Here is a 57,671-nt window from a genome sequence, read left to right on the forward strand (position 1 = left end):
AAGTGGTAATATTTTATTTGCCGGAACAACTGCAAAACTGACTTCAATTTCATTTAAAAAGAAAAAGAAAATCGAGTTTATTGGAGATTCTATTACTTGCGGAGCTGCAAGCGATGGCTCAGATATTCCTTGCGATAAAGGCGAATATATGGATCATCACAACAGTTATTATGCTTATGGACCAACACTTTCAAGAGCAATTGGTGTCGATTATTTAATGAGCTGCGTTTCCGGAATCGGGATGTACAGAAATTGGAACGACGAACACAAAGATGAGGCAATCATGCCAGATGTTTATCAGAATTTGTATTTGACAAAAGATCCTTCAAAACCTAAATATGATTTTGCCTTTCAACCAGACATTATCAGTATTGCTTTGGGAACAAATGATTTTTCTGGCGGGGATGGAAAAAAAGAACGTTTGCCTTTTAATTCTGAAAAGTACATTTCGAATTACATCAATTTTATAAAGATGTTGTACGAACATAATCCGAAAGCTCAGATTGTGATTACCAATAGTCCAATGGTTGGTGGAGAAAGAGGAGTTGTTTTTGAAGATTGTCTGAATAAAATTAAAAACGCTTTCGCGGATGATAAAGCGCACAAACCCATTCAGATTTTCAAGTTCAAACCAATGACTCCAAGTGGATGTTCAGGACATCCAAATGTGGCAGAACATAAAGTTTTGGCACACGAATATGCTCCATTTTTAAAGAAGTTGCTAAATGAAAAATAATATCTATAAGTTTGTTTTCTTTTTATTGATTTCCAGTACTATGATGGCAAACGTTTCGCTTCCGAATATTTTTAGTGACAATATGGTTTTACAACGCAATTCTGAAGTGAAGATTTGGGGTTGGGCGAATCCAAAAGAAGAAATAAAACTGGTTTCAAGCTGGAACAATCAGGAATACAAAACCGTTGCCAATAATCAGGCAAAATGGGAATTGACGATTAAAACGCCAGAAGCTGGCGGGCCTTTTACTATTTCTATAAAAGGTTATAATGAAGTGGTTTTAAAAAATATTCTAATTGGTGAAGTCTGGCTTTGTTCAGGTCAATCGAATATGGAAATGTCTGTGAGTTGGGGAATTGACGATGGGGAAGAAGAAATGAAAAACGCAACGAATCCGAATATTCGATTTTTTACCGTTCCGAAATTGACTGCTACAAGTCCGCAGAATAATTTGCTTGGAAATTGGACAGAATCGACTCCAGAAACCATGAAGTATTTTAGTGCGATTGGTTACTTTTTTGCCAAACGCCTTCGCGAAGATTTGAAAAATGTGCCAATTGGATTAATTTCTTCGAATTGGGGTGGAACTCCTGCCGAAATCTGGATGCCAGAAGATGTGGTGAATAATGATCCGCTTTTGTTGGAAAATGCTAAAAAACTAAACGAACAAGAATACGGACCAAGACAACCAGGACGCGCTTACAATGCGATGATTTATCCAATTGTCGGATTTAAGATTGCAGGAACGCTTTGGTATCAAGGCGAATCGAATGTAGGTTCTTTAGTTTATGATAAAACTTTGGGCGCTTTAATTACTGCGTGGAGAAAAGAATGGAATGATAATTTTCCGTTTTATTATGTTCAGATTGCTCCGTTTAAAACAGGAAAAAATAATTTCTCCAATGTAACAGTTAGAAATTCTCAGAGAAAATTGTTGAACGAGGTTTCAAAAACTGGAATGGTTGTGATTAGCGATATTTCGGATACGATTGATATTCATCCAAAAAATAAAAAATCGGTTGGAATTCGTTTAGCAAATTTGGCTTTGGCTGAAACATATAAAACCAATTCTAATTTGGTAAATGGTCCGCTTTTTAAAAACATTAAAATTGAAAAAAACAAAGTAATCGTTTCTTTCGATTATGCTGACGGACTTTATTTTAAAGACAAAAAATCGAATCAATTTGAAGTGGCTGGAACTGATGGAGTTTTTTATCCTGCGGAAGCTTCAATAAAAAATAATCAGGTGATTTTGACAAGTAAAAAAGTTGTAAGTCCAGCAAAAGTGAGATTTGCATGGGGAAATACAACGCAATCGGATTTGTTTAATAAAGCGAATCTGCCTGCTTCTTGTTTTACGAGTGAATTTTAGATTTTTCGCATTTCGTCATTGCGAGGAACGAAGCAATCACAGTTGCTAAATCAAATTGTAGTGCGGTTGCTTCGTTCCTCGCAATGACATGATGAATGAAAATATTGTTGTCAACCCGTGTGCGTGAGGGATTGAGGCGGTATCCTTTTATGAAGCGATAGCGAAATAAAAGATATAGCCGAAAGCCCGCCCGCCGCGGCGGGACACGCCCAAATAAAAAAACTTAGAATCTTAGCAACTCAGAACCTTAGCATCTAAAACAAACTAACTAAACCACATATGAAAAATAAAAAAATAATTATTATCGGGGTTTTATCCCTGTTTACCGTTGGAAATATGAATGCACAAAAAAAGCCGTATCTGGATAAAAATAAAACTGTTGAGCAGCGAATTGATTTGCTTTTACCGTTAATGACGTTGGAGGAAAAAGTGGGACAGATGAACCAATATAATGGTTTTTGGGATGTTACTGGACCCGCACCAAAAGGCGGAACAGCCGAATTAAAATACGAACATTTAAGAAAAGGATTGGTAGGCTCGATGCTGACGGTTCGTGGCGTAAAAGAAGTTCGTGCCGTGCAGAAAATCGCGGTTGAAGAAACGAGATTAGGAATTCCGTTGATTATTGGTTTTGACGTAATTCATGGTTATAAAACGTTAAGCCCAATTCCGTTGGCAGAAGCAGCGAGTTGGGATTTGGAAGCGATTAAAAAGTCGGCAGCGATTGCAGCTGATGAAGCTTCGGCATCTGGAATTAACTGGACTTTTGGGCCCAATGTCGACGTTGCAAACGATGCACGTTGGGGACGTGTGATGGAAGGCGCAGGAGAAGATCCGTATTTGGGAAGTAAAGTAGGTTATGCTCGTGTGAAAGGTTTTCAAGGAGAAACGGTTGCTGATCTTCAGAAAGTAAATACCATCGCGGCTTGTGCAAAACATTTTGCTGCTTACGGTTATGTTGAAGCTGGATTGGAATATAATATTGTAGATATCAGTAATTCTAAATTGTACAATTCGGTTTTACCGCCTTTTGAAGCGACGGTCGACGCGGGAGTTCGTACGTTTATGAATTCGTTTAATACTTTGAATGGAGTTCCGGCAACTGGAAATGCCTTTTTGCAAAGAGATATTTTAAAAGGAAAATGGAAGTTTGACGGATTTGTAATTTCGGATTATGCATCAATTCGCGAAATGATTGCGCACGGTTATGCAAAAGATGAAGCCGATGCAACAGCAAAAGCAGTTATCGCAGGTTCTGACATGGATATGGAATCGTATTTATACGTTGTAAAATTGGTCGATTTGGTAAAATCTGGAAAAGTAAAAGAATCTTTAGTTGATGATGCCGTTCGTAGAATTCTTCGTGTGAAATTTGAATTAGGGTTATTTGATGATCCGTATCGCTATTGCGATGAAAAACGCGAGAAAGAAGTTGTTGGAAGTAAAGCCAATAATGAAGGCGTTTTGGATATGGCGAAGAAATCTATTGTTTTATTGAAGAATGACAAAAACTTGCTTCCGCTAAAGAAATCTGGACAAAAAATCGCTTTGATTGGTGCTTTGGCAAATGATAAAAACAGTCCGTTGGGAAGCTGGAGAATTGCAGCCTCTGATGATACAGCCGTTTCAGTTTTAGAAGGAATGCAGCAATATAAAGAAAATCAGCTGACTTTTGAAAAAGGTGTAGATTTATTAAAACAAAAAGCGACTTTTTTAACCGAAACAGTTTTCAATACGACAGACAAAAGCGGATTTGAAGCAGCGAAAAAAGCAGCAAAAAATGCCGATGTTGTCGTAATGGTTTTAGGAGAATATGGTTTCCAAAGTGGTGAAGGAAGAAGTAGAACTGATTTGAATTTGCCAGGTCTACAACAAGAATTATTAGAAGAAATCTACAAAGTAAATCCGAATGTAGTTTTGGTTCTGAATAATGGTCGTCCGTTGAGTATTCCGTGGGCTGCAGAAAATGTACCAGCAATTGTGGAAGCTTGGCATTTAGGAACTCAAACTGGAAATGCCGTTGCGCAGGTTTTATACGGAGATTATAACCCAAGTGGAAAATTGCCAATGTCGTTTCCTAGAAATGTTGGACAAGTACCAATTTATTACAACAAATACAGTACAGGAAGACCAATTGATAGCGATAAAAACGTTTTCTGGTCGCATTATATGGATGTGGAGAAAACGCCACAATTTCCGTTTGGTTTTGGATTAAGCTACACCACTTTTGACTATAAAAACTTGAAATTGAATAAAAATTCTTTTGCAAAAGGAGAAAAAGTTGAAGTAAGTGTTGAGGTTACGAATTCAGGAAATTATGATGGAAAAGAAGTGGTGCAATTATACATTCATGATGAATTTGCAAGTATCATTCGTCCAATAAAAGAGTTAAAAGGTTTTGAATTGGTGAATCTTAAAAAAGGAGAAACGAAAACCGTAAAATTTACTTTAACAGATAAGGAACTTGGTTTTTATAATAACGAAGGAAAATATCTTGTAGAGCCAGGAACTTTCAAAATCATGGTTGGAGGAAGTTCCGATAAAGGTTTGCAAAGTGGTTTTGAGATTCTTTAAGTTTCAAAGGGACAGAGTAGCAGAGTATCAAAGTGACAAAGTAACAAAGTTTTTAATCTCGCAAAGTCGCAGAGTCGCAAAGTTTTTTTGAATAGCCCCTAGCTTCAGCTAGGGGGAAATTTGAATTTTAAAAAGGCTTTAGCCAAACTTCCGATAGTTTGGCTAAAGCCTTTTTTTCGTTTGTTATTTTTACATCCAGCTAAAGCTGGACGCAATTCAATCTTAAAAATTAAAAATTAAAAATTAAAAATTAAAAATTAAAAATTAAAAATTAAAATTTAACTTTGCGACTTAGCGCCTTTGCGAGATTAGAAACATCATTAATAGATTTCTAAAATCATTAGTTGCTCATTAGAAATAAAGGATTCTATAATTTCTTTTTCGAAATGAGTACTTCAGCTAATTGCTTTGTGTTTTTATTGAAGGTTTTTAGAATTATTACTTTTGGAGGAACGCCTATTAGGAGCAGTAATTTTTCAAAATCATCATCATGTGTAAGAGTCGTGAAATCATTTTTTCTTGCAAATTCCCAGATTTGGATATCTTTTGCTGGTTGCGTTACTTGAATATCATTTGAGTGAAAACAATTTGGGAAATCATTTTCAACAAGCTTTGCAATTCTCCACGAAATATTAGCATCAAATAACAACTTCATTATGCTGCTATTATTTTTGTGATATTTTCTCTATTTGCAGCAAATGATAAAGCTGCAAGAATATGTTCTCTTTTTAGTTCGGGAAAATCTTCAATAATTTCTTCGAAGGACATTTCTGTAGATAACCAAGAAAGAATATCAGAAACACAAATACGAGTTCCTGTAATAACAGGTTTTCCAAATCTGATATCAGGATCTATTGAAATTAAGTTTTGCCAGTTATTTTCCATGTTTCTTTGTATTTAAACAAATTTACAAAATTAAATATGATTTTAATTTTCTCTCGCAGATTTAGCAAATCCAGCAGATTTTTTTAATCTCCTAAATCTGCAAAATCTGCGAGAGTTTTTTGTATTTTTAAAATCTATTAAAACTCCAACCTTAAATTAAAACAATGAAATATAACAGATGCGGAAGAAGTGGTTTACTACTTCCAGAGATTTCCTTAGGATTGTGGCATAACTTCGGTTCAGTAGATAATTTTGAAAATGCAGAAAGTATCGCCATTGAAGCTTTTGATAAAGGAATAACCCACTTTGATTTAGCGAATAATTATGGTCCGGTTCCGGGTTCTGCAGAAGAAAACTTTGGAAAAATATTGTTGCATAATTTTCAGGGAAATCTCCGTGATGAAATTGTAATTTCTACCAAAGCCGGTTATACGATGTGGAAAGGTCCTTACGGAGACTGGGGTTCGAGAAAATATCTCTTGTCAAGTTTAGATCAAAGTTTAAAACGAATGAATGTCGATTATGTTGATATTTTTTATTCGCATCGTCCTGATCCTGAAACTCCGATTGAAGAAACGATGATGGCTTTGGATCATGCTGTTAGAAGTGGAAAAGCTTTGTATGTCGGAATCAGTAATTATTCTGCTGAACAAACTCGTGTTGCTGTTGATGTTTTGAAACAATTAGGAACACCTTGTTTGATTCATCAAGCAAAATATTCTATGTTGCAACGTTGGGTTGAGGATGGTTTGCTTGATGTTCTAGAAGAAAAAGGAGTAGGCTGTATTGCATTTTCACCTTTGGCACAAGGGCTTTTAACCGACAAATATTTAAATGGAATTCCTGAAAACTCAAGAGCTCATAATCCAAACGGACATTTGAGAGAAGATGAGGTTACTCAGGAACGTATTCAGAAATTAATTCAGCTGAATGAGATTGCTCAGAATAGAAATCAGTCTTTGGCACAAATGGCTTTGGCTTGGTTGCAAAAAGACAAACGAATCACTTCGGTTTTGATTGGCGCTAGTTCAGTAAAACAATTATGCAATAATATTGATTGTCTTCAGAATACGGAGTTTTCTCATGACGAATTGAATGCGATTGAGAAGATATTAGCTTAATTTCCATTGCATAATCTAGACTGGACTGAAATCCAGCCCTACAATATGAATCGAGCCGAAGGCTCTTTTATAGTTACAAAGGAACAAATTGTATTGTAGAGTTGGACTTCAGTCCAGTTTTGTTAGATTAAAAAACGTAAACCCGACAGGTTTTAAAAACCTGTCGGGTTTGAAATATATAGAATATCGTTTTTTTATTTGATAATCATTGCCAAACCTCCGCCGCTTGCCAATCGATATTTTAGTTTCATTGTAGAATCAACGATTACAGTTTCTTTTTTATAATCTACTGCAGCTTTATCAGCATTTAAACCGTCAGAGAAAATCTCGGCTTGGAATTTTTTGCCTTTTTCAAGGAAAGAAAAATCAATTGTAATGTCTCTGGAATCCCAATTTGTGATTGCACCTAAATACCAAATATTGTCTTTTTTTCTGGCAATGGAAACGAATTTTCCAACTTCTCCGTCAAGAGCAACAGTTTCATCAAAAACGGTTGGAACTTTAGCTATAAAATCAGTGCTTTCTTGTTCCTTCATAAAAGCGGTCGGACTATCGGCCATCATTTGTAAAGGTGCTTCAAAAACGGTGTAAAGTGCCAATTGATGACATCTTGTTCCTTGACTCATTGGAGCTGAATGATTTGGTTTGAACTCACTTTTTGTCGCATTTCGCATTGCACCCGGTGTATAATCCATTGGGCCAGCCATCATTCTGATAAACGGAATTGTGGTGTCGTAAAGTGGGACATCATCATTTGGAGTCCATTTATTATTTTCTAAACCTTTTACGCCTTCAAAATTTAAAATATTTGGATACGTTCTTTGAATTCCAGTTGGCTTGTACATGCCGTGAAAATCCAAAACCAATTTATAATTTGCCGCTTTTTGCGAAATATCATAAACCGAATTTACCATTTTGGCATCATCACGATCTAAGAAATCCACTTTAAAACCTTTGATTCCTAGATTAGCATAATTTTTTAAAATCCCGTCGGTGTTTTTAGTTAAAGCCATCCAAGAACTCCACAAAATAATCCCAACATTTCGTTCTTTTCCATAAGCGATTAAAGCTTCTAAATCTACATTCGGATTGTGTTTCATAATGTCTTCTTCCAAACTCCAACCTTCGTCTAAAACGACATATTCAACTTTGTTTTTAGACGCAAAATCAATGTAATATTTGTACGTCTGGGTATTAATACCAGCCTTAAAATCGACATTATAAATATTCCAATCGTTCCACCAATCCCAAGCTACTTTTCCAGGTTTGATCCAAGAAATGTCTTTTATTTTTGAAGGCTCGGCTAATTTCTGAACCATATCATTATTCGATAAAGCGGCATCATTTTCAGAAATCACAATGGCTCGCCATGGGAAAGTTCTCGTTCCTTTGGTTTTGACTAAATAATCTGCTCTTTCTGTGATTAATCGGTTGATATTGTTGAATCCGCCGTTGGTTTCTTTTAATGGATATTTAGAAAATCGAGATTCAAAACCAGATTTGTCTTTGTTGTTTGTTACAAATAATCCTGGGTAATCTTCCAAATTAGCTTCTAGAAAAACCGCTTTTTTATGATTTTTGTAATCAATTAAAAACGGAAGAAATGCCAAAGTATCTTTTGCAAATTCGCTAATGTTTTTGTTTTCATACTGTGCTTCAAATGAAGAAATATAAGGATCTTTTGGATTTCTTAAATCTCTCACATAAGGCATTAAAGTGCCGTAATCTTTATCGAAATTCAAAACAACTTCTTCTGATTTTACCGTAATGTCTTTTTTCTTTTTAGTAATAAAACGATATGCGGCACCATCATCAAAAACACGATATTCTATGCTGAAATCATTTTTAAAATTTAAAGTCAGCTGATTGTAATGATTTTGAACCGATTTCTTTTTGTAAAGCGGAGTTTCAAATGAAGTATTTATCGTTTCTTTTTTTGAATTAATGACAACTGGATTTTTTCCTAAAATCTGATTTTCATCCAAAGTCAAAGACATTTCTGAAGGTGCTAGAATTAAATCTTTTTCATGTGAAATCGACCATGAAATTTTATCATCCACAGCAATTTTAACTTCAATTTTTCCATCAGGAGAAGTCACAACAAAATCCTGTTTCTTCTGCGAAAAAGAAAGATTTAAGAATAGCAAACAAAAAAGAATAAATGTATTATTCATGCGGATATTTTTTTAAACCATATAAGTGATATAAGTTCATTTAATAAAAATCTAATTTAATCTGCCGAAGTCTTTTAAATCTGTGTGAAAAACTTTTTGCGTATAGATTTTTCTCGCAGATTTAAGAAGATCAAAGGAGATTTACACAGATTAAATCTTGCTAAAATGAACTTATATCACTTATATGGTGAAAATTTTTTTTTCTGTAATTCTAAATTGTATTTTTTTACAATTTCTAAAGTCGATTTGTCTCCGTTAAAAACAGAATTTAAGCCTTGTGGTTCTTGTGGTGGATCTGTTGTTAATGGTTCGCCAGGATTCCATTTTCCATCAGGGTGAATTGCTTTCCCTTCACCGCCATAACCCCAGAAATTCGCCGCTTGCAACGGACCTCCATTTTTATGACTTTCAACCACTCTTCCAAAAATATAACTGTAAAATTTGTCACGATACACAGAAGGTGCGCCTGCATTTAAATTTTCATTTTCTCTCGGAAGTCCGAATTCTTCAATAATAATGGGTCTTTTTAAGTTGTTAGCCACTATAATATGATCGTCGATATATTTTCCAGCGTTTTCGATTGTTTTGGGCATTGTCGCCTCGGCATTATCGGCTTTAAACCAGTTCCAGTTTTTTGGCCAAATGTGCATCGTTAAATAATCGATATTCGGATTTTGATGCGTTCTCTCGAAGATTTCCATGCTGTCGTTCGAGCTGTTTTTTCCTTCAGAACCCGTAGAAACCAAATGGTTTTTGTCTAAACTATCAATTAAATCCACAATATTATTTAACCATTTTGTGAATTTCGCTTCGTTTTCTTTTGTAAAAAGTCGGGGTTCATTACCAACTTGCCACGCCATAATCGTGTTATCTTCAGTATATTTCTTTTTAGAATAAGGATTTGTTCTTCCAATAATAAATTTCACATGATTGTTTAATGCTTCCATACAAGGTTCACAACTATGAAACTGCTCTGTGTATGACATAAACTGAGGCCAAGTATTTGGCGGAATAGCAGGAACTGGAACTGGACCTTTTCCATTCCATTCTAAATATTGCGACATTCCGCCCGACCATTCCCAGTTATTCGTCAAATACAAAACCGCATACATATTGCGTTTCCCCATTTCGTTAATCAAGAAATCCAATCCGTCCAATAAATCTTCATCGTATTTTCCTTGTTCATATTGTAAGGCAGGACGAACTGTAAAATCGTATTTTCCACCATCGGCACCAACCAAAACACGCAAATTATCGATTCCGTTTTTCTTCATTAAATCCAATTCGCGTAAAAGTCTTTTTCGATCACCTATTTTTTTAGAGGCCAACATGCTTCCGTACCAATAATTGGTTCCGATATAACTGTAAGGTTTGTCGCCCTTGTAAAATTGGTTTCCTTTTACCGTGATTTTTTCCTGCGCTTGACAAGCAAATGCAATAGTAATGAAAACTAGCGAAAGAACTTTTAAAATTTTATGTTTCATGGTTTATTTGTTTTGAGAATCTACTTTTGCATATTCCTCTTCACCCAAAGCCTTTAGGTTAATATCATCAAAAAAAACAGTACCGTTGGTTTGAGCCAGAGCTAGCATTATTCTGATTTTTTTGGCATCGGCAGGAATTTTTACTGCTTTTTTATAGTTTGTCCAGTCGGTTGTGTTTTTGGCTCTTCCGATAGTTTCTGAACCGACTTGTTTGTCGGCTGCATTTGTAAATTCTACAATGATGGCAGCTGCTTTATACTCTTCTTTTTGATTTTCTACTTGGTCGGTTTTCATCCAAGCACTGCATTCAATAGCATAACTATTTTTTGGAATTAAAATAGTCTGGTCCAAAGCTTTCCATTCTGCACCAGTAAATTGGTTGATTACGACGCTGTTTCTTCCGGTTTTTTTCTCGTATGGAGAAAGTGCGGCATTTTCCTGACCCGACCAATTGATAAGATCTCGCTCAAAACCAGCATTTTTTATAAGGTTCATCTGGGCGTTTGAAAATGTGGCAAGCAGTAAAAAACTAAAAAGTAAAAGCTGTTTCATGATAATGCAATAGTTAGAATTTGAACTAAAATAGGTTAATCTTGAATTCGGGCAATAAGTTCCAAACAAGCGCGGCCGTTATGATAAGGGCATTTCCAAAATCCGGCTTTGTCTTTTTTCATTATAGAATAATCACCGTAAACTCCCCAATACCATTCGCCGTTTTGCTTGTCAATCATGTATTTTTTTGTGAATTTCCAGATTTTATAAACGATATCCAAATATTCTTCATTTCTAGTTAATTGATAGGCATTGTAATATCCTATTAAAGCTTCTGCTTGAGGCCACCAGTGTTTTTCGGAAATTAATTTGCCTTTTTCAGGATCGTATTCGTACCATAAACCGCCATCAGAATCAATACCTTCTTTTGTGGCTTCGGCAATATGGACTGCGTGTTTTTTAAAATTAGCAATCAAAGTTTCGTTTCCTGAAATTTCGGCACATTGTTGTAAAAGCCAGGCTGCTTCAATATCGTGACCGTATGAAATCACATCTGGTTTTTCGATCCAGTTTTCATCAAAAAACAAATGCAAATGTCCAGTTTCAGGATTGATGAAATGCTTTTCGATGGTTTCTAATAACTCAATACTATCTTTTAAGAGTTTTTCGTCTTTCCAGACTTTATATAAATTCGCATAAGCTTCAATAATATGAAGATGCGTATTCATGGTTTTCTTTTCGTTGGCATCTTTCGCACTTAAACGCAAGTCTTCAATAGGCTGCCAATCTCTGGTAAAAGCTTCAAAATAACCTTTGTTTATAGAATCATAGCTGTGTTCTTGAATTTTGGCGTATAAATTTTTAGCCATTTCCAAAGCTCGTTCTTCTTTTGAAATCGCATAATATTCAGATAAGCCATAAATCGCAAATGCCAAAGCATAGATTTGGTTTTTGGTGTCTTTTGGAGTTTTATCCTCATTAATACTCCAAAAAAGACCTCCAAATTGTGTGTCATAAAAATAAGCTGCAAGATATTCAAATGCTCTTTTCGCCAAATTTTTGTGGTTTTCGTTTTTTGTGGTTTGATAACTGGCAGAGAACGTCCAAAGAATTCGAGCATTTAAAACCGAACCTTTTTCTGCATTGGCAATTTGATGATCATTAAAATCGATTTGCCCTACAAAACCTCCATTTTTATCGTCGAGAGTTCGTTCTGACCAATAATTTAAAATAGAATTCAGTTCTGCGGTTAGTTCCGATTTTAGAAGCTTTTTTTGTAATGACACGATATTTTAAATTGCGTTGTTTTTTTCTATTTGATTGATGATCGTCTGAACTGAACCAGCAGAAATAAAAGTATCTGCAGGAGTATTCGTTACATAATCGACTAATTTGTCTACCGTAGAAACTGCAACATGCATCCTTGTATCTGATGAAGCATAGTAAACGTAAACTGTTCCGTTTTCATCTTCAATCCATCCGTTTGAAAACAAAACATTCGAAACATCGCCGACTCTTTCAATTCCTTCAGGACCCATAAAATGCCCGGCAGGAACGTGTGTTACTTTAGAAATGTCATTTAAATCGGTCATAAACATGTACAATGTATATCGCAATCCTGCAGCCGTATTTCTAACGCCATGTGCTAAATGCAACCAACCTTTTGACGTTTTAATTGGAGCAGGGCCAAGACCATTTTTCAATTCGTAAATGGTATGATATTGTTTCCCAAAAATGATTTTCTCTTCTTTTACAACCGGATTGGTCATATCGTCAACATAACCTAAACCGATTCCACCGCCAGATCCAACATCAATAAATCCGTCTTGTGGGCGCGTGTATAAAGCATATTTTCCGTTTACAAATTCTGGATGCAACACTACATTTCGCTGTTGTCCTGTGTTGGAAATCAAATCAGGAAGTCTTTCCCAGTTTACTAAATCTTTAGAACGAACGATTCCTGCATTGGCTACAGCCGAACTGGTGTCGCCTTTAGGAGCTTTTGGATCTTTTCTTTCGGTACAGAAAATTCCATACACAAATCCGTCTTCATGGTTGATTAAACGCATGTCGTAAACGTTTGTATCTGGTTCTTCGGTTTGCGGAATTACACAAGGTTTATCCCAAAACTTGAAATTGTCAATTCCGTTCGGACTTTCCGCTATAGCGAAAAAAGATTTTCTATCGATTCCTTCCACACGAACAGCCATTAAATATTTTCCATTCCATTTCATTGCTCCGGCATTGAAAGCGGCATTTATTCCGATTCTTTCCTGCAAAAATGGATTGGTGTTTTCATTAAAGTCAAAACGCCAGTTTAACGGAATATGAGCAGCTGTAACAACTGGATTTTTATAACGATCGTAAATGCCATTTCCTATTGTTTCCTGCGGTTCATTTTTCTCTTCGATTAATGTTTTATGTTGTTTTTCTAACGCCGATTTTCTTTCTTGAAAAGTGGCTGAAGAGGTTATTGTTGTCATATGATTTGATTTCTATATCTGTATCTTTAATTATTTTTGATCTCTCTTTTCGTTTAAATCCTGTTCTATAATCTGTAATTTTTCTTCTGATAAAGGGTAAAATGCTATAAATGCAACTGATATTGCTGCTGCAATTGCAGGAAGTATGCTCAACATTAATTGAATTCCATTTTGAGCTGTTGCGGTTTGTTCAACATTGGCCTGAAAACCAAAATACCCTAAAAGCCACCCAGCTCCGGCGCCTCCAATTGTCCATCCAAATTTTTGCGACATGGACGAAGCAGAGAAGACTAGACCAGTTGCTCTTCGTCCTTCTTTCCATTCTGAATAATCGGCACTGTCTGCGTACATGGACCAGATTAACGGAAAAATACATCCCGCACAAATACTAATTAAAACCTGAAAACTCATAATAAGTGTCACATCTTCTTTTCCAAATAAATAGAAAATAAGACTTAGAATTGCAGCCAAAGCCATAGCACCAAAGAAGGTTTTCTTTTTACCAATTTTATTCGCAATTGGTGTTGCAATGATTACTCCGATAATGTTTGCTGCTTGTCCTAGAACCAAATAAATAGAAGTTGGTGTCATATGGAAGTCAGTTCCGAAAAGTGAAAAATCGAAGTTTACATTACTGCTCACGTAATATTTGAAATAGTAAACCGCTGCTCCATCACGAATAGAATTGAAAACTAATGCGCCAATTCCAGCTCCCAATAAAATCCACCAAGGTTTATTTTTTAGAAGATCTTTTAAATCCTCTTTTAAGTTGTTTTGTTCATTTTCAATTGGTTTGATTCTTTCTTTCGTAAACAAAAAACAAGCCCAGAAGAAGATTGTAGTAATGAATCCGAAAACGGCAATTGTAGCCAACCATCCAGATTTAGAATTTAAATTTCCTCCGAAATAATTTACCAAAGGTTCAATTAACCAAAGCGCTAAAAGACTTCCTCCAAAAGCAAAAACCATTCGGTAAGAAGAAAGTGTGTTTCTTTCTTTTCTGTCTGAAGACATAACGCCTAAAAGTGATGCATAAGGAACATTTATTAGAGAATAAATCATCATCATCAACGAATAGGTCACATAAGCATAAATTATTTTTCCTTTTTCGTCAAAATCTGGTGTGTAGAAAGTTAAGACTCCAATCACGGCAAAAGGAATTGCTACCCAAAGTAAATATGGTCTAAATTTCCCCCATTTGCTTTTGGTTCTGTCAGCCAGAATTCCAACAATCGGATCAAAGCAAGAATCCCAGATTCTGGTAATTAAAAACATAGTTCCCACTACGGCAGGCGCCAAACCGAAAACGTCGGTATAGAAAAACAACAGATACATACTGAAAATTTTCCAGAACATTGATGATGCGGCATCTCCAAGTCCGTAACCGATTTTTTCTTTTAAACTTATTTTGTCGTGCATTGGTTAATTTTTTGAGGTTTGGTTTTAATTTGTATTTTATTTTAAAACTTTTTTAATGTCTTTTTCAAATATAGTTTTATCCAGATTATAAAAATCAACAAAATCTTTTTCGCTTACTTGTCCGCTAAATGGAGCGTAATAATGCATTTTTTGTTCTTTCTCTTGCCAGCCGTGATTTCTCCATAACAATACATAAGAAATTTTATAGTCTCCAATTGCTTTTAATAAGGTTCCTGTCCACCATTTTGGATCTGGAACGGCTTCATATCCAGCTTCTGCTAAGGCAATCAATTTATGTTTTTTAGCATTAATTTCATTCAGTATTTTAAATTGATTTTGAACTTCACGAATAAACTTTTCACCATTTGGGTCATTATTGTTCTGATAACTGTCGAAGCTTAACATGTCTACATAATTATCACCTGGATAGTTGGTTAAGAAATCATTTTCAGTTCCAAAACTTCCAGTGTTATAAACGTAGATTAAATTGTTAACGCCTTTTTTTTGCAAATAGTCAACAGTAAATTTCCATGCTGTTTTAAATTCTTCTGGAGTGCAATTTCCTTTTCCCCACCAAAACCAACCACCTGTGAGTTCATGAAAAGGTCTAAATAGAATAGGAATATTTTTTCCGTTTTTATCTTTTAATGAAAGAAAGAAAACAGCAGCTTTATCTAGCCAAGAAGTAAATTTTTTATGATTTTCGGCTCCAGGTAAAATTGTTTTCAAAGAATTTGGAACATTATCCCAGGCATTTTTTCCTGTTGCAGGATTATCAAAATGCCAACTGATTGTCGAAATTCCGCCTCTGGCATTTGCTTCAATAATGTATTGTTTCATTTTAGCAAAAGGAACGCCGTCAATATTATTGACATCATCTTTTTCTAAACCGGCAATATCCCAACCGTAAACAGCAGGATAATCGCCAACTATATCTTTTATATCGCTACGACCATTTTCATACTTCCATTTTACGCCATAAGCCAAATCGTCCTGATGGCCAAAAAGAAAGCCTTTTTGAGACAAGGTATTTAAGTTTTGGTATAAAATTTTGGTTTCAGTTGTCGCTTTTTTATCTGAAAGTGACAAATTAGTATTAGTTGTGCTTTTTTGCGAAAAGCAACTAGTTGTAATAAGAGTCAAGGTTAAAAGCTTTATTAGGTGTTTTTTCATTGCGAAATAGAAGGTTTTTTAGATTGGCTAAAGTGAAATAAACAATAGGTTTAACTTGATAAAAACAGATGGATTTCTATTTGAAAAAATCCTTGCTGTAATGTTGTTGAAATTATTAAAACTATAAAAAGTTATTCAATTAAAAATGATTATTGATTATAATTAATGTTCTTTTTAAAGAAATGATAATTTGATTTTTCAAAGATAAACGGATGAATATCGTATAATTAATATTATTTTATCAATTATATATCATATTATTGCAGACAAAAAACAATATAGCTTTTCCGAAAATAGATTTTAAGATGAGTACTACAAAGAATTTTTATAGAGAAATTGCTCCGCTTGCTTCAAGTGACAGCTTTTTGGTTTTCGATCGTGTAAAAGACAGTTTCGATTTTCCTGTTCATTATCATCCAGAATTTGAAATTAATTTTATTATGAATGGCAAAGGTGTAAAACGAGTTGTTGGAGATAATATTGAAGAAATTGACAATGTTGAACTGGTTTTGATTGGCCCGAATTTATATCATGGTTGGGAACTCAATAAATGCACAAGTAAAAAGATTCACGAAATCACTATTCAGTTTCATAACGATTTGTTTCATGAGTCTTTGTTGTCAAGACGAATCATGAATCCGATTCGGGATATGTTTAACAGATCTATTCATGGAATTCTTTTTTCAAAAAAAACAGCTGAAGAATTGACGCCAAGGCTTGTAAGGCTTTCGAAATTGGATGGAATGGATTATTTTTTAGAAATTACTTCCTTGTTGTATGATTTGGCCAATTCTAGAAATCAACGTCTGCTTTCTACTTACACGGTAGACTATGATACTTTTGATGATTATGATAAAATGAAATTGGTTTACGAATATGTGCAGAAACATTTTGCGGAGAAAATCACTCTAGAAGATGTCGCAAATGTGGCAAGTATGTCTATTATTTCTTTTAATCGATTTATAAAAAAACGCACCGGAAAAACTTTTGTCAATTATATCAATGACATTCGAATTGGTTATGCTGCGCGTTGGTTGGTAGAAAAAGATATGAGTGTTTCAGAAGTTGCTTTTAAATCTGGGTTTAATAATATAGCCAATTTTAACCGCAGTTTCAAAGCAACTAAGAATTGCACTCCTAGTCAATATAGAGAAGATTTCTCTGGATTGAAACGTATTTTATAGTGATACTTTTTTGTCACAGATAAATATTATTTTTAACGAAAACGTTTGATTTTATTCATTTCGTTAGTTTTTATGTATGATTTAGGTTCTTTTAGAGTGTTGTAATTGCGAATAATTTAAAATTTATATCTTTTTATTTTGATATCTGTTTTTAAAATGGATTACAGTAAAAATATTATCATTAAATGATATAATATTATCGATTTGATAATTCGCAGTGTTATAGATTTGTTAAATAATTTGAAAGATAAAAATATCCAGGCTCCTTTTTATTTTTTGAATTAGCAATAAATACTTTAAACTAACCAAACATTTATTATGAAAAAACTAATGACTAACTTTATTCATTGGAAAGCTAACCACAGAGCAGTTCCTTTGATATTATTTTTGTTGCTGACAAGTAATTTTATTACGGCTCAGGTAAAAGTTTCAGGAACTGTTTCTGATGAAAAAGGACTATCAATTCCGGGTGCAAACATCTCGGTTGCAGGTTCTAAAGTGACGGTTTCTACGGACTTCGATGGAAAATACTCTATTGATGTTGCGCCAAATGCTACCTTATTATTCTCTTTTATCGGGTTTACCACACAGAAGGTTGCTGTAGAAGGTAAAAAGACAATCAATGTAATTTTAAAATCCAATGCCGAAGATCTAAAAGATGTAGTCGTAATTGGATACGGAACTCAAAAACGTAAAGATGTAAATAGTGCTATTTCTAGTATCGCTTCCAAAGATATTGAAAATCTTAAGCTTGCCTCTTTTGATCAGATGATGCAGGGAAAAGCGGCGGGGGTAGTCGTAAATAGTAACTCTGGAGAGCCAGGTAGTAATGTCTCTGTTAGAATTCGTGGAGTCTCTTCTTTGACTGGTACAAATGAGCCTTTGTACGTAATTGATGGTGTGCCGATTTCTGGAGATGCACGAAATTCTTCTACTTCGGGTAGAAATGCTGCTGGAGATTCTAACTTTTCCAACAACGGAAATATTACTGTAAGTCCACTGGCACTTATTAATCCAAGTGACATTGAGTCAATTGATATTTTAAAAGATGCTTCTGCAACAGCAATCTACGGTTCAAGAGGAGCAAATGGAGTTGTAATTGTGACAACAAAATCGGGAAGAAAAGGAACTGGAAAACTGACTTTCGAAAATTCATATTCTATTAGTAATCTACCTAAAAAATTGCCTTCGATGAACTTGCAGGAATATGCAACACATCAAAATGCTTTATCAAATGTTTATGATCCGTCTTCAAAACGTCCAGAATTTGCTCATCCTGAACTTTTAGGAAAAGGTACAGATTGGCAAGATGCTATTTATGAAACAGGATTAATGACTTCTAATCAATTATCTTTTTCAGGCGGGAAAGAAGGAATTAGCTATTATATCTCTGGAGGTGTTTTAAATCAAGAAGGTATCGTAATCGAATCTGGATTTAAAAGATACAATGTTAGAGCAAATATAGATGCTAGAGTAAATAGTTTTATTAAGGTTGGAATTAATGTAAGTGGAGCACTTACGGATGAAAAACTGACTTTAAACGGACAATTTAATGGTGTTGTGGCGACTTCGCTTTTGGCAACTCCAGATGTGGCAGTTAGAGAGTTAGATGGAGCTTTTGCTGGACCTACGAGCGGTCTTTCTTTTGTAAATCCTGTTGCTACATCTTTATTGGGGTCTAATACTTTAGTTAGAAAAAACTATTCTGGAAATTTTTATACACAAGTTGATATTCTTAAAGGTTTAGAATACCGTTTTGAAGCAGGTGGATATATTTATGATAATTTAGGACAGCGATTTGATCCGATGTATTCTTTGGGGAATGCTGTAAAGAGTTTTGCTAACTTATATTACAACCCATCTTCAGGTAATTCATGGAACTTAAAAAACATGCTTACTTACAGAAAAACTATTGACAAGCATAATTTTACCGTTTTAGCTGTTCAGGAATCCAATAGAGCACATTGGGAAGGTTATTCTATAGAAGGAAATGGATACAAAGATAACAGTAACCAAACTCTTGCGGGAGGTGATTTGACAAAAGCAGTTCTTAAAAGTACGTATTCTGGAACTCAAACTTTATCATCTTATTTAGGAAGGGTTGTTTATGATTATGGAGATAGATACGGTATTTCTGCCGCAGTAAGAACAGACGGATCTTCTAAGTTTTTCGTTGGAAACAAATGGGGAGTTTTTAGTTCTGCAAGTGGTTCATGGAAAATTTCTAATGAGTCTTTCATGGAAGGAACCAAAAAATATGTTGATAATATCAAGCTAAGATTTGGATGGGGGCAAACAGGAAACAATCAAATCGGAAATAATCTATACGATTCTAATCTTCACGTAGTGGTAAGTTCAATGGGAACTTCTTATCTTCCTTCAAACACTCCGAATAAAGATTTGAAATGGGAAACTCAAGATCAAACAAATTTAGGTTTAGATTTCACATTGTTTCAATCAAAATTTTCAGCATCGGTTGATGTTTATAAAAAAGTATCTAAAAACTTCTTGTATCAAGTTCCGTTGCCAAACTACCTTTCTGGTGGAGGTGATTACGAAGGAGGTGTGAATCCTCCATATTTTAACCTTGGAAGTATGCAGAATAAAGGTATCGAGATTACACTTGGATATCGTAACAAATTCTCAGAAAACTTCTCTTGGGACTCCAGTCTTAACTTTACCAAATATGAAAATAAAGTTACGGATATGGCAGGTTTGAATATCGTGAAATCAACCAATACACTTGCTTATAATACAGTAAGTGTTTCGAGAACAAAAGAAGGTCTTCCGATTGGTTCGTTTTTAGGATATGAGGCTGTAGGAATTTACAGAACAGACGAAGATTTGTTGAAATACGGACATGTTGACGCCTCAGGACAAAGAGTGGTTTTGAAAAACGGTACAAACTCTTTATTACCTGAATTTGTGAAAGGAGATGTAATTTATAAAGATTTGAATAATGATGGTAAGATTGACCAAAATGATTTAACGACAATTGGAAATCCGAACCCAAAATTCACTTACGGTTTTACTAATAACTTCAAATATAAAAATGTTGACTTGTCTATTTTTCTTCAAGGAACTGCAGGAAATAAATTGTTGAATTTAACTCGTGCATCTGGAACAATGAATAGTAATCTAGGAACAAATTATTTAACTGAAGCTGCAGATTTCTACTCTGCGACCAATTTAGATGGATCTTTGCCAACACCATCTAGTTATAATCATATTAATAATGCAGTTTCTAGCCGTATGGTCGAAAATGGTTCTTATCTAAGAATTCAGAACGTGACCTTAGGGTATTCACTTCCATCAGATATCATTTCAAAAATAAAATTATCAAGATTGAGAGTATATGCTTCTGGTCAGAACTTATTCACTTTTACCAAATATACAGGTTATGATCCAGAGGTAGGAGCTTATAATCAGGATGCATTAATGTCAGGAATTGATAATGGACGTTATCCTGTGCCAAGACTAATTTCTTTTGGTTTTAATGTTGAATTTTAATTAAAAATAATATGAAAAATATATATAAAAGAGGAAGCGTAGGTTTTATGGCTTTATTGATGTTGTTTTCATCCTCTTGTTCTCAAGATTTTATTGATGTTCCAGCAGAAGGTAATCCGACGATAGGAAGTTATTTTGATTCGGATCAAAAACTAGATAATGCAACCAACGGACTTTACGGTTTGGTTTGGTTTAATATGAATAAAGAAGGTTTTTATGGTATTACCGATGTTATTTCGGGCAATATGTATGCTGATATTTATAATGACTTTGGAAATTTTACAGATTTAAGTTTTACCAATACATCAAGATACATTTCAGATTCTTGGAGATCTTGCTTTGGAGCTATTGCAAATTCAAATGCTTATATCAGTAATTTGCCTCAAAGTGTCGGGCCAAATGTTAGTAAAGAAGCTTTGAACAATGCCTTGGGCGAATGCCATTTTATTAGAGCGTTTTCTTATTTTTTCTTGGTAAGATTATGGGGAAATGTGCCTATTATTGAAAACAATGCTGATTATTCTAAAAATTTTGTTATTCCAAGTAATCCAACGGAAGACGTTTATAAATTCATCGAAAATGATTTAAAATTTGCAATTGCTAATCTAAGAACAAAAAATAGAGGTTCCGATTATGCATCAAATGCTCACGTATCAAGCGGTTCTGCAAAAGCAATGCTTGCAAAAGTCTATTTATATCAAAAAAAATATGACTTAGCAAGACAAATGGCTCAGGAGGTAATTAACAGCGGAGAGTTTAAATTATTAGGAGGAGAAGAGCTTCCGGCTAGATCTTTTGCAGATTTATTTTTGCAAAAGAATAATAACAACGAAGAATCTATTTTTGCTTGGCAATGGACAGGAACTGGAGGGTATTTTGACGGAAACTTTACAAATACTTTGTTTGCTCCAGAAAACAGATTAGTAGAAACTACCTATTCAGGTCAGATTGCGCCATCTCAGGATTTAATTAAAAATGTTTTTGAAAATGGCGACAGAAGAAGAATCGAGACTTTTATGCTTCCAGGAGACTATTATCCTAATTTGACTTACGCTAAAACGTTAGATCTGGGAGCTCCAAAAATTTTAGGATATACTTTTGAGCTACAATACGAAGCACAGAAATCAGGAGCGGGACTTAAGAAATATGTTATCGGAAAAGAAAATCTGCCAATTACCGGAGCATTTAATCCTGTAAATAATGGAGAAAGCAGTATGAATAGCTACATGATGCGTTACGCTGAATTGCTGTTAATTCATGCAGAAGCAATTTTGGGCGGACAAACAGGAAGTACTTCAGATGCAAATGCGCTTAGATCTTACAACGCAGTTCGAAAAAGAGCAGGACTTCCGGTAAAAAGCGTCATCACATTTGATGATATATTTAAAGAAAGACGTGCAGAATTGGCTTGCGAAGGAGATTATTATTTTGACTTAGGACGTCTGCCTTTTGAAAAAGCTAAAGCAATTTTAGAAGCGCAAAATAGAGGAAATAGAGAAGTTGAAAAACATATTACCATTTCGGCAACCAACCTTTTACTGCCATATCCTGCTGATGACTTAACTAAAAATCCAAAATTAACAGAAGTAGCACCATATACTTTTAAATAATTTTAAAAATAGTAAACATGAAAAATTTAAAAATTGTTTCAATAGTAGCATGTTTGACATGGGTATTATCTCTAGTGTTTTTTACTTCATGCTCTAACGACGATAGTACAGATGTCTATACAGGAGCTCCTGTGATAGAGTCGGTAATGCCTTCTGGTTATAATCTTGATGGGAGTATTAAACCATTAGAGCCAACAAAATTAGTAGATCCGAAAAACTATTATGTTATTCACGGTAAAGGATTTCTAAATACAACAAAAGTTTATTTTAATGATTACGATACGTATTTCAAGTCCACTTTTGTAACCGATACCGATATTATTATTCTTGTCGACGAGAATACTCCTTATGCAAATGCTTCCAATAAATTAAAGGTTGTAACAAAGTCAGGAACAGCAGAGTTCGATTTGATGGTTGCGCCTCCAGTACCAACTTTCAGCGGATTCAATTATATCAACTGTGCAGAAGGAGATGAGGTAGTTATAAAAGGGAAGTATTTCTTAGATCCGATTGTTACATTGGCTAAAACGGATACGCAACCAGCTGTTCCTGTTCAGGTTGTATCGTCGACTTTGGAGCAAATCGTAGTAAAAATTCCAGCCAACGCTAATCATAGATATTTGGCAGTAGCTAATATTTCTGGAACAGCGGTTTCAAAAGAAGCTATTGGTACAGCATTATATGATGATAAATTATACGGAATGCAGTGGGGAGGACCTTGGGCAGGAAAAGGTGTGAATTTTGATTTTGCTGGAGATTCTTACCAAGGCGAAAAATCATGGCAATGGGAATTTGGACCTTGGGACGGTGGAAACTGGGGCTTCAATGTAGATATGGCTCCGTATAAAGCATTTAGAATTGCTGTAAAAGGTGCTAAAAATGGTCAGGTAAACTTTAATTTAAACGGCGGACCAAACTATGTAATTCCTGTAACCACAACATGGGTTTATATGGAAATTCCGCTAGATAAATTAGGTAATCCTTCAAGTTTGACAATGATTACTTTCCAAGAATCAAATAATGACGGTGGTAATACAGTATTGTTTGATGATTTAGGATTTGTATTAAAATAAGATTCTGTTTTGAGTTAGTTTGTGAGATGTTCCCTAGTTGAAAAATTAGGGAACATCTTTTTATAATAATTTAAGTTTTAATAAAATGAAAAAAATCGCTTTGTTACTTGCTTTAAGTATTTTCAATTTTAGTTTCGGCCAAGGAAATACGCATAAACAGCAAGCTGGAAAATTTGAAGGTTTTGCTATGACACCTCCAATGGGCTGGAATTCTTGGAATACTTTTGCAACTAATATTGATGAGAAACTGGTAAAAGAAACTGCCGATATTATGGTTTCTTCAGGTTTGGCAGCTGCTGGATATAATTATATAGTATTAGATGACGGATGGATGACGCACGAACGTGATGCAAACGGTGATCTAGTTCCAGATCCTGAAAAATTTCCAAGCGGTATGAAAGCGGTGATCGATTACGTTCATGCCAAAGGTTTAAAATTCGGATTATATAATTGTGCAGGAACAAAAACTTGTGCTGGTTATCCAGGAACAAGAGGTTACGAATATCAGGATGCGAGATTTTATGCAAAATTAGGAATAGATTTTCTAAAATACGATTGGTGCAATACGGAAGGAATTACAGCAAAAGAAGCCTATACTACAATGAGTAATGCGCTTAAAACAGCAGGAAGACCAATTGTGTTTAGTCTTTGTGAATGGGGAGACAATCAGCCTTGGGAATGGGGGAAACCAATTGGGAATCTTTGGAGAATTTCAGGAGATATTTATCCGTGTTTTGATTGCGAATTCAAACATCCGGAAAATTGGTCTTCGTGGGGATTCATGAAAATTGCCGATATGAGAAAAGATATCCGTAAATATTCTGGACCAGATCATTGGAATGATTTTGATATGATGGAAGTAGGAAATGAAATGAATGATACTGAAGATAAAACGCATTTTTCTATGTGGTGTATGTTGTCTTCGCCTTTATTTACTGGAAACGATTATAGAAAAATGTCAAAAGAAACTTTGGCAATCTTAACGAATAAAGAATTAATTGCTGTCAATCAGGATAAATTGGGAATTCAAGGTTTTAAATATGCTATTTTAGATGGGGTAGAAGTTTGGGTAAAACCGCTTTCAGATGGAGCTTGGGCAGTTAGTTTTGTAAATAAAGCAGAAACTTCAAAAAAAATAAATTTTGATTGGAAGAAAAACACGATCAAAGATGTCGATTTTGGCTATGAGGCTGATTTCAATAAAACAATTTTCAAAATAAAAGATCTTTGGAAAAACAAAGAAATCGGAAATACGAAAAAGACCTTTACTGCCGAAATAGCTTCGCACGATGTTATTACTTTAAAATTAATTCCCTAAAAGTTGTATTTTATGAAACCAAAGTTTTGGTATGCCGCTTTTTTCTTTTTTATGATGGCAAATGTTTCTAAAGCACAGTTTGTAAAGAAACATGGTCAATTAAATGTTCAAGGAACGCAACTTGTCGATAAAAATAATAATCCAATAGTATTACGCGGCTTAAGTTTTGGCTGGCATAGTTTGTGGCCAAGATTTTATAATGAAAGAGCAGTTAGCTGGTTAAAAAAAGATTTTAATTGTAATGTCGTCCGTGCAGCAATGGGCGTTGAGCTAGGAGATCATTCGTATATAAATGATCCAGAGTTTTCTAAAGAAAAAGTAGAAGCTGTTATAAAGGGGGCAATTAAATCTGATATATATGTAATTATCGATTGGCACAGTCATAATGTTAATCTGAAAGCAGCGAAAGTTTTTTTTGCTGAGATGTCAAAAAAATATGCCAAGTATCCTAATATTATATATGAAGTTTTTAATGAGCCGGATTATGAAACTTGGTCGGAAGTAAAAAGCTATTCGGAGGAGATAATTAGAGTCATTCGAGAAAACGATCCTAATAATATTATTTTGGTTGGATGTCCACATTGGGATCAGGATATCGATCGTCCAGCCGAAGATCCGATTGTAGGTTATACTAATATAATGTATACTATGCACTTTTATGCAGCAACTCACGGAAAAGAATTACGAGATCGTACAGATGCTGCTATTAAAAGTGGTTTGCCAGTTTTTATTTCAGAATCAGCCGGAATGGAAGCTTCGGGTGATGGTCCACTAAACTACAAAGCTTGGCAGGAATATATCGACTGGATGGAATCTAAAAAGTTAAGCTGGATTACCTGGTCGGTTTCTGATAAAGATGAAACCTGCTCTATTTTGAAAAAATCAGCAAGTTCCGAAGGAAAGTGGAAAGATGAAGATTTAAAAGAGTCCGGAATTAAAATACGTGAGTTTTTAAGAAAGTACAACAAAGAGTAAAAAGTATTTTATTTATTTTTTGAAAAAGCCTGTTCCTGTAAAGAACAGGCTTTTTCATTTTTACTAGTATTTCTATGTGAAATGGCATTAGGAGTTTTAGTGCTTAAAACAATTTATATGACTTTATTTTTGTAGGAATTTTTTCTTGTAAATATTTGAGTTGATTTTCTTTTTTAAGGATTTTAAAGTATCGGCTTTTTTATTTTATTTTATTATTACCCCCTAAAAAAATAGGGGTGTTGTGTTTTTTAAGTTTGTTTTTAAGATTCTTTACTGATTTTTTGTAGTATTTTTTACTTTTACCTATGTTTATTTTGTTTAAAATGGTAAAATTATGTTATTGAATTTTCAAAAACAATAATCTATAAATATCAAATAATGATTATTGGAAGGTTAATTTTTGTAATCCGTAATTCTTTGCGTAAAACGTCAAAAAAGTAGTTTTGGATTATTCTGATGATACAAAAGTTAATAAATTCGCTAAAGAAAATGATGATGATTTGAGGAGATTAAAAGGTTTTAGAAATGACTTATACTATTAAAGTAGCTATATAAAAGATTAACTAACCAGAATCAATTTAATAACTAAAAACCAATTTAAAACATGAAAAAAGCATTTTACATTTTAACCGCCATGTTAACGAGTTCTTTTGCCTTTGCCCAAGAAGATGAAACTGCAAGCCCTCCAGCAACCACTTGGGGAGGTTCTGCCGATGCATATTATAAATATGATTTTTCAAAACAAATGAATGGATTAACGAGCTTTACCAACTCTCAGAATTCATTCGAACTAGGAATGGCATCGATAGAAGCAGGACATACTTTCGGAAAAGCGTCTGTATTCGTTGATTTGGGTTTCGGAAAAAGAGCAGCAGAATTTTCATATAACGAAACGCCTGATAAAGATGCAAGTGCAAAATTTTTAATTAAACAATTATTTTTTACCTATAATGTAACCGAAGAATTTAAGTTTGTAGCAGGTAGTTTCGGAACTCACATAGGTTATGAGGTTTTAGATGCTGTCGATAACAAAAACTACAGTATGTCGTATGCTTTCTCTTATGGACCATTTTTTAATACAGGTTTGAAAGCACAATATACTTCAGGAAAATTTACTGCGATGTTAGGACTTACAAACCCGACAGATTTTAAATCTGCAATGGATGCGGGTTCTTATCAAAAAACATTCATCGGACAAGTTGGGTATATTGGAGATACAGGAAGTGCATACCTTAATTTTACAACAGGAAGTAGTAATCCAATACCAGGAAGTACAATTCCGGTTTCAGATGAAAACAAAACACAATTTGATTTAACGGCTTCTAAAACAATCAGCGATAGTTTTGCTCTTGGTTTAAATGCAACTTATGCTAAAACTAAAAATGATTTTGACAGCACTTTAGATGGAGAATGGTTTTCTATCGTAGGATATGCTAACTACTCATTCAGCTCTTCATTGCTTTTAGCATACAGAATGGAATATTTTGATGCAAAAGATGCCGCTCCAAGTCTTGGAACTTTAGCTGGATCTAGTGTTTTTGCTAATACCGTTTCTTTGAACTTTAAAGTTGGAAAATTGACAATTATTCCTGAGCTAAGATACGATGCAGCATCAGAAGATATTTTCTTAGATAAAGATGTAATGCCAACAGGAGGAAACTTCTACGGATTAATTGCTACAACATACTCTTTCTAGAGACAAAGATTGATATTTTTTTTTTTTTTTTGGAGCTGTCGAAACATACTAATGTTTTGGCAGCTTTTTTATTTGTTTCAGGTTTCGAGTTTCAGGTTTCAGGTTTCAAGTTTCAAGTTTCGGGTTTTAGATTAGATACTTCTATTTTCTTTTTTCTTGTCTCTTTCTTCTTGTCTTTTTCTTCTCTTCTCTTTCTTCTTTTTAAGCTTTTTGCGTTTTCCATAGAGGTACACCGAAGAGCATCTTCTTGCGGATAATTTGCCTATGAAAACAAAAAAGCGTTTCTAAATTAATAGAAACGCTTTTTTGTTTTAATTTATTTAAGGTTATTTACTGAACCTGTTTTTTATAAATCGAATAAATAGTATCGATTGTTTTTCTGTCTAAAACCGAAGTTGCATCAGTTTGGATATAATGCAATTTAAATGCCTGAATTGCTGCGGTTAAATTTTTAGTATTGTAACCTATAATTCTGAGTGCAGGTTCAATTTTAAAATCGAATGGCGCTGGTTCCAAAATTTCGTCAGGCCAGATTCCAAATCCTTTTTCTGCCAAGGTTTTCCATGGAAATAGAGCACTTGGATCTTGTTTTCGACCCGGCGCGATATCAGCATGACCTAGAAAGTTTTGAGTTGGAATATTATAGTCTTTTTTCAATTTAGTTAGTAAGGCAACTAAACTGCTGATTTGCGCTTCTGTAAAAGGCTTAAAACCATTATTATCCAATTCAATTCCGATAGAACAGGAGTTGAGGTCTGTTGTTTTTCCCCAAGTTGAATTTCCTGCATGCCAAGCTCTCAAATAGTCGTTAAGCATTTGAACTACTTTTCCGTTTTCAGAAATGACATAATGAGCGCTGACTTGTGTTTTTGTTTTCGTGAAAGTGCTGATCGTTTGCTGAAGAGAATCTTGCGCAGTATGATGTATAATTACAAAACTAGGTTTTCTCAAATTAAAATTCACGGTACCAATCCATTCTGTATTGATTCCGTTCGTTAAATAAAGAGACCCTGTTTTTGATAAAGTATCTTTTATAATGCCAAGTTGTTGTGCGTAAGAAGTGTCAATAACAAGTGGATTCACCGCTGGAATTGGTTTTGCTTCTTTATTGGTAATTTGGCTTTCTAAAGTTTTTAACTGTTGGTCATAAGCTTTTTCCGTATTCTTATACGGATTTGTAGAACATGCGCTGATTGCAACAGCTAAAATCAGATAACAAAAAAGCTTTTTTGTCATAATTCGTTGTTTTTTATAAGTTTAAACGATTATTCTGAGATTTTCGTATCTGTATTTTCTTTTACTTCTTTGTTATCTTTAGAATCTTTATCTTTTCCTTTCTTCTTTTTCGTTTTCTTTACTTCTTTTAAAGTATCCATGAAAGTTTTGTACTTGTCAATTTGATCCGGATTTAAGAATGCGTTGATCTTTTTGTCGGTACTTTCTCTTAAAGCTTTAATTTGCTCAATTTTTTGATCCTGGCTACTGCTTTCGTTTTTCAGCAAAATACCTTGTTCTCTGATACTTTCTGCTAAAACATTTGAAATTGCAATAGCTTGAAGTTCGTCAAGATTTACTTGTGGTTTCATTTGTTCAACAACCATTGCCGCTGTTTCTTCAGGAGGTGTTTCTTTAGGTTTGCTTGGTGTGCCTTGTTGTTGTCCACCCATCATACTTCTATCCATCCCCATTCCGCCGCCTCTTCCGTAGCCATTGCCATAACCGTTTCCGTAACCGCCGTAACCGTTATTGTAGCCTCCTCCATACTGTGCAGAAGCAGTGAAGCATACTAGGCTAAAAGCTAAAATAAATAAAGTCTGAATTGGTTTCATAAAAGTATTTTTTCTAAGATTAACAATTGTCCAGCGTAAATTTAAGCAGGTTCTCCGTATAAATCAAATTCTGTTGCTTCAATTATTTTTATATTAACAAATTCTCCTGTTTTTACATAATGTTTAGAGGCATCTATTAAAACTTCATTGTCAACATCTGGGCTGTCAAATTCAGTTCGACCAACAAAATGAGCACCTTCTTTTCTGTCAATGATGCATCTGAATACTTTACCGACTTTTTCCTGATTCAAGTCCCAAGAAATTTGAGATTGTAGTTCCATAATTTCATTGGCTCTTGCTTGTTTTACATCATCAGGTACATTGTCTTCCAGTAAGTAAGCGTGAGTATTTTCTTCGTGAGAATAAGCAAAACATCCCATTCTGTCAAACTTCATTTCCTGAACGAAATCCTTCAGAATTTCAAAATCTTCCTGAGTTTCACCAGGATAACCAACAATTAAAGTCGTTCTAATTGCTATTCCAGGAACAGCAGCACGGAAGTCTTTTAATAATTGTGTGGTTTTTGCTTGAGTTGTACCACGACGCATTGATTTCAAAATAGAATCTGAAATATGTTGAAGCGGGATATCGATATAATTACAAATTTTAGGTTCGCGTTTCATTAATTCCAAAACGTCCATAGGGAAACCAGTTGGATAAGCATAATGCAAACGAATCCATTCAATTCCTTCTACTTTTGCTAATTCTTCTAAAAGTTCGGCAAGATTTCTCTTTTTGTAAAGATCAAGTCCGTAATAAGTTAAGTCCTGAGCGATTAAAATCAATTCTTTAACGCCATTTTTTGCTAATCCTTGAGCTTCTTTTACTAATTTTTCAATTGGCTGAGAAACGTGCGAACCTCTCATTAAAGGAATCGCGCAAAAACTACAAGGTCTGTCGCAACCTTCGGCAATTTTTAAATAAGCATAGTTTTTTGGAGTTGTAGTTAAACGCTCTCCAAGTAATTCGTGCTTATAGTCAGCTCCTAAAGCTTTTAATAATTGAGGTAATTCTGTTGTTCCAAAATATTGATCGACATTTGGAATTTCTTTTTCTAAATCCGGTCTGTAACGTTCAGACAAGCATCCTGTTACAAAAACTTTATCAACTATTCCTCTGTCTTTTTTGTCAGCATATTCCAAAATCATGTTTACTGACTCAGCTTTTGCATTATCAATAAAACCACAAGTGTTGATTACAATAATGTTTCCTTCTTTTTCTGCAGGCGCTTCGTGTTCAACTTCTTTTCCATTAGCACGCAGTTGCCCCATAAGGACTTCACTGTCATAAACATTTTTTGAACACCCAAGAGTGATTACGTTAATTTTGTTCTTTTTTAAAGACTTGGTTCTCATACTTTTATAAATTGGAGTGCAAAATTACACTTTTTTTATTCAAACAACACTAGTTTGTAGTTTGTTTTAGTTGTTTTTTATGAAGTTGATGCGTTGAAAAAGCTTAAAATCAATAAAAAAAAATCCGTCAGATAAAATCTGACGGAAATTTTCATTCATCTATTTAATTTTAATTACAATGCGAATAATAATGTAAGTGTTACATTGTTTAATTTTGAGCTAATGTTTGCTCCGTCTGTAAAGCCTGTATTAAAAAATCCTTGGTTTGATTTTCTTTCTAAATAAGAATAAGCTAAGTCAACTTTTGTTCCTCCGAAATCATATCCTAAGCCTCCAGAATAACTCGTTAGATCGCCAATGGTAGTTCCGTTTTTATATGGGCTTCCTTCAAAACGATATCCTCCTCGTAAACTCAATTGTTTGATTTTGTATTCTCCTCCAATCCTAAGCTCACCTGTGCTGGTTAAATTGTTGCTTATATCATTGTTAACTTCTCTGAATCCAGGATCGTTAGTTGGTTTGAATTTTGCATTTCCATAGTTTTTTACAGCATAGTCGATGCTTAATAATCCTGATTTTCCAAAGATGTAAGATGCACTAAAGGTCCATTTGTCAGGAGTTTGTAATTTATAAGGTTCGTATACATTTATAATGTTAGGGTTAACCGAGTGGTCGGTTGAACTGCTTGCGCTTTCTGTTGTACTGTATAAGCTTTGTGAAACTTCATCGTATAATTCATACCAAGTATTAGATTCATATGCTAAACCAACTCTAAATGAATCAGTTATTTTTCCTATTGCACCCAATTGGAAAGAGAATCCGTTTCCGTAAGTGTAAAGTTCGTTGTTGAAACGTAGGTTAGAAATTGTTTCGTTGGCCTGTAGAGGGTTGTTGTTGTATTCGTAAAAACTTGAAGTTCTTCTAAAATCTGTTACGTGAATATTTAAATTTGCTCCAAAATATAACCTGTCTTTGTAAGAGGTGGAGATGTTGAAACTTGCTTTGCTATTATATCCTCTAGTGTATATTTCATTTTCTTGATGATAATTTCCTCCTGCCGGTACATTTGAAGTGTATTGCGTATTGTTGTCGTTGTCTGCAACAGGGTTGATTACATATCCGTCATAACCATAAAAGGCTTGTTGTTCTCTATATGTAAGTTGGTCGTAAGGAATGTTTGAAATATCTCCTAGCGGAATGCCATTGGCAAAAGCTAGAAAATACCCATCTACTGAATTGGTTGGGTTTGTTCCTGCAGAAAACGTTCTGCTATTGAAGTTATTAGTGTTTTCGTATGTTGCACCAATTGCTATTTTGTTCCATCCGTTATTTGGGTTTCTATCTGTAAAAACAAAAACACCACCTGCTTGATTTAAAGTAAAGGAATTTTCTTTGTCTGAAGTTTGAGTGCCAAAATAATTAGAATTGTTTTTAATATTCTGATTGCTAAAAGATACTCCGACTTGATTGGTGTTGAAAATTGATGAACCAGCTGGGTTAACGCTCAAAGAAGATAAATCTCCGCCGACAGCTCCAAAGGCGCCTCCCATTGCTCTAAATCGAGCGGTACCTGTTAAGTTGTCTTGAGAATAACGCAAAGCATCTGAAATGTCCTGAGAATATGACGCGCTGACAGTTAGTCCTGTTATGAGTAGGAAAAGTATTTTTTTCATTTGGAATAAGTTTTTAGTATGAATTTAGTTTGAAGGAAGAATTATCTTCTTCCTCCTCCGCCGCCAGATCTCATTCCGCCGCCGCCGCCGCCAGATGATCTCATGCTTCCGCCTCCGCCACTATTGTTCATTGAACGAGATGGGCTAGGAGTATAACTTCTCGATGGACTACTATTGTTGCTAGGAGTGTAGCTTCTATTTGTAGTACCGTTGCTGTTGTTGTTGTATGATCTTCTATTGCTGTAAGTGCTGTAGTCAGAACCGTTAGTGGTTGATCTTCTATTTGTAAATGTAGGACTTGACGTTCTTCCGTTTACTGTAGAAGTTCTTCTGAAATCAGTATAGCCATTGCTAGATCTGTTTGTTGTGTAATTTCTGTTTGTGGTATAACTGCTTCTGTTGGTAGAGTAGCTTCGGTTAGAAGTGTAGTTTCTGTTCGTTGCGTATCCTCTGTTAGAAGTGTAGTTTCTGTTGTAGCCGTAGTTTCTTCCGCTGTAATATGCTGCAGAACCTCTTCTTCCGTAAGAATAATTGTAGTTATTGTAAGAGTAGTATCCGCCTCCCCAGTAACCTGGGTATCCCCAGCCGCCACCCCAGTAGCCTGGGTAGCCCCATCCTGCATAGCCTCCCCATCCGTAGTAAGGGTAGCCCCATCCATAACCCCATCCGTAATATGGGTAACCCCAGCCGCCCATTCCAAAACCGAATGACCATGTTGGGTCAGAATATACATTTACTGAAACTTCAGAATTACTGCTTCCCCATGCAGGATAGCCTACTGATGCGGTTTGAGTACTATCGTTTTCTGCATAATTAGTGTAGTTGTCAACGTCTGTAAAAATTTCCGTTGGCTGATTGTCGTCTTGTAAAGATCTGAAGTAGTCTTTATATTGATTGTTAGTGCCGTTTGAATTAGACTGCACGTAGCTGTTTGATGAATTACCATAAACACCATCATTGTCATGATAAGATGAATTTTGGTAAGAACCACACGACGCTAGCAATAAACTCAATAATCCAATTAAGTAAAAATGATTAGAGTTTTGGCGAATAGAAATGTTAGTTTTCATATCTGTGGTGTTTTTTATTGTTGCACATTACAAAAATAGTTAGTTTTGTCAAACTATTTAGTTAAAATTATTTAAAACAAAATTTGTGCCAAACTATATAATATGAGTAAGAACCTCACTACAAGATCAGAAGATTATTCGAAATGGTATAACGAGCTGGTTGTTAAGGCGGATCTAGCTGAAAATTCAGGAGTTAGAGGCTGTATGGTGATCAAACCGTACGGATATGCTATTTGGGAAAAAATGGAAGCTGAGTTAGATCGTATGTTCAAAGAAACTGGACATCAAAATGCGTATTTTCCGTTATTCGTGCCGAAGAGCATGTTTGAGGCGGAAGAGACGAATGCAGAAGGATTTGCAAAAGAATGTGCTGTTGTAACGCATTACAGATTAAAAAATGACGAAGATAGACCTGGAAAACTAATGGTTGATCCAAATGCAAAGCTAGAAGAGGAGCTTATCGTTCGTCCTACAAGTGAAGCAATTATCTGGTCTACATATAAAGGATGGGTGCAATCTTACAGAGATTTGCCTTTACTTATTAATCAATGGGCGAATGTAGTACGTTGGGAAATGCGTACTCGTTTGTTTTTAAGAACTGCAGAATTTTTATGGCAGGAAGGGCATACTGCTCACGCTACAAAAGCTGAGGCTATTGAAGAGTCTGAGAAAATGATGAACGTTTATGCTGATTTTGCTGAAAACTTTATGGCTATTCCGGTTGTAAAAGGTATTAAAACAGAAACAGAACGTTTTGCAGGTGCAGATGAAACTTATTGTATTGAAGCATTAATGCAGGATGGAAAAGCATTGCAGGCTGGAACTTCTCACTTTTTAGGTCAGAATTTTGCAAAAGCATTTGATGTGAAGTTTGCTAATGCAGAAGGAAAGCAGGAACATGTTTGGGGGACGTCTTGGGGAGTTTCTACTCGTTTGATGGGAGCTTTGATTATGACGCATTCTGATGATCAAGGTTTGGTTCTTCCTCCAAATTTAGCACCTATTCAGGTTGTAATTGTTCCGATTCATAAAACAGATGAGCAATTAGCAGAGATTACAACTGCAGTTAATGAATTGACAGCTAAATTAAGAAAGCTGAAAATTTCAGTAAAATATGATGACAGAACAACTCAAAAGCCAGGATTTAAATTTGCTGAGTGGGAATTGAAAGGTGTTCCTGTTAGAATTGCAGTTGGACCAAAAGATCTTGAAAACGGAACTTTTGAAGTAGCAAGACGTGATAATTTGTCAAAAGAGGTTGTGGCTGCGGAGAAAATCGTTGATTATGTTAATGATCTATTAGAACAGATTCAAAGTGATTTATTTGCTAAAGCACTAGATTATCGTAATTCACATGTTACTGAAGTAAATAATTTTGAGGAGTTTAAGGAAGTTTTAGAAGGTAAAGGAGGATTTATTTCTGCTCATTGGGACGGAACTGCCGAAACGGAAGAAAAGATAAAAGATTTGACAAAAGCTACAATTCGCTGCATCCCTTTGAGTGCTGTTGAAGAGGCTGGAAGCTGTGTGTTTACTGGGAATCCTTCTTCTAAGAGGGTGCTTTTTGCGAAGGCATATTAAAAAAATATATTTTTTTTTGCTTCAACTATTGTGCAACTAAAAAATAGATGTATCTTTGCATCCGCAATACAGAAGCGCGGTCCGTTCGTCTATCGGTTAGGACGCCAGGTTTTCATCCTGGTAAGGGGGGTTCGATTCCCCCACGGACTACAAGTTTTTTTACATATTGAAAATTTCCAAATACGGAAAATTAGGTCCGTTCGTCTATCGGTTAGGACGCCAGGTTTTCATCCTGGTAAGGGGGGTTCGATTCCCCCACGGACTACAAATTTCAATTTTATTAAATTGAAGAGAACTTAGAAGAAATCGGTCTGTTCGTCTAGGGGTTAGGACTCCAGGCTTTCGTCCTGGTAACAGGGGTTCGATTCCCTTACAGACTACAAAAATTAGTTGTAAATAAGTTTTGTAAAATAAAAATTGGTGTCTCGGTTTTTATTTTATTAGTTAAAACCAAAGTGATTTGTTTTATAATTGTGGGAGGTTTTTCTTTTTTAACTAGTATTTATAATAATTATTACATCTAAAATTAAAAGAAAATGGCAAATCATAAGTCAGCATTAAAAAGAATCAGAAGTAACGAAAAAAGAAGAGTTCTTAACAGATATCAGCATAAAACTACTCGTAATGCTATCAAAGCGTTAAGATTAGCTACTGATAAATCTGATGCTACTGCAAAATTATCAACTGTAATCTCTATGATTGATAAATTAGCTAAAAAGAACATCATTCATGATAATAAAGCTTCTAACTTGAAGTCTAAATTAACAAAACACGTTGCTAAATTGTAATTAAAAACAATTTACAAAATATATAAAAGTCCTCTTTTGAGGACTTTTTTTGTTTTAACGCTAAAGGTGAATTTTAGAGAAAAAATAAATCCCAAACCTCAATATCTTTAAATTGGGATTTGGGATTTGTTTTTTAAATAGGTTAAATAATGAAATTGCTTTTAAAGATTTATCTTCTTTTTAAGATATTCCAGCATTTGCTGTGTGATTGGTTTCGAAAGAAAATCAATTATAATAGGGTATTTTTTTGCCTTTGCAAGATCCTCAGGGTCAATAGTTGAAGATAAAACAATTACTGGTGCAGAGTTGAATTCATTGTAGTCCGGTGAGGTAAAGTGATCTAAGAATTCCCAACCACCCATTATCGGCATGTTTAAATCTAAAAAAATAAGTTCGGGTTTTCTTCGATTTTTGTCATTCGTATATTTTAAGGTGTTGAAATGATGTAGTGCTTCTTCACCGTTTTGAGCTGTGATAATTTCATGTGAAAATGAAGATTTTGAAATTACTTTTTTGCATAACATTAATGTGATGGGATCATCGTCAATGCATAAAATCTGCTCAAGCATAATAATTTAGTTTTTAAATGTTATTGTAAATGTGGTTCCTTTATTGACTTCACTTTCGATGGAAATAATTCCTCCCATTGTTTCTACCTGCGATTTTACAAGATAAAGACCCAATCCTTTGCTGTCTGGATAATTGTGGAATCTCTGGTATAATCCAAATATCTTATCTCGGTTTCTTTCCAAATCAATTCCTATACCGTTGTCTTTAAAGGTTATTATTGCTTTGTTGTCAATTTGTTCAGCGGTTATGGAAATTTTTAGTTTTCTGTTTTCAGATTTGTATTTTATTGAGTTTGTAAGTAGATTGAGTAAAATGCTTTCGATGTAAGCTTTATTTGTAATCAATTGTGGTAGTCTGTCAAACTTGAGTTTGATAATAGGTTTGTGTAGTTCAATTTGAAAAGATAATTGACTGAATACATTTTCGAAAACCTCTTTTAATGACACTTCCTCTTTTTGCATGGAAGGATTGTCTTTTATAATGATGACTTTTACTAAGTCATTAATTGTTTCGTTTAATAAGTGAGTAGATTTAGTGAATCCGGCCAGAATTTCCTGTAATTCCTCATTTTCAATAGGAATATCTTCTGTTAGATTCAGTAGTCCTATTAAATTGGATAAAGGCGCTCTCAGGTTGTGAGAAGTTATGTATGAGAATTGCTTAAGGTCTTTGTTGTTTTGAGTCAATTCTCGAATAAGATGTTCTTTTTCTGTTTCTAATTTTTTTTCATCGGTAATATCTCTTTGTATCGAAATCCAATGTGAAATTATATTTTCGTTATTAAAAATTGGAATCATAGAAAAACGTACCCAGTATTCTTCTTTGTTTTTGGTGTACGTAATAGTTTCAATTAAGCATTCTTCTTCGTTTTTTATTGCCTTTAGAAGTTTTTTTAATTCTTCTGAATCAGAGTTAGGTCCTTTGAAGATATTAGCTGATTTTCCGATAATTTCATTGGATTGATAACCGGACATTTGTGAAAATGCAGGATTTACATATACTATTTTAGGAATTTTTCCGTCTGGTGAATTAGCTTCTGTAATTAAAATAGAATCTTTGGATTGTGTAATTACTGTTTCTAGTAATTTTAAACGCTGTTCTTCTTCTTTTTGTTTGGTGATGTCCTGAATGGCTCCAATCATTCTGATTGCTCTTCCTTTTTCATCTTTTAGTAAAAATCCTCTGTCCAAAACATATTTGTAAGTTCCGTCTGCACATCTGAAGCGATATTGATCTTGCCAGTTTTGCGTTTTTTGTTCGATAAAAGAATATAGTTTTATTGACATTCGAATACTGTCTTCAGGATGTATTTTGTCGAACCACCATTTTGAGCTTTTGCCGACTTCTTTTGGGTTGTATCCAAAAACGCTTTCTATTCCTTTGTTCCAGTTTATGCTGTCTTCCTGTATTTTCCAGTCCCAAATGGTGTCGCTCGTCGCTTTTGCTACGATGTCATACTTTTCATTTGATTCTTTTATTTCTTCGTTAGTTTTGTTTAACTTTTCAAAAATGCTAATATTTCTTTTCTCATTTTTTGCAAGGATTAAGCTGAAAAAAAGTCCGCTTATTAAAATGAAAAAAATGTCTTTTAAGAGCGATAGATACAGGTTTTCAGACGAAGAAAAGTAAGGGATAAGCAATTGATGACATATAATTGCCATAATTATCGAGAGGATGATGTAGATAAGAGTAATTTGGAGGGTTTTACTTTTCATTACTCCAAATATAGTTAAATTAACTATAACTAAACATATGTTAATGTCAATTTAAGGGCTATATTTTGATGTTTTGTATTAACTAATTGATTGTATATACGCAAACTATGTTCGAAACGTTTTTTTTTACAAAATAAAGTGTACCTTTGCGCCCATTAAAAATCACAGATGGAATCTATTAGAAACATTGCAATTATTGCCCACGTCGATCACGGTAAAACCACTTTGGTTGATAAAATTATGTATCACTGTCAATTATTTCGTGAAAACGAAAACACAGGTGATTTAATCCTAGATAATAATGATTTAGAGCGTGAGAGAGGTATTACTATTACTTCTAAAAACGTTTCTGTTCAATATAAAGGAACAAAAATCAATATTATCGATACTCCAGGCCACGCCGATTTTGGAGGTGAAGTAGAACGTGTATTGAACATGGCCGATGGTGTATGTTTATTAGTTGATGCTTTTGAAGGTCCAATGCCACAAACTCGTTTCGTTTTGCAAAAAGCGATCGATTTAGGATTGAAACCTTGCGTAGTTATCAATAAAGTAGATAAAGAAAACTGTACTCCGGAAGAAGTTCACGAAAAAGTTTTTGACTTGATGTTTGAATTAGGAGCTACTGAAGAGCAATTAGACTTCCCAGCGGTTTACGGTTCAGCAAAAAACAACTGGATGTCTGAGGACTGGAAAGTTCAAACACAAAATATTGAGCCATTGTTAGATATGGTTATCGCAAATGTTCCTGCACCAAAAGTATCAGAAGGAACTCCTCAAATGTTGATTACTTCTTTAGATTTCTCTTCATTTACAGGTCGTATCGCTATCGGACGTCTTGAAAGAGGCACTTTAAAAGAAGGTATGCCGATTTCTTTGGTAAAAAGAGATGGGAAAATCATAAAATCTAGAATTAAAGAATTACACACTTTTGAAGGTTTAGGCCGTAGAAAAGTAGAAGAAGTTGTTGCTGGTGATATTTGTGCTGTTGTAGGTATTGAAGGTTTTGAAATTGGTGATACTATCGCTGACTTCGAAAATCCTGAAGCTTTACAAACTATTGCAATTGATGAGCCAACAATGAGTATGTTGTTTACAATTAACGATTCTCCTTTCTTTGGTAAAGAAGGTAAATTCGTTACTTCTAGACATATTCGTGAGAGATTAACAAAAGAGTTAGAGAAAAACTTAGCAATGAAAGTTGGTGAGACTGACTCTGCTGATAAATTTATGGTTTTTGGTCGTGGTGTACTTCACTTGTCAGTTCTTATTGAAACAATGAGAAGAGAAGGGTATGAGCTTCAAATTGGTCAGCCACAGGTTATCATCAAAGAAGTTGATGGTGTTAAATGTGAGCCAATTGAGGAATTAACTATCGACTTGCCAGAAAACCTTTCAGGTAGAGCAGTTGAATTCGTAACTATCCGTAAAGGAGAAATGCTTTCTATGGAAGGTAAAGGGGAGCGTATGATTATTAAATTCAACATTCCATCTCGTGGAATTATCGGTTTAAGAAATCAATTGCTTACTGCTACGGCTGGTGAGGCTATTATGGCACACCGTTTTATTGGGTACGAACCATACAAAGGAGAAATTCCTGGACGTAACAACGGTTCATTAATCTCTATGGAAAACGGAAAAGCTATTCCTTACTCTATCGATAAATTACAAGATCGTGGTAAATTCTTCGTTGATCCTAACGAGGATATCTATGAAGGTCAAGTAATTGGAGAAAACACTCGTAGCGACGATATGACTGTTAACGTTACTAAAACGAAAAAACTTTCTAACGTACGTTCTTCTGGAGCTGATGATAAAGCTAGAATTATTCCTGCTATCAAATTCTCTTTAGAAGAAGCTTTAGAGTATATCCAGAAAGATGAGTATGTTGAAGTTACTCCAAAATCTTTACGTTTAAGAAAAATTTACTTAAGCGAAACAGATAGAAAGAGATATAAAATCTAATAAGATTAATTTTCAATATAAGAAATCCCAAATTCCAATTAAGGAGTTTGGGATTCTTTTTTTATTTTAATAAAATCATTTTCAGCGATAGGAGTTTGGGTTTTAAAAAATTGGAATTTAAAAAGTTTTATCTTTTTAAACTAAAATGACCTTTTACGGTTTTTCCGTTTACAAATAACAACGTAAACCAATAATCGTCTGCAGGCATTTCTTGACCATTAAAAATTCCGTTCCAACCTAAACTATTTTGAGTCATTTGTTTTAATAATTTTCCATACCGATCGAAAATAGAAATGGTATAATCAGGCATTTGATCCAGATTTTTAATCTCCCATAAATCATTATAGCCATCTCCATTTGGAGTAAAAAATCGAGGATAATCTAAAACATATAATAAGAATGAACTTGAGATTCCACATCCATTTTTGTCTACAGCGACAGCATTATAAATACCTGGTCTTACCTGATTAAATAATGGATCGTCTTGAAAAACAGCTCCATCAAGTGAAAATTCATAATTCCCAACCCCTGTGTATTGAATCTGCACGGAGTTTTCCGTTCCTGAAAAATCTTTTATTTCTGCTCCTGTAATAGTGGCTGGTTCAGATAATATTATTTTAAATGTTTTTGTTTTCTGACAATCGTTTGAATCGGTTACTAAAATAGTATAATCTCCTTCTGTACTAATTATGGTAGAATTTACAATATCGCCATTTGACCATTGATACGTTTTGAAACCAGAAGCGACAGATAAGGTTATTTGCTCGCCTTTGCACAAATACAAAGTTTCGTCTTCAAAATTTGGCGGGTCAAAAGTATGAACAATGAGTTCTATTGGTGCTATATCATAACAATCGGGGCCGTTTATTGCGCGAACATAAATGGTTTGACTGTTTGGAATGGTATTTTTAAAGATATTTGGTAGCGGATTTGTTTCTGTTATAGCATCATTTGCAGTTAAAAAATAATTAACGACTAATCCTGACGGCAATCCAGCCATGACTTGAGGCGTTACTTGTGCATTTAAGTCAAATTGGTACAAACCGTCTTGTTCCTGATCTTCATCGCATGTTGCAATTGGGGCCTGATCAGGAATTACGTAATTAGAAATGTTTAGTCTAATTCGCGGAGTTGCAAAACATCCATAACTATTTTCAATTCTCGCAAAAACAATTTGTCCGGCAGCTTTGTTTGAATAACTTTTCGGATCAAGAATTGGGTTTGTTTTGTTTCTAGCATCGTTTAAAGTTTCATAATAACCTTGATTGGTAATTTCCGAAACATTGTTTTTTACAATATTGGCAGTTTTTGTTAAATCAAAAATCGTAATTCCATCATTATTATCATCACATTGTACCAGTACGGTATTGGATGATTTAATTTCCTGAGTAAAATCAACAGAAATTTCTCCTGATGCCGAACATGTTGCACTAATTAAAGAAGCTTCGACTTTATATGTTCCTGGAGTAATTACTGCATAAGTAGGAGTTGTTGCACCAGAAAGCAAAACATAATTATTAGAAGAATCTTTGATGTACCATTTAAAAGTATAATCAGCGGCGCTTAATTTAGTGTCTAAAATAAAATTTTCTCCAAAACAAACAGGATTGTTGTTAGCAAAGGTTCTGTTTTCTCCAAAATTTATTTTAGTTTGAAAACTTCCGGCTTCTAGAAAAACGGCTGAATTGTATTGTCTTGTTAAATCGTCGGCGATTACCAGTTTTAAATGGTATTTTTTGTTCGGTACAACCTCCGTATAAGCATTCATCACAACGGTTTGTCCTGCGTAATTAATTGGACTCGACGTTGTGTTGTATCTCTCAAAGTAGCTTTCGTTAGTAGCCTCACATCCAGGTTCGATTTTTCCGTCTAGTAAAGTAACGGGATTAATTTTAGGATGTACCGTATTTGCGGAAACTGCAATATTTGTATTCGGTAAAACGGCTAAATTTTTATAGGGTTCAGTGCTTCCTACTTCTTTAATTAAAAAAGCAAAACCATCCGAATAGACACATGGAAAATAAGATTGATATTCATTGGAAGCAAAAATATAATTAAAGCTGATCGAATTGCTCAATGCTGTAAAATCAAATTCTAAAACAGTTGCTTGCCTGCTGTCTGTAATTCCGAGAACGGTATCTAAGTCGGCATCACCATTCCATCCCGGAATTCTTTCTCCTTCAGAATCTGCTCTGTTAAATGGTCCCTGAGCTCTTACACTTGATGAAGTGCTCAAAACTACTCCACCTGAAAAAGGAAAGTTGGCACCAGCTGTAAAAGAGCCATAACTATTCCTATTGGGTGTAGGATTTCCTGAAGAATTTACATTTTCGATATTGATGCAAGAACTATTTATCAGAATGTTCTTAACTAAATCTTGTGGTGCTACAGTTGGGTCAACAGCAATATTTTGGGCGTTGGTTTTAGTCCCGAAAAAAAACAAAAGGCAGATAAGAAATAGTAGTTTTACATCATTCATAGTAGCAAATATACTATAAATCTCTATTTTTTAATAATTTATAAGAAGAACATACAAATATTGCGGTCCATGTTAAAACAATTAAAATTGCAGAGTAATTTACACTGTAATCGATATTGGTTTCAATTCCCATTTGTGTGCCAATATTTTTTACTACAGACAATCTTGGACCAGGATTAACAATAAGATTTGACATTGACTCTAAAGGTAAAAACTGCGTAATTTTTTCATCTGTATTACTTTCAGGAAACATCTTAAATGCTAAAAAACCTCTAATAATTGCTTCAATAATACTCCAGACTAAAAGAAAACCTAAAGCAAAAGCCGAACGCTTTACAAAAATTCCTAAGAATAAACAGAAAGAAAAGAAGCCTGTTAGTTTTACAAAAAAGGCTAGTAAATAATCCAAATCACTAAAAATAATACCAAATTCAGTATAAGAAGAAAATGATAATCCTAAAAGCAGACTCATTACAAAAACAAAAACTGTAGAACCAAAAGCAAATAAAACTACCGTTAAGAATTTCGAAAGTATAAATTCTTTTTTGCTTAAACCATCAATTAAGTTTTGTTTTAAGGTTCCATAACTGTATTCGTTTGCCATCATGGAGACAATTACAATTGCTAGAAAGAATTTCAACCAAGCGGCAACGTAGGTGTTAAAATGCCAGATAAATGGAAAATTAAAGATTCCCATTTCGGCCAAATGAAATTTGAAAGGCCCAATATCAAATTTTATTGCCGCAATAAGTGCTATAAAAGAAAGTAATATAAAATAAGTTAAAGTTAATATGCGACTGGCTTTATTCATCCAGATTTTTTGTAATTCTATAGAAAGAAGTCTTTTCATGATTTAGTTTTTTTGAGCAGTAGCGTTTTTGGTTAATTCTAAAAATTGAGCTTCTAAGCTGTTTTTGCGTTTTACCAAATGGCTTAAAACAACATTTTTGGAAAATAAAAATTGATTCAGATCTGAAGCAGACAATTCAGATTTTAGATAAACTAAAATTTTTCCGTCTTCTTCTGAAATTCGATCAACGGCTTGGTGTTCTTGTAAAACTGTTTTTAAAAGTAAATTATCATTAGCTTGAATTTCAAAGAAACCTTCATTAGATGACATTCCGTCTACAGAACCAGAATATAAAATTTCTCCTTTTCTTAAAACAATTACCTGAGAACAAACTTTTTCAACTTCGTCTAATAAATGCGATGCCAGTAAAATTGTGGTTCCTTGAGATGCAATTTTTTTAATGATATCGCGAATCTGGTGAATTCCCTGCGGATCCAATCCATTTGTTGGTTCATCTAAAATTAAAATTTCTGGATCATTTAAAAGTGCAGACGCAATGGCCAGACGCTGTTTCATTCCTAAAGAAAAAGTGCTGAATTTGCTATCCTTTCTTTCGTTCAAACCAACCAATTCTAGCTTTTCATTAACCTTGGCATAATTGATGTTTTTGATTTTGCACACCAATTTCAAGTTTTGCTCTGCGGTCATGTATGGGTAAAAATTGGGTCTTTCTATAATAGCGCCCACTTTTTTTAAGGCATCGTGTGTTTCAACTTTGCCATCAAACCATCGATAAGTACCAGATGATTTGTTCACCACATTTAGTACAATACCCAATGTAGTCGATTTTCCGCTTCCGTTTGGGCCAAGAATGCCATAAACGCGACCTTTCTTTATTTCAAAAGATACATTTTTTAAAGCCTGAATTCGGCCGTATCTTTTATTTAGATTCTCAATGGTTAATATGGTTTCCAAATTTTTCTGGTTTTAGTTTTTAGTATGACGAACCAACTTGATTTTTGTTACTTTAAATTCTGACTTTAAATCGTATTGATGTAAATTTGTAATAAAGATATTCAAAATGAGCGAGCCTTTAATGGTTTTAAAAAAACCTTCTTATCCTTTAACACAGCCACTTTTAAGTTATTTGGAGCGATACGAGCGTATTTCTAAAGTTTCTGTGTTTTATGATGATTTGCTTCGCTTTTCAGGCTCCATCAATGTTTACGATAAAAATGATACAGATACACTTTGGATTCGTGTTTATTATGGAGAATTTGAGCGTAATGAAATTGATCTTAATTTAAAGAAAATCTACTCGCTGCTTCATTCTGATGGAAACAGCGAAATCATTCAGTATCTAAATGTAGATGCAATTGATTATTGTACTTTCGGGAATTCGAAACCTTTTCGAATTAAGGTTAGAAATATCCTAAATGATAATTATGTTCATTTTTACATCAAAAAAGCTGATGCCTCAAGAATTTACGGATTAGAATTGGAAGATATTCTTTCGCCAGATAAAATCAATTTTTTGGTTTATAAAGATACTTTGATCGAAGAACATATTATCGGAATTCCGGGTGATGTTTTTATGGATACATTACTCGAAAGCTGTTCTGAAACAGAAAAGGCGCAAATTGCAAAAGAGTTTGTGAAGTTTAACGAAAGATGTATGATTAGACTTCTCGGAGATATGCGCGCCTACAATTATGTGATTGTCCCGATTCACGATTTTGATCAGGTAGTATATAAGATTCGCCCAATCGATTTTGACCAGCAATGTTATGAAGGTAATTTTAAAGTATATCGTCCGCAGTTTTTCAAGGAAAATTTTCCGATGATTCAATTGATTAAAGAGAAATTAGAAGAACGTTCGATTATTCAATATAAAGATGAAGAAAGAGCGATTTTGGCGAAGCGTATTCATTCGGCAGAAACCAGAATCCATAAATTATTGAATATAATGTGCCACGATACGATTTCTACACATGAACATTTATTGCAATTAAAAATGGAGTTGTACCGTTATACCAACGACATGAAATTTAAAAATGCAAAATCAATGGGACATGTTATGCACGCAGCGTTTGAGTTCATTATCCGTAATTTTAAAAACACTAATTTAGTTTAAAAGTTTTACCATAAGTCATATAAGTTCAATAGGCATTGCTTCTTAAATTACTTATATGACTTATATAGTTTCAAAAAAATAAATTTTATGAAAAAGTCTTTTTTAGTTATTTGTTCAATTGTTTTATTAGCGTGCCAGAAACAATCTGGTTCTGATTTAAAAGAACTTTATTCGCTTCCAAAAAAAATAAAAGAATCATCTGGAATTACTTATTTTCCTGAAACCAATATTCTTTATACTTTGGAAGATAGCGGAAATAAAAACGCGATTTATGCTATTGATTCTAAAGGAAAATTGACTAAAACTATAACTATTTCTAACGCTACAAATGTAGATTGGGAAGATATTACAAAAGATAAATCCGGCAATATTTATATTGGAGATTTTGGTAATAATGCCAATGAAAGAAGGGATTTATGTATTTATAAAGTAGCCAAAAATCAATTGAATAATGATTTGGCCAAAGCCGAATATAAAATCTCATTTTCTTATCCGGAACAAACGGAATTTCCTCCAAAGAAAAAAGAAATGTTTTATGATGTTGAAGGTTTCTTTGAACAAAATGGTTATTTCTATCTTTTCACCAAAAACAGAAGTAAAGGTTTTGATGGAACAGCTTTCATATACAAAATAAAAAATGCGGCAGGAACTCAAAAGGCCGTTAAAATAGGGGAGTTTAAAACTTGTAACAATTACAATCATTGTGTATTAACAAGCGCAACAATTAGCCCAGATGGAAAAAAAGTGGCGTTATTAAGTCATGATAAAATCTTGTTGTTTAAAGATTTTAAAGGAGATTTATTTCATAAAGGAACACAAACAGAATTGAGTCTAAATCACTTTTCTCAAAAAGAAGCCATCGTTTTTAAAGACAACAACACTTTGTTAATAGCCGATGAAAAAACAAACAAAATAGGAGGAAAGGTGTATGAGTTTAAGCTTCTGAGTCACTAAGCTTATAAGATGCTAAGAAAAAAGTTAGCCACGAATTTCACTAATTTCCGCTAATTTTTATACAAAGAATAAAAATTTAATTTGTGCATATTTGTGTAATTCGTGGCAAACAAACAGCCACGATTTCAGAAGTTTTATAATTAAAATTCGTGAATTCGTGGCTAAAAAAACTTTGTTCCTTTGAGCCTTTGTGGCTATGAACCTAGAAACTATAAGCCGCTCCAAAAATCACCCTTCCGATTTCGTCGGGAGATTTGAAATACGAAATTCTTGCCGTAATTACATTTATAGCATTCAACCAAAGTCCGCCGCCGTAATCGTGATGCCATTTTTTAGAATCTTCACCGTCCAACCAAACTCTTCCGTAGTCAAAACCACCTAAAATTCCGTACGTCATTGGCGCAAGCGTTTTTCTGATTTTACCAATACTTAAACGTAAATCTGAACTTTGAGAGAAATAAGAATTTCCTAAGAAACGTTCATTTCTAAATCCGCGTAAATCGGTATCGCCACCTAAAGAAGCTCCTTGATAAAATTCGTAGTTGTTATTTAAAATGGCTTTTCCTTTAACGTAAGTTGCTAAAATCAATTTTCCGTTATGATCTAATTTATGCGTAAAACCTAAAACACTTTCTAGAGTTGGGAAATTCTTTTTCGTTTCATCTAGATTGGTTGTCCATGTTCCAGCAAGCATAAAATATATACCTAGAGTTGGTTTCGCTACAAAATCTGAATTTTTAAACAGATATTTAACCTTTAAGCTTCCAAAATTTTGAGCATCAAATATATCTGGATTTACGATTCCGGGAATGTTAATATATCGGTTTTCAGTTTTTTCAACATTCATTCGCTGAAAAATTGGCTGAACACTAAATTCACTTCCATATCTTCCAACATGGCGAATCGCTCCAGAAGCATTAAACTTTCTGATACGAACTCGATTATAATCCAAATCATCGTCGTTTTCATATTTTGATTCATTTCCATAACCAAAATAGTTCATTGCAAAATTCGGAGTTGTATATAAAGATTCGACATCGATAACCCATTTTCCTAATAAACCAGGAAAATGTGCCGCATAATTAAACTCTAAACCGCCCGTAGCAAAATAATAGAAAGCATTAAGAACATGTCTTTGCGTGTAAGGGTTTTGTTTGAAATTATTAACGGTGTAATTTAAATTGATTCCCACTTTTACGCCGTCATCAGGATTAAATCCGATATTTGGAAGTCCCGAAACGACATTATATTTTGGTCTTTCATAATTGTATGTATTCACATCATAATCGTCCGTCAATTGTGTTTGTGTTTTAGAATCCAGATTATAAGTATTTGGTTTTGATTTAAAATCGTAAACAATCACTTTTTTTCCGTTTTCAATATTGTAGGTGTCATTGTTCTGCCCACCGATTAAACGAATTTTGATATTAGATTTCTGGTCACCTTTAACTTCAAAAACATCATCGTCATCCAAACCATAAATCCATAAATTTCGAGTTTTGGCATCCGTTACATTTTTCTTGTAAACTAAATCATCTCCTTCTTTTTTAATCCTGAAAACCTGAATTTCAATTCCTTTTCGAACATTATGATTCAAAACAAATTTGTCTTTTTTGTCAGTTCCGGCAATCATTACGGTTTTGCTTAAAACATCAGAATAGCGAATAGCATATTTCTGGAGATCTTTTTTTCTGTTTTTCAGTTTCGCTTTGATCTCATCAATTGTTGCATCTTGGACTTCTTTTGGTAAATTTTTGAAAGCAACATCAATATCGCTGTCAGATAAATTTTCCTGAATGTATTTTGCTTGCTCAATCCAGTCTTTTTCTGTTGCCGTTTTCAGGAAAGCCAAATCCATCGGATACGGTTCTCTGCTCAGCCATTTTACATTATCAATTTTATGTTTGAAAGTTCGCATATGACGCAACGCTGGAATATTCATTAAAATAGAAAGCAAAGCACCGTCATATTTTACAAAAGCCTGATCTCTGTCTCGCGGAATAGGTCGGTAAATGACTTTTCCGTTTTCTTTATATTCAGCCCAACGCCATTGATCGCTGTGTCTGTCCCAATCGCCCAAAAGCATATCAAACAATCTCGCTTTAATATATTCTTTTTCATCAACAGTATATTTTTCGTCTTTATGAAGATTCAGCATCATTTCATCGGTTCCGATAATATTACCTGGTTTTCCGAAATTTTTTCCATCCAAATGATTATCAGCAGGTCTTTCTTCGACCATGTATAATTGATCACCATAACCGGCATTAAATTCGCCTAAACCATTTTGCTTCGGAATATAATATAAAATCGGATTAGTATGTCTTAAACCAATCTTATCAGACATGCTTCCAATAGCAAAAGAAGAATAGGGATGAGAAGTGGTATAGAAATCAAACAGAAAATCTTCTGCGTATGTTTTTTCAAAATCGTTTACCACATACTGATCTTTGAAAGCAACAGATTGTAAAAATACAGAAGCACTTTTTTTCATGGCTCGCATAACATATTCTCGGCCTTGAGGATCAGACATTCTTAAAGAAACAGATTGATGTCCGCCGCCTTCGCGAATGGGTTTCAAGCCGCCTTTTAAAGTATCTACAGTAGCAGTAGTTGCCTCAATTGGAAGACTGTAGTATTTTCTATAATGGTTACCAAACAAAAATCTGTGAAAAGCACTTTTAGTGGTCATTTTTGTAGAATAAATCGAAGCAGTAACCTTTGAAGGAAAAGTATTTGGAAGATTTGCAGCCCAATTAATTTCTTTTGCTTTTATGATCTCTTTCTCAAATAATAATTTCTCTTTATTATTATTGTTTCCATAGAATGAAACTTTTGCATCTCCACTTTTAAATAAAGTCAAAGTTGCGTAACCATTTCCTCCATAAGAAAAATCAAACGGATTTATAGCTCTGGCCGCTTCCGATTTTGATCCAGCACCACTTATAATCTGCTGAATGTTTTCTTTACTAATGTATTGAAGATTATGATCATGTCCAGAAACTACAATAACGTTTTTTTGTTTTTGCAAAAGTGTTTTAATTCGCTTTGCATAAATTGTATATTGTTTGTTTTGAATATCCTGCGGACTAACACCAGATGTTTTTCTTAGTAAATTGATAAAAGAACCAATTATTGGCAACGGAATTTTTTTCTCTAGTGGAAATAATTGTTTTTCTAATGAAAATTGTCCGCCGTGAGTTCCATTGCTTAAAAGTGGATGGTGAATCGCTAAAACAACAGTTTTTTCCTGATTTTTATTTAAAAGGCTTTCCAATTCCTCGAAAAAATCTTCTCTGGATTTAATTTCACAATTATCGTTAATTGTCGGATGATTGTCCCAATCTTCCAGAAACCATTCACTATCAACAGCTATCAACGTTGCAGTGCTATCGATTTTTACATCTTCAATAGGGCAAGATTTTCTAGGTAAAAAAGCTTTTTTATCGTTTAAATATTTAGTTACAAAATCGGCTTGTTTTTCTAGTCCTTTAATGCCGCTGTACCAATCGTGATTTCCTGGAATAACAATTGTTTTTCCTCTAAAACCTTTCGTTAATTTTAATTGATTAGTTAGTTTTGTTTCTGCTAAAGCTTTGTCTTTCGCGTTTTTATCTGCAGGAAAGCCTTTTGGGTAAATATTGTCTCCTAAAAAAAGCAGAGTCGACTTTTTACTTGCTTTTTCAAGCCTTTTATGTAAGAGTTCTAGGGTCTGTTGTGCTTGCTGTTCATCAGCGTTTCCTGCGTCTCCGACTAAATAAAAAGTATGTGCAATTTTTATAGTGTCTGTAGCGTTTTCATTTTCGTTCGCGCTTACATTTTTTCCGTATTGGGGCTTGTTGGTTGCGCAAGAATAAACAAGGAAAAGTGTGGTTAAAGCAATAGTTCCCGTTTTAATTTTTGCAATAAAATGATTATCCAAAAACAATTTCATAATTTAGTGGTATAAAAATATTCTTTATGAATCTAATAGAACAATCCGAAGATTTCGTCAGTAATTTACTCAAAGATAAACTTTCTAATTTATATTCTTATCATAATTTTAACCATACTTTCACAGTGGTTAATGCGGTAAAAGAACTTTGTAAAAAAGAAGATGTTGAAGGTGACGATAAAGAAGCACTTTTAGTAGCTGCTTGGTTTCATGATACCGGATATGTTCAGGGTTATGAAAACCATGAAGCAAAGAGTATTAAAATAGCGGAAGATTTTTTGAAAGAAAAAGGCAAGTCGGAAGAATTTATAAAACTTGTTTCAAGCTTGATTTTGGCTACAGCCAAAGAATATGTACCAAAAACGCATTTGGAAAAAATCATTAAAGATGCAGATTATGCTCATTTAATGGGAACGGAGTATACGACAACCTGCGAATTATTACGTCTGGAACTAAAAAATACCGGAATAGTAAGTTTTTCAAATGCAGAGTGGACAAAAGAAAACTTAAACTTCTTGTTGAATAAACATCGTTTTTATACCGATTATGCATTAAGAAAGTGGCAACCATTAAAAGAAAAGAATCTTTTAGTGATTCAGAAAAAAATTAATAAGCAAGAAGTAAAAGCCGCTGCTGCGATAGAAGAAGAAAACAAAAAGAAAGATAAAGCCGAAAAACCAGATCGTGGAATCGATACTTTGTTTCGTGTTACGCTTGGAAATCACACTCGTTTAAGCGGAATTGCAGATAGTAAAGCCAATATCTTATTGTCTGTAAATGCCATTATTATCTCGATTGCGCTTTCGTCTATTATTCCAAAATTGGATAGTCCAAAAAATGCACATTTAGTTGTTCCGACATTTATAATGTTGATGTCAAGCGTGATTACAATCATTTTTGCTATTCTTTCGACAAGACCAAAAGTTACTTCGGGATTTTTTACACGTGACGATGTAGAAGCTAAAAAAGTGAATTTAATGTTCTTTGGAAATTTCTATAAAATGCCTCTAGAAGATTATGACTGGGCAATGAATGAAATGATGAAAGACAGAGATTATCTATACTCGACCATGATTAAAGATTTGTATTACTTAGGATTGGTTTTACAACGAAAATATAATTTACTCCGAATTGCTTATAACTTTTTCATGGTGGGAATAATTATTACTGTTATTTCGTTTGTGATTGCTTTTAAAGGGATTACGATCTAAAAAAAATATTTACTTATAAAAAAAGCGTTGTCAGATTTCAAACTTTGACAACGCTTTTCTTTTTAATTTAATTCATCCAGCAAATCCTGATAAGTAATTTTTTTTGTTCCAGATTTAGAAGTGTTATTTATTACTTTAACACGAATTGCTCTCAAACCAGAAACTCCTTGAAGGTCTTCAACTTCAAATTGCTCGATTGAAGGTTCCAGAATTTTTTTGTGTTGCAAGTATTTAATGTATTTTAAATATTCTGCTTCTTCACTGTTTTGAGAGTAAACGATTGTGATTTTTTCTTTTTCAGTAATTCTTTCGTTTGTTCCTTTAATATTCGATTTGTCGATTCGTTTTTTAACGACTTCATATCTTGCATTGTAGGTTCCGTCAACATCAAAGCGTTTTTCATCCATTCTAAAACGAATTGAAAGTGGCGAACTGAATACTAAAATCAAAGAAGTAACATCCAGCTCATAAGGAAGCGATTCTTTAAGTTCGTGATGTTCCAGTTCCATCTCGCACAAAGTCTGTAATTGCCATAAACGAAGATTATGCAAATACATAATATCAAATGGTTTTGTTGGCGAAATAGAAGCTCCGATATACAAATTATGCTCTACACCATCGGTCTTAAAACGCTCGTAGTAATGCGGATAAATTTGTTGCGCTTCGACTTGTTTTCTGTCTAAAACGGTCGCCAATCTCTTGTTGATAATCGACATTGCATTGTCAAACTTCTTTCTTTCATGATAAAACATTCCTGTTTTTTCATCTAGTCTTTCAAAATACAATTCAGCTAATTTTTCGTCTTTAGCATTTCCTTTCGTATTCTTTAATATTGGATGAATTTCTTCTTCAATGTAACGCTGAATATGTTGTTCGGTATCAGCCTTTAAAGGAAAATCCAATTCACTTCGAAGTGACTCCAATTCAAACTTTCTTTGTTCTAGAAGAACTAGATTTGAATTTGGTTTTTGATTATCGAAGATTTCCAGAAGTGCCGTCAATTGACTTTTTAAATCAATTTTTACAGTTTCGTTTCTGTGTTCAGACGAACTTTTTATGTCGATTTGTCCATACAATGGAAATACGTTTTTAAAGACAATTTCTTTAAAAATATAATCTTTTGTATGATTCAGGTTTTGAAAATAATTTTGAGATTCTTTTTTAAATTTCCAATACACACTTGGGTGAATTGTAGTATACTCTCGTTGAATAATTGCCTCAACCTGATGTTGCATGTCTGTATTGTAACGATCAATAGTGTCTGTTAAATACGGAAGAACCAAATCGAGTTTTGTAGCATTGACACTATTTAAATCTCTTGGGTTTTCAGAAACTAGTTCGACAACTCCCAATAAATGATCGTTTTTAATGACTGGAGCAAAAATACAGCTTTGAATTTTTTGGTTTAGTAAATGCTCACCCAATCTTTTGTTTGTTGATTCTTCGGTAAATTTTGTAACATCAGAAATTACAAAAGGCTCTTTATTATCTAATAGATTTTCGAAAGAACATCCAAAAAAAGCATTTTTACAATCTACTTCCTGATCGGCGTAAAGTAAAAAACTTTTCATTTGGTTTTCATATTTTGCAGGCCTGATAAATTTCTCTTCTTCAGGATTGTAGATTATAAATCCAACTTTTAAATTCGGAAGATTAAAAATCGATTGGAAAATATTAGAAACTTCCTGATCTGTAGCAACTGTTTTTGGCCCAGGTTTCAAGAGATTACTTTTTAATATAGAAATTGCACTTTCTGTAGTAGCATCAAATAAAGAAACAATTCCAAATCCTCTTAGTATCCAGCTTCCTTTTGGGAATTTTGATTTCCATAAATCGATATCATTATAATTATCAATCAACTGATTAATATCTTCCTGAGTTAACGGAATTGAATTTTCAGTTGGAATAATTTCCATGAAATCAGCATTGTATAAAATACGATAATGTTTCTCAACACCATTTTCATCTGGAATATCATAGAAAAAAGGCTGATTAAAATCGATATGTTGTTTGTAATAATAGCTTAAAATCAAACAACAATTATTAATGTAGAATTGATGTTCGCTAAAATCACGAATTTCCATATAAAATTCATCTCCTGCATTTTTCAGAATTTTTTTGAAACGTTCTGTATAGTTAAAGGAAATATTTTGAAATGGAATCGTAACGGCTTTTATTTCGTTGTTTGTTAAGGCAGTTGGAAATAAATCGGCTAATATGTTTTTGATTAAGGCCTCATTCTCTTTAATAATAGCATAATCAGTAATACCAGTTCGTAATTCTGGAATCAAATCAATTTGTTCGAGAATAGCTTTAGCGTAATTTGATCTGTAGTCAACATCAGACAAAGCAATTTCTTCAAAAGATTCAATTAGCTTATGGAAAGAGATTATAGTGGTAAAAGGACTTTCTTTGAAAAATTGAATATCCATCTTAGTTTATTTTTAATGCAAAATTAATGATAAATTAAGAATACTCGAAATTTTACGATTTCTTTCGCTTATAAGTAAATAGTTAGAACCTCCGAAAATAAAGGCCTCCTAATTGAAACTTTTAATTTTAACTAATTTTTAACATAAATAATAACGGAACGATCGTTCCGTTATTATATCTTTGTACCATAATAATTGAATAATCAATAACTTAAAAATTAAATAAAATGAAAAATTTAGAAAACAAAGTTGCCATAGTAACAGGTGGAAACAGTGGAATTGGATATGCAGCTGCTGCCGATTTAGTAGCAAAAGGTGCAAAAGTAATCGTAACAGGAAGAAACAAAGAAGCTTTAGTAAAAGCAGAAGCAGAATTGAAAGTTACTGGAATCGTAGCCGATCAATCGGATTTAAAATCAATTGATAATTTGGTTGAAGAAGTAAAAGCAAAATTCGGAAAAGTGGATATTTTATTCTTGAATGCCGGAATTGCAGCTTTTGCTCCAGTTGATTCAGCTTCAGAGGATCATTATGACAGTATTATGAATGTGAATGTAAAAGGTGTTTATTTTACTGTTCAGAAAGTATTACCGATTTTAAATGACGGTGGTTCTATTATTTTTAATACTTCTATAAATGCTCATGTCGGAATGCCAAATTCGAGTGTTTACGCAGCAAGTAAAGCAGCAGTGTTATCTTTAAACAAAGTATTTGCAACAGAATTAGCGCCAAGAAAAATTAGAGTAAATGCGGTTTCTCCTGGGCCAGTTGAAACTCCATTGTATGGAAAACTTGGTTTGCAAAAAGAAGAAGTAGAAGGTTTTGGAGCTATTTTAGGTGAAAAGATTTTATTGAAACGTTTTGCTCAATCTGCTGAAATTGCAAAAACAGTTTCGTTCTTAGCTTCTGATGATGCGTCATTCATTACAGGAACTGAAATTGTGGTTGACGGCGGACTTACTGTAAATGCTGTTGTATAATTTTTTTGACTGATTCAGGAACGATTGTTCCGTATTTTTGTATCTTTGTAAAGAATTTAATTTGAATGTCATGGCTAGAACGAAAGAATTTAATGAAGATCAGGCTTTAGATAAAGCAATAGAGATTTTTTGGCACAAAGGCTACAACGGAACTTCGGCTCAGGATTTGGTGAATCATTTAGGATTAAGCCGTTCGAGTTTGTATGATACTTTTGGCGACAAGCAAAAGCTTTTTGTTAAATCATTAAAAAGGTATCAAAAGCAAAATCACGATGTTTTAATAGAACTTTTAGAAAATGCTCCAAATATAAAAACGGCTTTTACCGAAATCTTTAAACAAGCAGTTATAGAAAGTCTTCAAGACCGAATTACAAAAGGTTGTTTTATGGTAAATTCATCCGTTGAATTGGCGATGCATGATCCTGAAATTGCAAAAATTGTTCACGACAATCAAAAAACAGTCGAAGATATTTTTTCTAAAGCCATAAAAAAAGGGCAGGATTTAGGACAGATTTCTGATAAGCAAGAAGCTCGATCTTTGGCTCGTTTTATCTTTAATAACTATTCAGGAATTAGAGTTTTAGCAAGAACAGGCGAGAGAGACAAACAAGTTTACGATGATATTTTAAAATCGATTTTCGCGTTGTTTTAGAAAATCAATTGCAAAAAAAACAGCAGTTACAATTGTAGCTGCCGTTTTCTGTATTAATAAGTAAGTAATGGAAAATGAAAACTTCTTAGCTTTTCTCTTCTTTGTTGAAGTAAACTAAGTAGTAATACATTTGTTTTTCTTCATCCCAGCCTTTTTCAACAAATTTTTCTGCGCTTTCAGGATTAATGAAATCCATTTTAATCTGAATATGAGTATCCAAATTAATTACGTTTTTAATCGATTTTCTAGCGTCAGAAACTGCTGCGTTGGCAATAGGGAATGAGGTAACATCTTCGATGCTGTATTTTTCTCCTTTATCAACTTTATAGTTTTTAAATTCAGGAATCAAATCAGGATTGTCTAGTACTTCATTCAAGAAATTCTGCTCTTCAAACTGATCATTTTTAGCGAAATAATTCACAGATCGGTTCATAAACATTACTTCCTCTTTCTTGTCTTCTGCTGGCAAAACAACGTCTTTTGCGAAGTTTTGACAGAATTTCAAATATTTTTTAGTGATGAAATTTTCATCTTCAAAAGCATCAACAGATAAAAAGTGCTCTAACCAGTAACGCGCGTCATAACGGTTGCTGTCTACAGTTAAGATTTTGTATCCTTCTTCTTTTTTGTAGTTAAAGATCAAACATCCTTTATCTAATTTACTCAAGTTGATTCCTTGTTGTAAAATCATTTCAAGGTTGCTTCCGTTTTCTTCAAACTGTAAAAAGTCGGCTTGTAATTCGCTTTTAAAAATTCCGATTGCATCAACAACGTTGTTATCAATACTTAGGTTTGTCAAATACGTTACATAAACCTCACCGTTTTTAATGTGTGGGTGATTTGACTGCTCGTATAAATGTTTTGTGATTTTTTTAGAAACCTCATGAACGCTTGTAGGATTAGCAAAAATCTCAGTTGCAAATTTAAACATGTCGTTGTAGTCCAAGTCCACTTCATGTGCAAACTGATAATAGTTTTCTTCTTTTTCTCTAAAAGGCTTAAAGAAGAATTCTTTAATCAAAGGCACAATCTCATCATTCAAATTAAATGGTTGCTCTGATAAAAAAATAGCCTCATTACGGCTTTTGTTTCCTACGCGATGTATCGCAAGGGTATCGATGTGGGTGTTGAATAAGTTGATCATTTTTTTCTAGGTTCAGAGGTGCAAAGGTTCAGAGGAACAAAGGCTACTTGCGATCTTTTACTTTTCTTATAAAAGAACTCAACATTCGTTCTATCTCCCTGCTGTCACCAAATATTTTATTAAATTGATTTTCAGTTAAAAATTTTAAATTAAAAGAAATCTCCAGTTGTGTTTGTATTTCAAATAAGGATGACATAGAGATATTCAAAAATCGTAAATAATCACTGTCTCCATCTCTTCCATAACCTTCCGCAATGTTGCTGGGAATTGAAACTGAACTTCTTCTAATTTGTGAAGTTAATCCGTAGATTTCTTCTTTAGGAAATGATGCTGTTAATTGGTAAATTTCTGTAACAAAGGCCATAGATTTTTGCCAGACAAAAAGACTTCTAAAAGTATTCATATTTTTTATATTCAAAAGTAAATTAAAATATAAAAGTAAGAAAAATATTAAATTTTTAAAATCGCTGGATTTTAAAAACCCTCTGAACCTTTGTGCCTATGCAGCTTTGAGCCTTTGATTAATTCCAATTTTCCTCAAACCCATAATCTTCGAAGCTATCATCGCCTTCGAACATATCAAGATCGTCTTCGTCTAGGTCGTCTTCAAATTCTCCGTAGATATCGTCGTGCATGTCATCAGCTTCAAAGCTTTTTTCGATAGCGTCTGCAGGCATTTCACCATGAGAGTATAAAGTTTCTGGGTAAGTAACTCCAACTTGTTCATCTTCTACAGCAGCCAATTCAACCAAGAAAGTCCACATGCTGATGAAATCATAAACGTAGATAATCTTTGTATTTTCTTTGTCTAAAATACTAGATAACGGATAATCGTTCATGGTTCTCATTTCGCCAGGAACATCTCCTGTATCGAAAAGCGGAATTTCATCTTCTTGATTCCAAGTATCATCACAAGTATAAAATGAAGCCACTTCTGATCCGTCAAAGCCAAAAGAGTTGAAGATTGCATTGTGTAAATCCTCAAGGGTATCTTCCTCAAGAATAGCAATGTCTCTGAAAATATCTTCTTCGGCGTCTAGAATAACTCTAAATTTATAAACCATAATCTTTGTTTTTATTGAGAGGTCAAAGGTAAAATATAAAAAATGAAATACGAATCACGAATCGTGATTTGT

43 protein-coding genes and 3 tRNA genes (1 of these 46 only partly in view) are annotated in these 57,671 nt (G+C 33.9%); 22 read left to right on the forward strand and 24 right to left on the reverse strand.

All coding sequences use genetic code 11. The annotated features are described in order from the left end of the window. The 3 genes from K6T82_RS00580 to bglX all read left to right on the forward strand — a co-directional run. A protein-coding gene (locus tag K6T82_RS00580; protein WP_223704084.1) for an SGNH/GDSL hydrolase family protein crosses the window boundary here: on the forward strand, positions 1-736 show its 3' portion. Its footprint begins 365 nt before the window's first position; the window shows 736 of its 1,101 coding nt (coding positions 366-1,101); the start codon falls outside the window, past its left edge; it ends in the stop codon at positions 734-736. Further along, the gene (locus K6T82_RS00585; protein ID WP_223704085.1) at positions 726-2,108 is read left to right on the forward strand and encodes a sialate O-acetylesterase; all 1,383 of its coding nucleotides are present in this window, start codon (positions 726-728) and stop codon (positions 2,106-2,108) included. The genes K6T82_RS00580 and K6T82_RS00585 overlap by 11 nt, the downstream gene beginning before the upstream one ends. A gap of 279 nt (positions 2,109-2,387) precedes the next feature. After that, positions 2,388-4,682 carry a beta-glucosidase BglX gene (gene bglX / locus K6T82_RS00590; protein WP_223704086.1) on the forward strand — a complete coding sequence of 765 codons (2,295 nt, stop codon included), beginning with the start codon at positions 2,388-2,390 and terminating at the stop codon, positions 4,680-4,682. 367 nt (positions 4,683-5,049) lie between these two features. Here bglX and K6T82_RS00595 read toward each other — a convergent pair whose 3' ends face one another. Together K6T82_RS00595 and K6T82_RS00600 are read right to left on the reverse strand one after the other, a co-directional pair. Beyond that, on the reverse strand, positions 5,050-5,337 hold the full coding sequence (locus K6T82_RS00595; protein WP_223704087.1) for a DUF5615 family PIN-like protein: 288 nt from the start codon (positions 5,335-5,337) through the stop codon (positions 5,050-5,052). Continuing rightward, a complete protein-coding gene (locus K6T82_RS00600) occupies positions 5,337-5,567 on the reverse strand; it encodes a DUF433 domain-containing protein (protein WP_223704088.1) in 231 nt (76 codons plus the stop codon). Before K6T82_RS00600 ends, K6T82_RS00595 begins: the two co-directional genes overlap by 1 nt. Positions 5,568-5,731: 164 nt before the next feature. Here K6T82_RS00600 and mgrA point away from each other — a divergent pair, with 164 nt between their 5' ends. Then, positions 5,732-6,688, forward strand: coding sequence for an L-glyceraldehyde 3-phosphate reductase (mgrA, locus tag K6T82_RS00605; protein WP_223704089.1), 957 nt, complete (start codon positions 5,732-5,734; stop codon positions 6,686-6,688). Between the two features lie 194 nt (positions 6,689-6,882). Here mgrA and K6T82_RS00610 read toward each other — a convergent pair whose 3' ends face one another. From K6T82_RS00610 to K6T82_RS00640, 7 genes are all read right to left on the reverse strand, one after another. Continuing rightward, positions 6,883-8,862, reverse strand: a complete 1,980-nt coding sequence (locus K6T82_RS00610; protein ID WP_223704090.1) for a glycoside hydrolase family 97 protein — start codon at positions 8,860-8,862, stop codon at positions 6,883-6,885. A 176-nt stretch (positions 8,863-9,038) separates the two neighbouring features. Continuing rightward, positions 9,039-10,346: a glycoside hydrolase 5 family protein gene (locus tag K6T82_RS00615; protein WP_223704091.1), complete on the reverse strand. Its 1,308-nt coding sequence runs from the start codon at positions 10,344-10,346 to the stop codon at positions 9,039-9,041. A gap of 3 nt (positions 10,347-10,349) precedes the next feature. After that, the gene (locus K6T82_RS00620) at positions 10,350-10,898 is read right to left on the reverse strand and encodes a carbohydrate binding domain-containing protein (RefSeq protein WP_223704092.1); all 549 of its coding nucleotides are present in this window, start codon (positions 10,896-10,898) and stop codon (positions 10,350-10,352) included. Positions 10,899-10,933: 35 nt separating this feature from the next. Then, complete coding sequence (locus tag K6T82_RS00625; protein WP_223704093.1) at positions 10,934-12,124, reverse strand: AGE family epimerase/isomerase; 1,191 nt, start codon at positions 12,122-12,124, stop codon at positions 10,934-10,936. 6 nt (positions 12,125-12,130) lie between these two features. Next, a complete protein-coding gene (locus K6T82_RS00630; protein WP_223704094.1) occupies positions 12,131-13,321 on the reverse strand; it encodes a glycoside hydrolase family 130 protein in 1,191 nt (396 codons plus the stop codon). Between the two features lie 30 nt (positions 13,322-13,351). Further along, the gene (locus tag K6T82_RS00635) at positions 13,352-14,740 is read right to left on the reverse strand and encodes an MFS transporter (RefSeq protein WP_223704095.1); all 1,389 of its coding nucleotides are present in this window, start codon (positions 14,738-14,740) and stop codon (positions 13,352-13,354) included. 36 nt (positions 14,741-14,776) lie between these two features. Continuing rightward, positions 14,777-15,913: a glycoside hydrolase family 26 protein gene (locus tag K6T82_RS00640; protein ID WP_223704096.1), complete on the reverse strand. Its 1,137-nt coding sequence runs from the start codon at positions 15,911-15,913 to the stop codon at positions 14,777-14,779. A gap of 305 nt (positions 15,914-16,218) precedes the next feature. On the opposite strand from K6T82_RS00640, the gene K6T82_RS00645 reads away from it, so the two are divergent. The 7 genes from K6T82_RS00645 to K6T82_RS00675 all read left to right on the forward strand — a co-directional run bounded on the left by K6T82_RS00645 (position 16,219) and on the right by K6T82_RS00675 (position 27,279). Beyond that, positions 16,219-17,097, forward strand: a complete 879-nt coding sequence (locus K6T82_RS00645; protein ID WP_223704097.1) for a helix-turn-helix domain-containing protein — start codon at positions 16,219-16,221, stop codon at positions 17,095-17,097. Between the two features lie 318 nt (positions 17,098-17,415). Then, on the forward strand, positions 17,416-20,607 hold the full coding sequence (locus tag K6T82_RS00650; RefSeq protein WP_223704098.1) for a SusC/RagA family TonB-linked outer membrane protein: 3,192 nt from the start codon (positions 17,416-17,418) through the stop codon (positions 20,605-20,607). Between the two features lie 11 nt (positions 20,608-20,618). Next, positions 20,619-22,217 carry a RagB/SusD family nutrient uptake outer membrane protein gene (locus K6T82_RS00655; RefSeq protein WP_223704099.1) on the forward strand — a complete coding sequence of 533 codons (1,599 nt, stop codon included), beginning with the start codon at positions 20,619-20,621 and terminating at the stop codon, positions 22,215-22,217. A gap of 17 nt (positions 22,218-22,234) precedes the next feature. After that, positions 22,235-23,290 (forward strand): hypothetical protein, encoded by a 1,056-nt coding sequence (locus tag K6T82_RS00660; protein ID WP_223704100.1) that lies wholly within the window; start codon positions 22,235-22,237, stop codon positions 23,288-23,290. Between the two features lie 85 nt (positions 23,291-23,375). Then, positions 23,376-24,608 (forward strand): glycoside hydrolase family 27 protein, encoded by a 1,233-nt coding sequence (locus K6T82_RS00665; protein WP_223704101.1) that lies wholly within the window; start codon positions 23,376-23,378, stop codon positions 24,606-24,608. A gap of 12 nt (positions 24,609-24,620) precedes the next feature. Then, a complete protein-coding gene (locus K6T82_RS00670) occupies positions 24,621-25,583 on the forward strand; it encodes a glycoside hydrolase family 5 protein (protein WP_223704102.1) in 963 nt (320 codons plus the stop codon). Between the two features lie 604 nt (positions 25,584-26,187). Then, entirely contained in the window at positions 26,188-27,279 is a 1,092-nt protein-coding gene (locus K6T82_RS00675; RefSeq protein WP_223704103.1) for an outer membrane beta-barrel protein, read from the forward strand. 330 nt (positions 27,280-27,609) lie between these two features. Here the strand turns inward: K6T82_RS00675 and K6T82_RS00680 are convergent, their stop codons facing one another. From K6T82_RS00680 to K6T82_RS00700, 5 genes are all read right to left on the reverse strand, one after another. Beyond that, complete coding sequence (locus K6T82_RS00680; protein WP_223704104.1) at positions 27,610-28,515, reverse strand: N-acetylmuramoyl-L-alanine amidase; 906 nt, start codon at positions 28,513-28,515, stop codon at positions 27,610-27,612. A 29-nt stretch (positions 28,516-28,544) separates the two neighbouring features. Beyond that, a complete protein-coding gene (locus K6T82_RS00685) occupies positions 28,545-29,108 on the reverse strand; it encodes a hypothetical protein (protein WP_223704105.1) in 564 nt (187 codons plus the stop codon). 41 nt (positions 29,109-29,149) lie between these two features. Beyond that, the gene (gene rimO / locus K6T82_RS00690) at positions 29,150-30,463 is read right to left on the reverse strand and encodes a 30S ribosomal protein S12 methylthiotransferase RimO (RefSeq protein ID WP_223704106.1); all 1,314 of its coding nucleotides are present in this window, start codon (positions 30,461-30,463) and stop codon (positions 29,150-29,152) included. Positions 30,464-30,636: 173 nt separating this feature from the next. Further along, positions 30,637-32,136 (reverse strand): OmpP1/FadL family transporter, encoded by a 1,500-nt coding sequence (locus tag K6T82_RS00695; RefSeq protein WP_223704107.1) that lies wholly within the window; start codon positions 32,134-32,136, stop codon positions 30,637-30,639. 41 nt (positions 32,137-32,177) lie between these two features. Further along, positions 32,178-33,206: a hypothetical protein gene (locus K6T82_RS00700; RefSeq protein WP_223704108.1), complete on the reverse strand. Its 1,029-nt coding sequence runs from the start codon at positions 33,204-33,206 to the stop codon at positions 32,178-32,180. Positions 33,207-33,308: 102 nt separating this feature from the next. Here K6T82_RS00700 and proS point away from each other — a divergent pair, with 102 nt between their 5' ends. The 5 genes from proS to rpsT all read left to right on the forward strand — a co-directional run bounded on the left by proS (position 33,309) and on the right by rpsT (position 35,575). Continuing rightward, positions 33,309-34,787 carry a proline--tRNA ligase gene (gene proS, locus K6T82_RS00705; protein WP_223704109.1) on the forward strand — a complete coding sequence of 493 codons (1,479 nt, stop codon included), beginning with the start codon at positions 33,309-33,311 and terminating at the stop codon, positions 34,785-34,787. 78 nt (positions 34,788-34,865) lie between these two features. Next, positions 34,866-34,937: transfer RNA gene (locus K6T82_RS00710), tRNA-Glu, on the forward strand. A 43-nt stretch (positions 34,938-34,980) separates the two neighbouring features. Beyond that, positions 34,981-35,052 (forward strand) — tRNA-Glu (locus K6T82_RS00715). Between the two features lie 43 nt (positions 35,053-35,095). After that, positions 35,096-35,167: transfer RNA gene (locus tag K6T82_RS00720), tRNA-Glu, on the forward strand. A 156-nt stretch (positions 35,168-35,323) separates the two neighbouring features. Then, positions 35,324-35,575, forward strand: coding sequence for a 30S ribosomal protein S20 (gene rpsT, locus K6T82_RS00725; protein ID WP_089052957.1), 252 nt, complete (start codon positions 35,324-35,326; stop codon positions 35,573-35,575). A gap of 161 nt (positions 35,576-35,736) precedes the next feature. On the opposite strand, the gene K6T82_RS00730 is transcribed toward rpsT, so the two are convergent. Next, positions 35,737-36,144 (reverse strand): response regulator, encoded by a 408-nt coding sequence (locus tag K6T82_RS00730; protein WP_223704110.1) that lies wholly within the window; start codon positions 36,142-36,144, stop codon positions 35,737-35,739. Positions 36,145-36,150: 6 nt separating this feature from the next. After that, positions 36,151-37,860 carry a PAS domain-containing sensor histidine kinase gene (locus tag K6T82_RS00735; protein WP_223704111.1) on the reverse strand — a complete coding sequence of 570 codons (1,710 nt, stop codon included), beginning with the start codon at positions 37,858-37,860 and terminating at the stop codon, positions 36,151-36,153. Positions 37,861-38,028: 168 nt separating this feature from the next. Here K6T82_RS00735 and typA point away from each other — a divergent pair, with 168 nt between their 5' ends. After that, complete coding sequence (typA, locus tag K6T82_RS00740; protein WP_223704112.1) at positions 38,029-39,825, forward strand: translational GTPase TypA; 1,797 nt, start codon at positions 38,029-38,031, stop codon at positions 39,823-39,825. Positions 39,826-39,952: 127 nt separating this feature from the next. On the opposite strand, the gene K6T82_RS00745 is transcribed toward typA, so the two are convergent. From K6T82_RS00745 to K6T82_RS00755, 3 genes are read right to left on the reverse strand one after another with little or no spacing between them, the layout of a single operon-like run. Next, positions 39,953-42,304 (reverse strand): T9SS type B sorting domain-containing protein, encoded by a 2,352-nt coding sequence (locus tag K6T82_RS00745; protein WP_223704113.1) that lies wholly within the window; start codon positions 42,302-42,304, stop codon positions 39,953-39,955. Between the two features lie 13 nt (positions 42,305-42,317). Beyond that, positions 42,318-43,154 carry an ABC transporter permease gene (locus K6T82_RS00750; RefSeq protein ID WP_223704114.1) on the reverse strand — a complete coding sequence of 279 codons (837 nt, stop codon included), beginning with the start codon at positions 43,152-43,154 and terminating at the stop codon, positions 42,318-42,320. A 3-nt stretch (positions 43,155-43,157) separates the two neighbouring features. Beyond that, on the reverse strand, positions 43,158-44,069 hold the full coding sequence (locus K6T82_RS00755) for an ABC transporter ATP-binding protein (protein ID WP_223704115.1): 912 nt from the start codon (positions 44,067-44,069) through the stop codon (positions 43,158-43,160). Between the two features lie 106 nt (positions 44,070-44,175). On the opposite strand from K6T82_RS00755, the gene K6T82_RS00760 reads away from it, so the two are divergent. Both K6T82_RS00760 and K6T82_RS00765 read left to right on the forward strand, forming a co-directional pair. After that, a complete protein-coding gene (locus tag K6T82_RS00760) occupies positions 44,176-45,228 on the forward strand; it encodes a hypothetical protein (RefSeq protein ID WP_223704116.1) in 1,053 nt (350 codons plus the stop codon). Positions 45,229-45,315: 87 nt separating this feature from the next. After that, positions 45,316-46,182, forward strand: coding sequence for an SdiA-regulated/phytase-like domain-containing protein (locus K6T82_RS00765; protein ID WP_223704117.1), 867 nt, complete (start codon positions 45,316-45,318; stop codon positions 46,180-46,182). Between the two features lie 202 nt (positions 46,183-46,384). On the opposite strand, the gene K6T82_RS00770 is transcribed toward K6T82_RS00765, so the two are convergent. Continuing rightward, entirely contained in the window at positions 46,385-50,116 is a 3,732-nt protein-coding gene (locus K6T82_RS00770; RefSeq protein WP_223704118.1) for a metallophosphoesterase, read from the reverse strand. 26 nt (positions 50,117-50,142) lie between these two features. Between K6T82_RS00770 and K6T82_RS00775 the strand changes: the two genes are divergently transcribed. After that, positions 50,143-51,327 carry a Pycsar system effector family protein gene (locus K6T82_RS00775; RefSeq protein ID WP_223704119.1) on the forward strand — a complete coding sequence of 395 codons (1,185 nt, stop codon included), beginning with the start codon at positions 50,143-50,145 and terminating at the stop codon, positions 51,325-51,327. Positions 51,328-51,389: 62 nt separating this feature from the next. Here the strand turns inward: K6T82_RS00775 and K6T82_RS00780 are convergent, their stop codons facing one another. Beyond that, positions 51,390-53,759, reverse strand: coding sequence for a GAF domain-containing protein (locus K6T82_RS00780; RefSeq protein ID WP_223704120.1), 2,370 nt, complete (start codon positions 53,757-53,759; stop codon positions 51,390-51,392). 227 nt (positions 53,760-53,986) lie between these two features. Here K6T82_RS00780 and K6T82_RS00785 point away from each other — a divergent pair, with 227 nt between their 5' ends. Further along, positions 53,987-54,739, forward strand: coding sequence for a glucose 1-dehydrogenase (locus K6T82_RS00785; protein WP_223704121.1), 753 nt, complete (start codon positions 53,987-53,989; stop codon positions 54,737-54,739). A gap of 70 nt (positions 54,740-54,809) precedes the next feature. After that, positions 54,810-55,391: a TetR/AcrR family transcriptional regulator gene (locus K6T82_RS00790; RefSeq protein WP_223704122.1), complete on the forward strand. Its 582-nt coding sequence runs from the start codon at positions 54,810-54,812 to the stop codon at positions 55,389-55,391. An 85-nt stretch (positions 55,392-55,476) separates the two neighbouring features. On the opposite strand, the gene K6T82_RS00795 is transcribed toward K6T82_RS00790, so the two are convergent. The 3 genes from K6T82_RS00795 to K6T82_RS00805 form a co-directional block, all read right to left on the reverse strand. Then, complete coding sequence (locus tag K6T82_RS00795) at positions 55,477-56,535, reverse strand: nucleoid-associated protein (protein ID WP_223704123.1); 1,059 nt, start codon at positions 56,533-56,535, stop codon at positions 55,477-55,479. A gap of 43 nt (positions 56,536-56,578) precedes the next feature. Next, positions 56,579-56,938 carry a four helix bundle protein gene (locus K6T82_RS00800; RefSeq protein ID WP_223704124.1) on the reverse strand — a complete coding sequence of 120 codons (360 nt, stop codon included), beginning with the start codon at positions 56,936-56,938 and terminating at the stop codon, positions 56,579-56,581. A gap of 118 nt (positions 56,939-57,056) precedes the next feature. After that, entirely contained in the window at positions 57,057-57,599 is a 543-nt protein-coding gene (locus K6T82_RS00805; RefSeq protein ID WP_223704125.1) for a plasmid pRiA4b ORF-3 family protein, read from the reverse strand. Between the last annotated feature and the right edge of the window lie 72 nt (positions 57,600-57,671).

The organism is Flavobacterium potami, from assembly GCF_020026915.1.
Classification (GTDB): domain Bacteria; phylum Bacteroidota; class Bacteroidia; order Flavobacteriales; family Flavobacteriaceae; genus Flavobacterium; species Flavobacterium potami.

Bases quoted from the DNA above. Each gene is read 5' to 3' on its own strand.
- K6T82_RS00765 (WP_223704117.1), top strand. From the start codon at position 45,316: ATGAAAAAGTCTTTTTTAGTTATTTGTTCAATTGTTTTATTAGCGTGC.
- mgrA (WP_223704089.1), top strand. From the start codon at position 5,732: ATGAAATATAACAGATGCGGAAGAAGTGGTTTACTACTTCCAGAGATT.
- K6T82_RS00615 (WP_223704091.1), bottom strand. From the start codon at position 10,346: ATGAAACATAAAATTTTAAAAGTTCTTTCGCTAGTTTTCATTACTATT.
- K6T82_RS00795 (WP_223704123.1), bottom strand. From the start codon at position 56,535: ATGATCAACTTATTCAACACCCACATCGATACCCTTGCGATACATCGC.
- K6T82_RS00600 (WP_223704088.1), bottom strand. From the start codon at position 5,567: ATGGAAAATAACTGGCAAAACTTAATTTCAATAGATCCTGATATCAGA.
- K6T82_RS00730 (WP_223704110.1), bottom strand. From the start codon at position 36,144: ATGCTTGAGCAGATTTTATGCATTGACGATGATCCCATCACATTAATG.
- K6T82_RS00635 (WP_223704095.1), bottom strand. From the start codon at position 14,740: ATGCACGACAAAATAAGTTTAAAAGAAAAAATCGGTTACGGACTTGGA.
- K6T82_RS00585 (WP_223704085.1), top strand. From the start codon at position 726: ATGAAAAATAATATCTATAAGTTTGTTTTCTTTTTATTGATTTCCAGT.
- proS (WP_223704109.1), top strand. From the start codon at position 33,309: ATGAGTAAGAACCTCACTACAAGATCAGAAGATTATTCGAAATGGTAT.
- K6T82_RS00650 (WP_223704098.1), top strand. From the start codon at position 17,416: ATGAAAAAACTAATGACTAACTTTATTCATTGGAAAGCTAACCACAGA.
- K6T82_RS00805 (WP_223704125.1), bottom strand. From the start codon at position 57,599: ATGGTTTATAAATTTAGAGTTATTCTAGACGCCGAAGAAGATATTTTC.
- K6T82_RS00750 (WP_223704114.1), bottom strand. From the start codon at position 43,154: ATGAAAAGACTTCTTTCTATAGAATTACAAAAAATCTGGATGAATAAA.
- K6T82_RS00780 (WP_223704120.1), bottom strand. From the start codon at position 53,759: ATGGATATTCAATTTTTCAAAGAAAGTCCTTTTACCACTATAATCTCT.
- K6T82_RS00695 (WP_223704107.1), bottom strand. From the start codon at position 32,136: ATGAAAAAAATACTTTTCCTACTCATAACAGGACTAACTGTCAGCGCG.
- K6T82_RS00785 (WP_223704121.1), top strand. From the start codon at position 53,987: ATGAAAAATTTAGAAAACAAAGTTGCCATAGTAACAGGTGGAAACAGT.
- K6T82_RS00630 (WP_223704094.1), bottom strand. From the start codon at position 13,321: ATGACAACAATAACCTCTTCAGCCACTTTTCAAGAAAGAAAATCGGCG.
- K6T82_RS00735 (WP_223704111.1), bottom strand. From the start codon at position 37,860: ATGAAAAGTAAAACCCTCCAAATTACTCTTATCTACATCATCCTCTCG.
- K6T82_RS00775 (WP_223704119.1), top strand. From the start codon at position 50,143: ATGAATCTAATAGAACAATCCGAAGATTTCGTCAGTAATTTACTCAAA.
- K6T82_RS00675 (WP_223704103.1), top strand. From the start codon at position 26,188: ATGAAAAAAGCATTTTACATTTTAACCGCCATGTTAACGAGTTCTTTT.
- K6T82_RS00670 (WP_223704102.1), top strand. From the start codon at position 24,621: ATGAAACCAAAGTTTTGGTATGCCGCTTTTTTCTTTTTTATGATGGCA.
- K6T82_RS00640 (WP_223704096.1), bottom strand. From the start codon at position 15,913: ATGAAAAAACACCTAATAAAGCTTTTAACCTTGACTCTTATTACAACT.
- K6T82_RS00655 (WP_223704099.1), top strand. From the start codon at position 20,619: ATGAAAAATATATATAAAAGAGGAAGCGTAGGTTTTATGGCTTTATTG.
- K6T82_RS00660 (WP_223704100.1), top strand. From the start codon at position 22,235: ATGAAAAATTTAAAAATTGTTTCAATAGTAGCATGTTTGACATGGGTA.
- rpsT (WP_089052957.1), top strand. From the start codon at position 35,324: ATGGCAAATCATAAGTCAGCATTAAAAAGAATCAGAAGTAACGAAAAA.
- K6T82_RS00745 (WP_223704113.1), bottom strand. From the start codon at position 42,304: ATGAATGATGTAAAACTACTATTTCTTATCTGCCTTTTGTTTTTTTTC.
- bglX (WP_223704086.1), top strand. From the start codon at position 2,388: ATGAAAAATAAAAAAATAATTATTATCGGGGTTTTATCCCTGTTTACC.
- K6T82_RS00620 (WP_223704092.1), bottom strand. From the start codon at position 10,898: ATGAAACAGCTTTTACTTTTTAGTTTTTTACTGCTTGCCACATTTTCA.
- K6T82_RS00800 (WP_223704124.1), bottom strand. From the start codon at position 56,938: ATGAATACTTTTAGAAGTCTTTTTGTCTGGCAAAAATCTATGGCCTTT.
- K6T82_RS00680 (WP_223704104.1), bottom strand. From the start codon at position 28,515: ATGACAAAAAAGCTTTTTTGTTATCTGATTTTAGCTGTTGCAATCAGC.
- K6T82_RS00770 (WP_223704118.1), bottom strand. From the start codon at position 50,116: ATGAAATTGTTTTTGGATAATCATTTTATTGCAAAAATTAAAACGGGA.
- K6T82_RS00645 (WP_223704097.1), top strand. From the start codon at position 16,219: ATGAGTACTACAAAGAATTTTTATAGAGAAATTGCTCCGCTTGCTTCA.
- K6T82_RS00610 (WP_223704090.1), bottom strand. From the start codon at position 8,862: ATGAATAATACATTTATTCTTTTTTGTTTGCTATTCTTAAATCTTTCT.
- rimO (WP_223704106.1), bottom strand. From the start codon at position 30,463: ATGAGAACCAAGTCTTTAAAAAAGAACAAAATTAACGTAATCACTCTT.
- K6T82_RS00790 (WP_223704122.1), top strand. From the start codon at position 54,810: ATGGCTAGAACGAAAGAATTTAATGAAGATCAGGCTTTAGATAAAGCA.
- K6T82_RS00595 (WP_223704087.1), bottom strand. From the start codon at position 5,337: ATGAAGTTGTTATTTGATGCTAATATTTCGTGGAGAATTGCAAAGCTT.
- K6T82_RS00760 (WP_223704116.1), top strand. From the start codon at position 44,176: ATGAGCGAGCCTTTAATGGTTTTAAAAAAACCTTCTTATCCTTTAACA.
- K6T82_RS00700 (WP_223704108.1), bottom strand. From the start codon at position 33,206: ATGAAAACTAACATTTCTATTCGCCAAAACTCTAATCATTTTTACTTA.
- typA (WP_223704112.1), top strand. From the start codon at position 38,029: ATGGAATCTATTAGAAACATTGCAATTATTGCCCACGTCGATCACGGT.
- K6T82_RS00685 (WP_223704105.1), bottom strand. From the start codon at position 29,108: ATGAAACCAATTCAGACTTTATTTATTTTAGCTTTTAGCCTAGTATGC.
- K6T82_RS00665 (WP_223704101.1), top strand. From the start codon at position 23,376: ATGAAAAAAATCGCTTTGTTACTTGCTTTAAGTATTTTCAATTTTAGT.